Annotated in this window: 44 protein-coding genes and 1 pseudogene (2 of these 45 cut by a window edge); 15 read left to right on the top strand and 30 right to left on the bottom strand. The window is 49.8% G+C overall.

Translation table 11 applies throughout. The annotated features are described in order from the left end of the window. The 3 genes and pseudogenes from SK33_RS05790 to SK33_RS05780 all read left to right on the top strand — a co-directional run. Positions 1–360, top strand: partial view of a hypothetical protein gene (locus SK33_RS05790; RefSeq protein ID WP_048218452.1) — the 3' portion only. It extends 54 nt beyond the left edge of the window; only the last 360 of its 414 coding nucleotides appear in the window; its start codon lies off the left edge, out of view; its stop codon occupies positions 358–360. Positions 361–382: 22 nt separating this feature from the next. Then, a protein-coding gene (locus SK33_RS05785) for an IS3 family transposase (RefSeq protein WP_113772681.1) occupies positions 383–1530 on the top strand; the annotation gives its coding sequence in 2 pieces (ribosomal slippage) (positions 383–620 and positions 620–1530; 1149 coding nt in all). A gap of 23 nt (positions 1531–1553) precedes the next feature. Then, a pseudogene (locus SK33_RS05780) lies at positions 1554–2132 on the top strand (autotransporter outer membrane beta-barrel domain-containing protein); the annotation flags it as partial. A gap of 214 nt (positions 2133–2346) precedes the next feature. Here SK33_RS05780 and iolB read toward each other — a convergent pair. From iolB to SK33_RS05730, 10 genes are all read right to left on the bottom strand, one after another. Continuing rightward, positions 2347–3165 (bottom strand): 5-deoxy-glucuronate isomerase, encoded by an 819-nt coding sequence (gene iolB, locus SK33_RS05775; RefSeq protein WP_048218453.1) that lies wholly within the window; start codon positions 3163–3165, stop codon positions 2347–2349. Between the two features lie 9 nt (positions 3166–3174). Further along, the gene (gene iolE, locus SK33_RS05770; RefSeq protein ID WP_003845952.1) at positions 3175–4065 is read right to left on the bottom strand and encodes a myo-inosose-2 dehydratase; all 891 of its coding nucleotides are present in this window, start codon (positions 4063–4065) and stop codon (positions 3175–3177) included. A gap of 14 nt (positions 4066–4079) precedes the next feature. Continuing rightward, positions 4080–5984, bottom strand: a complete 1905-nt coding sequence (locus tag SK33_RS05765) for a bifunctional 5-dehydro-2-deoxygluconokinase/5-dehydro-2-deoxyphosphogluconate aldolase (RefSeq protein ID WP_032949847.1) — start codon at positions 5982–5984, stop codon at positions 4080–4082. A 12-nt stretch (positions 5985–5996) separates the two neighbouring features. After that, complete coding sequence (locus SK33_RS05760; RefSeq protein ID WP_048218454.1) at positions 5997–7130, bottom strand: Gfo/Idh/MocA family protein; 1134 nt, start codon at positions 7128–7130, stop codon at positions 5997–5999. A gap of 8 nt (positions 7131–7138) precedes the next feature. Beyond that, positions 7139–8167, bottom strand: a complete 1029-nt coding sequence (locus SK33_RS05755; protein WP_003826102.1) for an ABC transporter permease — start codon at positions 8165–8167, stop codon at positions 7139–7141. A gap of 11 nt (positions 8168–8178) precedes the next feature. After that, positions 8179–9726: a sugar ABC transporter ATP-binding protein gene (locus tag SK33_RS05750; protein WP_003839789.1), complete on the bottom strand. Its 1548-nt coding sequence runs from the start codon at positions 9724–9726 to the stop codon at positions 8179–8181. Positions 9727–9777: 51 nt separating this feature from the next. Beyond that, positions 9778–10707, bottom strand: coding sequence for a sugar ABC transporter substrate-binding protein (locus SK33_RS05745; RefSeq protein WP_008321517.1), 930 nt, complete (start codon positions 10705–10707; stop codon positions 9778–9780). A 38-nt stretch (positions 10708–10745) separates the two neighbouring features. Then, positions 10746–11732: an inositol 2-dehydrogenase gene (gene iolG / locus SK33_RS05740; RefSeq protein WP_003845960.1), complete on the bottom strand. Its 987-nt coding sequence runs from the start codon at positions 11730–11732 to the stop codon at positions 10746–10748. Between the two features lie 343 nt (positions 11733–12075). Beyond that, complete coding sequence (gene iolD / locus SK33_RS05735; RefSeq protein WP_048218455.1) at positions 12076–14001, bottom strand: 3D-(3,5/4)-trihydroxycyclohexane-1,2-dione acylhydrolase (decyclizing); 1926 nt, start codon at positions 13999–14001, stop codon at positions 12076–12078. Between the two features lie 11 nt (positions 14002–14012). Further along, positions 14013–15518, bottom strand: coding sequence for a CoA-acylating methylmalonate-semialdehyde dehydrogenase (locus tag SK33_RS05730; protein ID WP_008321514.1), 1506 nt, complete (start codon positions 15516–15518; stop codon positions 14013–14015). Positions 15519–15811: 293 nt separating this feature from the next. Between SK33_RS05730 and SK33_RS05725 the strand changes: the two genes are divergently transcribed. The 4 genes from SK33_RS05725 to SK33_RS05710 all read left to right on the top strand — a co-directional run bounded on the left by SK33_RS05725 (position 15812) and on the right by SK33_RS05710 (position 22057). Then, positions 15812–16666: a MurR/RpiR family transcriptional regulator gene (locus SK33_RS05725; protein ID WP_003839777.1), complete on the top strand. Its 855-nt coding sequence runs from the start codon at positions 15812–15814 to the stop codon at positions 16664–16666. A gap of 244 nt (positions 16667–16910) precedes the next feature. Continuing rightward, positions 16911–17477 carry a Slp family lipoprotein gene (locus tag SK33_RS05720; RefSeq protein ID WP_003839775.1) on the top strand — a complete coding sequence of 189 codons (567 nt, stop codon included), beginning with the start codon at positions 16911–16913 and terminating at the stop codon, positions 17475–17477. A gap of 280 nt (positions 17478–17757) precedes the next feature. After that, positions 17758–18912: an efflux RND transporter periplasmic adaptor subunit gene (locus SK33_RS05715; protein WP_003839773.1), complete on the top strand. Its 1155-nt coding sequence runs from the start codon at positions 17758–17760 to the stop codon at positions 18910–18912. Positions 18913–18940: 28 nt separating this feature from the next. Beyond that, on the top strand, positions 18941–22057 hold the full coding sequence (locus SK33_RS05710) for an efflux RND transporter permease subunit (protein WP_048218456.1): 3117 nt from the start codon (positions 18941–18943) through the stop codon (positions 22055–22057). 208 nt (positions 22058–22265) lie between these two features. Here the strand turns inward: SK33_RS05710 and SK33_RS05705 are convergent, their stop codons facing one another. Together SK33_RS05705 and SK33_RS05700 are read right to left on the bottom strand one after the other, a co-directional pair. Beyond that, the gene (locus tag SK33_RS05705) at positions 22266–22613 is read right to left on the bottom strand and encodes an HdeA/HdeB family chaperone (RefSeq protein ID WP_008321512.1); all 348 of its coding nucleotides are present in this window, start codon (positions 22611–22613) and stop codon (positions 22266–22268) included. Further along, the gene (locus tag SK33_RS05700) at positions 22613–23209 is read right to left on the bottom strand and encodes a DUF308 domain-containing protein (RefSeq protein WP_044699615.1); all 597 of its coding nucleotides are present in this window, start codon (positions 23207–23209) and stop codon (positions 22613–22615) included. The genes SK33_RS05705 and SK33_RS05700 overlap by 1 nt, the downstream gene beginning before the upstream one ends. Before the next feature lie 281 nt (positions 23210–23490). Here SK33_RS05700 and SK33_RS05695 point away from each other — a divergent pair, with 281 nt between their 5' ends. Then, positions 23491–24123 (top strand): YfdX family protein, encoded by a 633-nt coding sequence (locus tag SK33_RS05695; protein ID WP_048218457.1) that lies wholly within the window; start codon positions 23491–23493, stop codon positions 24121–24123. 74 nt (positions 24124–24197) lie between these two features. Here SK33_RS05695 and SK33_RS05690 read toward each other — a convergent pair whose 3' ends face one another. The 6 genes from SK33_RS05690 to dpaL all read right to left on the bottom strand — a co-directional run bounded on the left by SK33_RS05690 (position 24198) and on the right by dpaL (position 33986). Further along, complete coding sequence (locus SK33_RS05690) at positions 24198–27440, bottom strand: ATP-binding protein (RefSeq protein WP_048218458.1); 3243 nt, start codon at positions 27438–27440, stop codon at positions 24198–24200. 4 nt (positions 27441–27444) lie between these two features. Next, on the bottom strand, positions 27445–28059 hold the full coding sequence (gene evgA / locus SK33_RS05685; protein WP_048218459.1) for an acid-sensing system DNA-binding response regulator EvgA: 615 nt from the start codon (positions 28057–28059) through the stop codon (positions 27445–27447). 470 nt (positions 28060–28529) lie between these two features. Then, positions 28530–29816, bottom strand: a complete 1287-nt coding sequence (locus tag SK33_RS05680; protein ID WP_003839760.1) for an MFS transporter — start codon at positions 29814–29816, stop codon at positions 28530–28532. 78 nt (positions 29817–29894) lie between these two features. Then, the gene (locus tag SK33_RS05675) at positions 29895–31487 is read right to left on the bottom strand and encodes an N-acyl-D-amino-acid deacylase family protein (RefSeq protein ID WP_008321492.1); all 1593 of its coding nucleotides are present in this window, start codon (positions 31485–31487) and stop codon (positions 29895–29897) included. Positions 31488–31554: 67 nt separating this feature from the next. Next, positions 31555–32739, bottom strand: coding sequence for a YgeY family selenium metabolism-linked hydrolase (locus SK33_RS05670; protein ID WP_003839756.1), 1185 nt, complete (start codon positions 32737–32739; stop codon positions 31555–31557). Positions 32740–32771: 32 nt separating this feature from the next. Then, the gene (gene dpaL / locus SK33_RS05665; RefSeq protein ID WP_008321489.1) at positions 32772–33986 is read right to left on the bottom strand and encodes a diaminopropionate ammonia-lyase; all 1215 of its coding nucleotides are present in this window, start codon (positions 33984–33986) and stop codon (positions 32772–32774) included. Between the two features lie 381 nt (positions 33987–34367). Between dpaL and SK33_RS05660 the strand changes: the two genes are divergently transcribed. After that, the gene (locus SK33_RS05660) at positions 34368–36116 is read left to right on the top strand and encodes a sigma-54 interaction domain-containing protein (RefSeq protein WP_048218460.1); all 1749 of its coding nucleotides are present in this window, start codon (positions 34368–34370) and stop codon (positions 36114–36116) included. A gap of 78 nt (positions 36117–36194) precedes the next feature. Here SK33_RS05660 and SK33_RS05655 read toward each other — a convergent pair whose 3' ends face one another. Next, positions 36195–36686 (bottom strand): anti-virulence regulator CigR family protein, encoded by a 492-nt coding sequence (locus tag SK33_RS05655; protein WP_003037154.1) that lies wholly within the window; start codon positions 36684–36686, stop codon positions 36195–36197. Positions 36687–36944: 258 nt separating this feature from the next. Between SK33_RS05655 and SK33_RS05650 the strand changes: the two genes are divergently transcribed. From SK33_RS05650 to galE, 3 genes are all read left to right on the top strand, one after another. Continuing rightward, a complete protein-coding gene (locus tag SK33_RS05650) occupies positions 36945–37580 on the top strand; it encodes a carbonic anhydrase (RefSeq protein WP_003037157.1) in 636 nt (211 codons plus the stop codon). A 209-nt stretch (positions 37581–37789) separates the two neighbouring features. Beyond that, positions 37790–38728 (top strand): glucosamine inositolphosphorylceramide transferase family protein, encoded by a 939-nt coding sequence (locus SK33_RS05645; RefSeq protein WP_003839746.1) that lies wholly within the window; start codon positions 37790–37792, stop codon positions 38726–38728. Positions 38729–38780: 52 nt separating this feature from the next. Then, positions 38781–39797, top strand: coding sequence for a UDP-glucose 4-epimerase GalE (galE, locus tag SK33_RS05640; RefSeq protein ID WP_003037163.1), 1017 nt, complete (start codon positions 38781–38783; stop codon positions 39795–39797). A 46-nt stretch (positions 39798–39843) separates the two neighbouring features. On the opposite strand, the gene SK33_RS05635 is transcribed toward galE, so the two are convergent. Genes SK33_RS05635 through SK33_RS05585 form a run of 11 tightly spaced genes read right to left on the bottom strand, consistent with a single transcriptional unit; the run spans position 39844 to position 52968 of the window. Next, a complete protein-coding gene (locus SK33_RS05635) occupies positions 39844–41235 on the bottom strand; it encodes a DUF4832 domain-containing protein (protein ID WP_003037165.1) in 1392 nt (463 codons plus the stop codon). Positions 41236–41266: 31 nt separating this feature from the next. Continuing rightward, on the bottom strand, positions 41267–41674 hold the full coding sequence (locus SK33_RS05630; RefSeq protein WP_048218462.1) for a hypothetical protein: 408 nt from the start codon (positions 41672–41674) through the stop codon (positions 41267–41269). 2 nt (positions 41675–41676) lie between these two features. Next, entirely contained in the window at positions 41677–42789 is a 1113-nt protein-coding gene (locus SK33_RS05625; RefSeq protein WP_048218463.1) for a glycosyltransferase family 4 protein, read from the bottom strand. Position 42790: 1 nt separating this feature from the next. Continuing rightward, complete coding sequence (locus SK33_RS05620) at positions 42791–44002, bottom strand: glycosyltransferase family 4 protein (RefSeq protein ID WP_048218464.1); 1212 nt, start codon at positions 44000–44002, stop codon at positions 42791–42793. A 14-nt stretch (positions 44003–44016) separates the two neighbouring features. After that, complete coding sequence (locus tag SK33_RS05615; RefSeq protein ID WP_048218465.1) at positions 44017–45006, bottom strand: glycosyltransferase; 990 nt, start codon at positions 45004–45006, stop codon at positions 44017–44019. A 4-nt stretch (positions 45007–45010) separates the two neighbouring features. Next, positions 45011–46381, bottom strand: coding sequence for a hypothetical protein (locus tag SK33_RS05610; RefSeq protein WP_016150849.1), 1371 nt, complete (start codon positions 46379–46381; stop codon positions 45011–45013). Beyond that, entirely contained in the window at positions 46378–47589 is a 1212-nt protein-coding gene (locus SK33_RS05605; RefSeq protein ID WP_003037176.1) for a lipopolysaccharide biosynthesis protein, read from the bottom strand. Before SK33_RS05605 ends, SK33_RS05610 begins: the two co-directional genes overlap by 4 nt. Then, on the bottom strand, positions 47586–49715 hold the full coding sequence (locus tag SK33_RS05600; protein WP_048218467.1) for a GumC family protein: 2130 nt from the start codon (positions 49713–49715) through the stop codon (positions 47586–47588). The genes SK33_RS05605 and SK33_RS05600 overlap by 4 nt, the downstream gene beginning before the upstream one ends. 2 nt (positions 49716–49717) lie before the next feature. Next, positions 49718–50275: a polysaccharide biosynthesis/export family protein gene (locus SK33_RS05595; RefSeq protein ID WP_003037180.1), complete on the bottom strand. Its 558-nt coding sequence runs from the start codon at positions 50273–50275 to the stop codon at positions 49718–49720. Between the two features lies 1 nt (position 50276). Continuing rightward, positions 50277–51563, bottom strand: coding sequence for an outer membrane beta-barrel protein (locus SK33_RS05590; RefSeq protein ID WP_016150852.1), 1287 nt, complete (start codon positions 51561–51563; stop codon positions 50277–50279). Continuing rightward, entirely contained in the window at positions 51553–52968 is a 1416-nt protein-coding gene (locus SK33_RS05585) for an undecaprenyl-phosphate glucose phosphotransferase (RefSeq protein WP_048218468.1), read from the bottom strand. The genes SK33_RS05590 and SK33_RS05585 overlap by 11 nt, the downstream gene beginning before the upstream one ends. 1040 nt (positions 52969–54008) lie before the next feature. Here SK33_RS05585 and SK33_RS05580 point away from each other — a divergent pair. The 3 genes in view from SK33_RS05580 to SK33_RS05570 are tightly spaced (at most 54 nt apart) and all read left to right on the top strand, a layout consistent with a single transcriptional unit that may run on beyond the window. Then, positions 54009–54587, top strand: a complete 579-nt coding sequence (locus SK33_RS05580; protein ID WP_003037185.1) for a fimbrial protein — start codon at positions 54009–54011, stop codon at positions 54585–54587. A gap of 54 nt (positions 54588–54641) precedes the next feature. Then, on the top strand, positions 54642–55313 hold the full coding sequence (locus tag SK33_RS05575; protein ID WP_003037186.1) for a fimbrial biogenesis chaperone: 672 nt from the start codon (positions 54642–54644) through the stop codon (positions 55311–55313). Between the two features lie 13 nt (positions 55314–55326). Next, a protein-coding gene (locus SK33_RS05570) for a fimbria/pilus outer membrane usher protein (RefSeq protein ID WP_048218469.1) crosses the window boundary here: on the top strand, positions 55327–57671 show its 5' portion. It continues 214 nt past the right edge of the window; 2345 of the gene's 2559 nt are visible here — the first part of the coding sequence; it begins with the start codon at positions 55327–55329; the stop codon falls past the right edge of the window.

Below are 57671 nucleotides of genomic sequence, written 5' to 3'. Positions count from 1 at the left end.
AGGAGGCATGCAGGGAACTACAAGCCAATTGATAATGGAGAGCGTTACCTTCTTCCGTATGAGGTTCATCTGCGCACTAGCCCCCCTGAGTTTTTTGAGCAACTTTCTGACTATGACTTCCTGAAAACTCCAATAAATGACGCAGCGCTGACCTTCTCCGGTTTATTGGATGAACTAGAATGTCTAGGGGAACTAGATTCAGACAGAGGTTTTTGGAAGAACTTCAATGAGTCCGCACTGAACAGATATTTGAACCCGATCCTTGGTACTGCCAAAGGCAAACAAGGTTGGAAAAAAAAGTACCTAAAAATCAAACAAGTGAATCGCCACGGGTTTAACAGACACCTCAGAGTCATTTAAGATGGCTTAAAGAGAGGTGCCCATGAGCGGTAAGCGTTATCCCGAAGAGTTTAAAACTGAAGCAGTCAAACAGGTTGTTGATCGCGGTTATTCTGTTGCCAGCGTGGCAACACGTCTCGATATCACCACCCACAGCCTTTACGCCTGGATAAAGAAGTACGGTCCGGATTCTTCCACTAATAAAGAACAGTCAGATGCTCAGGCCGAGATCCGTCGTCTCCAGAAAGAGCTGAAGCGGGTTACCGACGAACGGGACATATTAAAAAAAGCCGCGGCGTACTTCGCAAAGCTGTCCGACTGAGGTACGCCTTTATCCGTGACAACACCTGTTGCTGGCCTGTTCGCCTGCTCTGTCGGGTGCTGGATGTTCATCCCAGTGGTTTTTACGCCTGGCTTCAGCAGCCGCATTCTCAACGCCATCAGGCAGACCTGAGACTGACAGGACAGATTAAACAGTTCTGGCTGGAATCGGGATGCGTCTATGGTTATCGCAAAATCCATCTGGATCTGCGGGACAGCGGGCAACAGTGCGGAGTGAACAGAGTCTGGCGACTGATGAAACGTGTCGGGATAAAGGCTCAGGTCGGATACCGGAGCCCGCGGGCACGTAAAGGCGAGGCCAGTATCGTGTCGCCCAACAGGCTCCAGCGACAGTTCAATCCGGATGCTCCTGATGAGCGTTGGGTAACAGACATAACCTACATCAGGACCCACGAAGGCTGGCTGTATCTTGCTGTGGTTGTTGATCTGTTCTCACGCAAAATTATCGGCTGGTCCATGCAATCCCGGATGACAAAGGACATTGTCCTGAACGCACTGCTGATGGCTGTATGGCGGCGTAATCCCCAAAAACAGGTGCTGGTTCATTCGGATCAGGGCAGTCAGTACACAAGCCATGAGTGGCAGTCTTTCCTGAAATCACACGGCCTGGAGGGCAGCATGAGCCGTCGCGGTAACTGCCATGATAATGCGGTTGCAGAAAGCTTTTTCCAGTTGTTGAAACGCGAACGGATAAAGAAAAAGATCTACGGAACGCGGGAAGAAGCCCGCAGTGATATTTTTGATTACATCGAAATGTTTTATAACAGTAAGCGTCGGCATGGTTCTAGCGATCAGATGTCACCGACAGAATATGAAAACCAGTATTATCAACGGCTCGGAAGTGTCTAGATTATCTGTGGCGATTCACTGATCATAAAGGCCTGTACTTCGACGGTTGGGCACAATATGGATGGTTTGATAACCATGTCAAAGGTGAAGGACTGGCTTCTGAGTCCTATAAATCCAAAGGTCTGACGGCATCTGTTGAAACGGGGTATACCTTTAAAGTTGGCGAATTCTCTGGCAGCAAAGGAACCGTTAATGAGTGGTATGTTCAACCGCAGGCGCAGGTTACCTGGATGGGGGTCAAATCTGATGACCATCAGGAAGCTAACGGAACGCGTATCAAGATGAATGGTAACGGTAATATTCAAACCCGTCTTGGAGCCAGAGCCTATCTGAAAAGCTTTAATAAAATGGATGAGGGCAAAGGCCGCGAATTCCAGCCATTTATTGAAGCTAACTGGCTCCATAATACACGCAGTTTTAGCACAAAAATGGACGACGTTAGCGTCAGCCAGGAAGGTGCACGCAATCTGGGAGAGATTAAACTGGGTGTCGAAGGCCAGATTACGCCAGATTTAAATCTGTGGGGTAATGTGGGCGTCCAGATGGGAGACAACGGTTACAACAACAGCGCGGCAACGTTAGGACTGAAATATCATTTCTAATCAGCCCGCAACAAAAGATAGCCGGGGTGTTTTCGACAGCACCCTGGCTACTGCCATAACCCCAAATATATCGACGCTTGCATTATTCTCATAGCCAGGCGAGCTATGAGAATAATGAGCACTTAAATAGTACCAACCGTCATCCCATCCCTCCCATTTTACTGATCAAGAAGAGGGAAAAAACGACTCGCTTTTAACAAAGCCATTCAAAACCTTACTTATCAACTGGATACTCGCGATTAATCCACGCATGTTCATCTTCCCAGGTGAACATCCATTTGCGTACCGGGCCCGCCATCACGTTGAGGTAGTAGCTGTCATATCCTGCCAGGGTTGCCACCGGGTGATACCCTTTTGGCACCATCACGACATCACGGTTATAGACAGCCATACACTCGTCAAGCGACCGGTCGTCGGTGTATACCCGCTGCAGACAGAATCCCTGCGGCGGGTTGAGGCGATGGTAGTAAGTCTCTTCCAGATAGGTCTCCTGCGGCGGATTGTCGGTATCATGCTTATGACTTGGCCAGGAACTGGTACAGCCTTCGTTGGTCCACACTTCCACCACCAGCAGGCTATCAGCAGGTTTATCTTCCGGTAAAATGTTATGCACGTAACGCTGGTTGTGACCTTTGCCGCGCGCTTCCCCGTCGATATCCTTAGGTGCGATCAGCCGTGTTGGGTGTGTGCCTTTCCCCGGCGCAGCGCAGACCGCCAGCTCCAGTCTGGTCACCGCCTGAACCTGTATGGTTTCACCAGCGGTGACATAGACCGCCCACGGTTTTATCCGTTCGAACGGGCTCATCCGCTCGCCGATATCTGTAAAGGTTGCACCCGGCGTGGTGATGGTCGCGCGTCCGGCGACCAATACCAGACAACGTTCTTCGCTGACGGCGGGCAGCGTAAGCTGCTGCCCCTCTTCCAGTTCGTACGCTTTAAAGCCAACATATTCCCAGCAGGCGCTTTCCGGCGTCACTGACTGCGTACGCCCCTGCGCGTCCGGCTGCTGCCAACGTGATAATAAACGTGACATATCACCTCCTCAGATAAGACCAGCGTCACGCGCCAGACGGCTAAGGTTGTTATAGCCCAGACGCGCATACGTTAGCGGATGCGCGATGGCCGGATCCTGCTCCGCCTCCACGACTAACCACCCCTGATACTGGTTCGCCTTCAGCAAGGCCATGATCGGCGGATAGTCAACGCAGCCATCGCCCGGCACGGTAAAGACCCCACTCAGTACCGCATCGAGAAAGCTGGTTTTGCGATTTTTGACATCCGCCAGCACGTCGGCACGCACGTCTTTACAGTGAACATGGTTGATACGCGATGCCCAGCGCTGCGCCACCGCCAGCGGATCGGCCCCGGCGAAGGTCAAGTGTCCCGTGTCGAGCAACAATCCAACTTCATCACCGGTATTCGTCATCAGATTACCCACATCTTCAGCAGATTCAATCACCGTTCCCATGTGGTGGTGATAGGCAATCTGTACCCCCTGCTGCTGGGTGTAGCGCGCAAACTCGGTGAGCTTTTCACCGTATTCTTGCCAGCGCTCTTGCGGGAAGCGCGGACGCAGATGTACCGGCGTCTGCTGCTCGCCGTGAATGCAGCCACTGACTTCGGCAAAGACCAGCACCTTGGCCCCCAGCTCGCGCAGTAACGTCAGATGTGACTGTACGGCGGCAATCTCCTCCTCCACGCTGCGTTCCAGCAGACGTCCGGAGTACCAGCCGGAAACCAGTTGCAGGTCGTGACGCTGCAAAATGGGGCCGAGCAGTCGCGCCTCGCGCGGGAATTTATTACCCAGTTCGAAACCAGCAAATCCGGCCTCTTTGCCCTCGCTCAGACAAGTATCAAGCGACGTCTCAGCGCCCAGTGAAGGAAGATCATCATTCGTCCATGTCAGTGGATTAATACCTAATTGTACCGTCATTATCTTCTCCTGAATTATGCTTGTCCGCGCTCGCGCCACCAGGCGATAAGCTGCAGGTAGTTATCTTTAATGCGCGCCACCAGTTGCGCATCGTCAATATCGTGTTTCAACCACGCGCGGGAAGCGTCGCCAAACAGCGTGCGTCCCACGGCAAATCCTTTCACCACCGCATGACCCGCAGCCGCTTTGAAATCAGCGCGCAGTTGCTCTGCCGGTGCGTCCAGACCAAGGATCACCACGCCACGGCAGTGCGGATCGCGCCGTTCAATAATGTCACTCAACGCCGTCCAGCCAGCAGAAGTCAGCGGTGGGAGTTTCCACCAGTCGGGGTAAATCCCTAAGTTGTAGAAGCGGGAAATGGCGCGCAAATACAGTTCATCACTGCGCGGCATACTGGCCGGCAAAATCACCTCCAGCAGCAGCTCATGACCTGACTGACAACAGGCGCGGTACACCTCGGCGATTTTCTGTTCTTGCTCCAGACGCAACGCGTGGGCATCTTCCGGATGGAAAAAAACCAGACACTTCACCACATGTTCCTGCGGCCAACTGATGAGCTGCGAGCCAATATTGCCGTGTTCCATCTCCAGCGGGCGAGATCCCGGCAGTTCGATAGGGCGACCTATCCACCAGCCCTCTCCGGTTATCGAATTCAGCGCATCCTGACCAAACGTACCGTCGCAAAGCAGCCCGGCCTTGCCCTCCAGCCCGGCGCTGTTGGCCGCTTCACGGCTGGCCTGCAAAATAAGCTGTTTCAATGCCGGAATACGCTTCAAAGACGCGCCGCACTGTAGCGCCATCTCTTCAAGCTGACTGCGGTGATCGAAAGCCATCACGCACAGTTCCGACCATGTGCGACGGCGAGTCGTCACGCGATGCAAATGGTTGAGATGCGGATCGAGATCCGGACGCGGAACCTCCGCAGCGCGAGAAAGATAATCATCAAGCTCAACTTTGCTCGGCATCGCCGGCGCACAGCCGTGACGAGATACCACCAGCGCACCACAGGCATTAGCATAGCGGCACGCCTGCTCCCATCCCTCATCGTTCAGGTAGCCGCGCAGCAGGCCGGACATAAACGCATCCCCCGCCCCCAACACGTTCAGCACCTCCACGCGTACGCCGGTCACCGTCAGGCCATCGTCCAGCCGGGCCGGGATCGCGTCGGTATACACCGAGCTACCGAGCGCACCGCGCTTGCAGACCAGCGTCGCGTTACTCACGCCGCGAACCTGCGACAGCGCCTGCAGTGTATCGGTACTGCCGCCCGCGATATGAAACTCCTCCTCGGTGCCGACAATCACATCAAAAAGATGCAACACCTCCTGCAACTGACGGGTGACCTGATCGGCGGCGATAAAACGTGTTTCGCCGTCGCCTAAGGATGTAAGCCCCCACAGCACCGGGCGATAGTCGATATCCAGCGCCGTACGCACGCCGTGACGGCGGGCGTAAGCGAGCGCCGTCAACACCGCCTCGCGGGTTTGCGGATGAGAAAGATGCGTCCCGGTGATGGCAAGACAACGAGCAGAAGCGATGTACTGTTCATCAACATCGCTGGCGGTAATCGCCATATCCGCGCAGTTATCACGGTAAAAAATCAGTGGGAAGGTGTCCCGGTCTTTAATGCCGAGTAGCACCAGCGCTGTCAGGCGGTCTTTATCGGTAATCAGATGGCTAGTATCGCAGCCTACCTGGTTTAATTCTTCACGCAGGAAACGCCCCATATGTTCGTCGCCAACCCGCGCCAGCATTGATGAACGCAGTCCCTGTCGCGCCGTTCCGTAGGCCACGTTGCCGGACGATCCGCCAAGATATTTGGCAAAGCTCGACACATCTTCCAGGCGTGCGCCAATCTGCTGACTGTAGAGGTCAACCGCCACGCGGCCCATGCATATCACATCAAACTGCTTTTCCACGTTGATACCTCTTCAGACAATGTCGTTCACATTCAGCCAGCGGCCTTCCTGGTGCGAGAGTGCGATGGCGTCAAGCACACGCGACACCTTCCAGCCCTCTTCGAAGTCCGGCCACATCGGCGCGTCGGCGGCAATGCCGTACACCAGATCGCGCACTTCCACCGTTTTCTGGTCGTTAAAGCCGATGCCATGCCCGGCTCCCATACAAAACGCGCCGTAGTCCGGATGCGCCGGACCAACCAGTAAAGTGCGAAACCCCTGGCGGTTGACCGGATCGTCATGCAAATAGAGCTTCAGCTCAGCCATGCGCTCCTGGGTAAAACTGATGGTTCCTTTGGTCCCGGTAATCACATACGACAACCCCATCTTGCGGCCACAGGCGACGCGAGAGGTTTCAATCACCCCTTGCGCACCGCCTGCAAAGCGCACCATAGCGTGGGCCTGATCTTCGTTCTCTACCGTCACCATTTGCGAGGAACCGACCTGCGCCGGACGCTGTGGCACCACGATCTTCAGGTCGCCGCAGACCTGATGAATATCCCCAACCAGGTACTGCGCCATATTAACGATATGCGCCGCCAGATCGCCAAGTGCCCCCAGACCCGCCGTTTCTTTAAAACAGTGCCAGTGGATCGGCGCAAGCGGATCGGCCATGTAGTCTTCGTTGTGGGTGCCGTAGAAATGGATCACCTCGCCAATTTCTCCGCGCTCAATGATCTCTTTCGCCAGCTGCGCCGTTGGGTTCTTCATATAGTTGAACCCCACCAGGGTTTTCACTCCTGCCCGCTGTGCAGCCTCAACCATTTCACGCGCGTCGTGGGCGTTCAGCGCCAACGGCTTTTCCGAGTACACATGCTTGCCGTGGCGAATCGCTTCCAGCGCCATCTCTTTGTGCAGATGGTTGGGAGAGCAGATATCCACCACATCAATGGCCGGGTCGGCCACCAGCGCCCGCCAGTCTCCGGTTGAGCGATTGAAGCCAAACGCCTGCGCCCGCTCGGCGGCCAGCTCCGGAGAAACTTCCGCTACCATTTCACGCACCAGTTTGCCGCGCAGGTTAAACACCGTCGGGGCCTGGGCATAGGCGATAGCGTGCGCCTTGCCGATATACCCGGTGCCAATCAATCCAATACGAACTTCTTTCATCATGATCCTCACAGTGCGCCGCGACGGCTCTTGGCGTAGGTATCGAACGCCACCGCCAGAACGATAATTAAGCCGGTAATAATTTGTTGGTAGTAAGCCGAGACGTTCATCAGCACCAGACCGTTAATCAGGATGCCCATGATGATCGAGCCGATAATGGTGCCGCCGATACGCCCGTACCCACCCATCAGCGAAGTGCCGCCAATGACCACCGAAGCGATGACGCGCAGCTCAAAGGAGATCCCGGCGACCGCTTCCGCACTGCCTAAACGCGCACTGAGGATGAAGCCCGCCAGCCCAGCCAGACAGCCAATCAATACGTAGACGCTCACCAGCACGCGCTTCACATTGACCCCTGCCAGACGCGCCGCCTCCGGGTTGCCGCCGATGGCGTACACGAAGCGCCCCCAGCGGGTTTTATGCAGTGCCAGGTAACCGCCTACGGCCACCAGAGCAAAGATCCAGATTGGAATCGAAATGCCGAGCAGTTCGCCGCGTCCCCACCAGCGGTATCCCGCGTCGAAACCGGCAATCGGCGCGCCGTCGTTGATCACCAGCGTCAGGCCGCGCCAGATGGTCATCCCACCGAGGGTGACGATAAACGGCGGAAGACGCAGGCGGGTCACGCCGAGGCCATGCAGAAAACCAATCGCGGTGCCCATCGCCATACAGATACCAAGGCCAATCAGCCAGCTCATGCCGCCCCAGGCGTTCGGATCGACGGTGGTGAAGTTGTCGCCCTTGATCACATACGCGGCGGTCATAGCGCAGACCGCCAGGATAGAGCCCACCGACAGATCGATGCCGGCAGTCAGAATGACAAACGTCATCCCCACCGCCATGATTCCGTAGATGGAGACTTCGGTCAGAATGTTGAAAATGTTGCGTTCAGAAAGAAAATTGCTGTTCTGCAACTGAAAGAAAATCAGCAGCAGGATCATAAAAATCAGCACCCCAAAGCGCTCAAAAAAGGCAATGGGATCAAGACGTCCACCGCGTTTGGCTGGAACCTGCGTTTTAGAAATAATCTGCGTCATGAGTCACTCCGTTATGCCGCATTCAGGGCGTTATGGTTGATGGCCATCATCGTCATTAGCCGCTCTTCGTTGGCGTCATCGCCGTGGATCTCGCCAGTCACCCGACCTTCACTCAACGTGATGATCCGATCGGAAACCGCCATGACTTCCGGCAGATCGGAGGAGATCACAATCACCGCCACGCCCTTTTTCGCCATATCAAACAGCACCTGATGGACTTCTGATTTGGTGCCAACATCGATGCCGCGCGTCGGTTCATCCACAATCAACACCCGAGGGTTAAGCGCCATGCAGCGCGCGAGGATCACTTTTTGCTGGTTTCCGCCGGAGAGCTTGCGCACCTCCTGCGCACTGTTGACCATTTTGATCTGCAGCGCCTGCCGGTAAGACTCAATCAGGGCATCTTCTTTGCGGGTATTCACAAACCAGCGCCAGTGCAGCAGTGACGACAGGCTGGAGAGCGACAGGTTGTCGCGGATCGACAGCCCCAACACTGCCCCCTCTTTTTTACGATCTTCCGGTACCAGCGCCAGCCCCTGATCCAGCGCAAACAGCGGATCGCGCGGCTGATACGGCACGCCATCAAGTTCAAAGCTGCCGGAGGTAAAACCGTCGGCGCCAAACAGGCAGCGGGCCACTTCGGTGCGCCCGGCACCCACCAGTCCGGCAATACCTAATACTTCGCCAGCATGCACGTGGAAGCTAATGTCGTGCAGCGCGATGCCATGCGGATCCAGCGGCGGTTTTTCGCGGCTAAGCCCCTTCACCGCCAGACGCACAGGTTTATCTTCATGGTGAGTTTCGCTGGCCGGGCGGCGATTAAAGGCCACATCGCGCCCCACCATCAGGCGGATCAGCTGTTCTACGGTGGTCTGTGCAACCGCGCCATTCCCGGTGAATCGTCCATCCTGAAAAACGGTGAACTGGTCGCAGAGTTGAAAAACTTCATGCAGGCGATGGGTGACGTAGATAATGCTCACGCCACGCCCTTTAAGTTCCCGCACCACCCGGTGCAGACTTTCTACTTCGCTGTCGCTCAGCGCGGCGGAAGGTTCGTCCATGATGATCAGCTTCGCGTTCAACGTCAGCGCCCGCGCAATTTCCACCATTTGCTGCTGCGCCACGCTCAGTCGGGCCACGGCCGTGGTTGGCGCAACGTTCAGTTGCAGGTAATCCAAAATTACCTGCGCCTCCTGATTTACCGCCTTTTCGTCCACAATCAGATTGCGTTTACGCGGTTCACGTCCGAGGAACATATTCTCGGCGACGGTCATATTGGGCAGCAGATTAAATTCCTGATAAATCGTGATAATGCCCTTGTTCTGCCGCTCAACCGGAGAGTCTTCTACCGGCAATGTTTCGCCGTTGAACCAAATATCCCCGCGTGTTTGCGGCTGTGCGCCCGCCAGCGCTTTCAGCAGGGTCGATTTTCCGGCACCGTTCTCACCTAACAGCGCATGAATTTCGCCTGCTCCGACAGTCAGTTGTGCGCTGCTCAGCGCCCAAACGCCGGAAAAGCTTTTCGCCAGGTCGGTCACTTTCAGTAAGGGTTGCGACATCGGTCTGCTCCTCCTTTAGAGGGAGCCGCCGTAACGGCGGCTCCGGACATATCAGTTACCGGCCTCACCGATACGCTCAGCCTGCTGCAAATTTTCTTTAGTGATAAGCGTTGGCGGGTAGTCAGCCCCGGTGATCGCAGTCTTCTCACGGACGTTATTCACCAACTGGCTCATGGCCGTTTTCACCGCAAAGCCAGGACGTTGATCCGCCGTCACTGCCAGCCAACCGTCGCGCACACGCGCCAGTGCTTCCGGCACGGCATCGAATCCCGTGACCAGAACTTCACCCGGCTTCAGTCCTTGCCCCTGTAACGCTTCAATCGCGCCCAGCGCCATATCGTCGTTAGCGGAGAGGATCACCTGCGGACGCTTCGGCAGCGAAGGCAGCACGCTTTCAACAATGCGCATCCCTTCAGAACGCATCCAGTTACCGGTCTGATCGGCAACGATCTTGTACTTTTCACCACCCGCCTTCAGGCTGTCGCGAATACCTTTAGTACGTTCAATGTTGGAGGAGGAGCCTGGCTGGCCGGTCAGCAGAATAATGTCTGCCCCGTCTGGGAATTTGGTTTTGACAAAGTCGCCAATCGCCTCGCCGCCTTTGTAGTTGTTCGCGCCGAAGTGTGGCACTTTTTTCTGGCTGTCAACGGAGCGGTCGAGCGTGACCACGGGCAGTTTCGCATCCTGAATTTCATCTACCGCGCTGGATACCGCGTTGACATCGTTCGGCGAAACAATAAAGCCCTGTGCGCCACGAGTTATGGCGTTTTCCAGGTCAGCGACCTGTTTTGGCGAGCTACCCTGCCCGTCCAGGACCTGTAAATTCACGCCCATCTCTTTTGCGGCTTTCACCGCCGTGCGCTGCATGTGAACTTCAAATGGCATCGCCAGGTTTGGCGTACTGAAAACAATTTGCTCATTTTCAGCAATGGCTGCCCCAGATGTCATGGCGATGAGGACAGCTAAGATCAATTTTTTCATTATTATGTCTCTCTGTGTAGGGTAGGTTGTGGTGACAATCAGAGGAGAACTTCACGCTGGCTATGCAGTGACTCCAGCGCTTTATCCGCCAGATACAGCGCACGCTCGCCATCGTCCCCGCTGCAATCAGGGACCGCTTCGCCGCGCAGTACCGCAACAAAGTGTTCCCATTCCGCGGCATAGGCCGATTTATAACGCTGCAGGAAGAAGTGTTCAGGTAACGCGCTGGTGCAGCCCTGTTTGCCGTAATGCTGCACCTGGTTTTCGAGAATATTGCCCGCGCACAGCAGCCCTTCAGAGCCGTGCAGCTCAAGGCGCTGATCGTATCCGTAAGAAGAACGGCGGCTGTTGACGATGGTCGCCATCGCGCCGGAGGCATATTTCAGTACGATGAACGCGGTGTCGATATCGCCCGCTTCGCCAATCGCCGGATCCACCAGATTGCTGCCCTGGGCATACACCGAAACCGGCTCTTCGCCCATGATAAAGCGCGCCATATCAAAATCGTGGATGGTCATATCGCGGAACATACCGCCGGACACACGCACATATTCCGCAGGCGGCGGCGACGGATCGCGGGAGATGATCAGCAGCGATTCCGGTTTACCGATACGCCCGGCCAGTGCGTCAGTTTTCACGCGGCGAAACTGCGGATCGAAGCGGCGGTTGAAACCGATAAACAATGGTACGTCGTACTCTTTGACCACTTTCAGGCAGTCGCGTACACGGGCCAGATCCAGGTGGACCGGTTTTTCACAGAAGATGGCTTTGCCGTGGCGTGCGGCCATTTCAATCAGATCCGCGTGGGTATCGGTCGCGGAGGCAATCAGCACGGCGTGAACGTTAGGGTCCGTCATCGCCTCATCCAGGCTTTGCAAACGAGCCTGGTACTGTGTGGCAAGACGAGTGGCAAATTCCTGATTCGGGTCGACGACCGACCAGAGGGTAGTAGCACTGTGACTGGCAATGTTAGCTGCATGTACCTGGCCAATTCGGCCAGCGCCCAGTAAAGCAATGTTAAACATAACGGCTCCCGGTGTTGGTGAATGCGATGAACTAACGACCCTTTAAATAAAACATTTATTTCATTTTTATAAATAGTGAAAATTATATTTTTTGGTGCAAGTTAACACTTTTGAGATGATCGAGATAAAATTTGTTATCAATATCACAACATAAAGACAGGAAAGATGAAGGAATTGGCCCCCTTCCGTTCAGGAAGGAGGTGATGGATGAAGAGAAAGGAAAAATGAAATGAAAATTTCGTTGTCGCAGGTTGCCGGATGACGACGCTAACGCCTTATCCGGCCAGAAGGTAGAATCCGCTGTAGGCCGGATAAGCGCAGCGCCATCCGGCATTAATCGCTTTTAGTACTGACGTGCGTTTTTCACCTGCTCAAACGTCTGCTCAGCCGCTTTTCGCACCGACGGAGAGTCTGCCACCTGCGCATCGCCAGTGCGCCACCAGGAGGCATAGTCGTGGGTCATGGTTTTCGGCAGAACTTTGATATCCAGCAGCACAGGCCCCGAATGCACACGGGAGGCTTCCAGCGCCGCCAGCAGGCTTTGCTCGTCATGTACGCGCCATGCCCGACAGCCGTAGCTTTCCGCGTTTTTAGCAAAATCGACCTTCACCAACGGTCCATCTAACCGTCCGGTTTGCGGGTTGCGGTGGCGGTTTTCCGTACCGAAACTCCCCATCCCATGCCCCATCTGCAGGTTGTTAATGCACCCGAAGCTGGCGTTATCAAACAACAGGATAGTGACTTTTATCCCCTCCTGAACGGCGGTTTGTAGCTCGGAATGCAGCATCATGTATGAGCCATCCCCCACCATGGCATAAACCGGCTGCTGTGGCTTCGCCAGCCTGGCCCCAATAGCAGCCGCAATTTCATAGCCCATACAGGAGTAGCCGTATTCCAGGTGATAGCTGTCCGGGGTTTTGACCTGCCAGATACGCTGTAAATCGCCAGGCAGCGATCCAGCGGCCCCCACGACGATAGCGTTATCTTCAATGTGCTGATTGATAAGTCCCAGCACCTTCGTCTGGGTCAACCGGGTGTTTAGCGTGTCGCCATATTCCGCTAACTGAGCGTCAAGATGCCCTGCCACTTCGGGTTCGTCGTCGGGACGCCAGTCGCGATCCCATAAACGTTGGCACTCATCGCGCCAAGCCGCTTGCGCCTGCGTGACCTCCTTCCCCCAATCGCTGCGGTAGTCTTTCAGCGTTTCAGTTAACGCCGTAAGCCCGGTACGGGCGTCGGCGATAAGCGCAGTGGCATCAAGCTTCAGCGCGTCAAACTCCGCCACGTTCAGCAGCAGGAACTCAACCTCCGGATGAGAAAACAGCGCTTTCGAACCGGTGGTAAAGTCGGTGAGGCGCGTACCGATGCCGATCACCAGATCGGCTTTTGGTGCGAGCTGATTCGCTGCCATCCCTCCAGTTACTCCAATGCCTCCGAGATTAAGTGGGTGGTCACTAACCAGTGCGCCTTTTCCGGCCTGAGTTTCGGCAAACGGCAGTTGCAGCGTTTCAACAAACATACGAAACGCCTCATGCGCACCGGAATATCGTACCCCGCCGCCGCATACCACCAGCGGACGGCGTTTGCGGGCAATCAGCGCCCGCGCCATCGCCAGACGCTGTGGGTCGGGCGGTCGACGTTCAATCAGATGAACGCGGCGCGTAAAGAAACTCTGTGGATAGTCCCAGGCTTCTCCCTGTACATCCTGTGGCAGGCAGATGGTCACGGCACCAGTATCTGCGGGGTCAGTAAGCGTTCGCATCGCGTTTAGCATCGCACTCATTAACTGCTCCGGGCGGTTAATCCGGTCCCAGTAACGCGAGACCGGGCGGAAGCAGTCGTTGGTACTGATGCCAAGGTCATGGTATTGCTCAATTTGCTGCAATACCGGGTCCGGCTGACGGCTGGCGTAGACATCGCCTGGCAATAACAACAGAGGAATACGGTTCGCCGTCGCGGTTGCCGCTGCGGTCACCATGTTTGCCGCTCCCGGCCCAACCGATGACGTCACGGCAAAAATACGCTGGCGCCGATGCTGTTTGGCGAATCCGGTCGCCATGTGCGCAATTCCCTGCTCATTACATCCCTGCATCACCTGCAAATGACCGGGATCCTGCTCCAGCGCCTGGCCAATGCCAAGCACATTACCGTGACCAAAGATGGTGGCGACCCCCTCGACAAAGGGCGTTTCCACGCCATCGACACAGATATATTGTTGATTAAGGAATTTGACCAGCGCCTGAGCCATGGTCATACGTTCGGTTTGCATAACCCCTCCTGTCAGCCCAGCGTTGGCATGGAGAACGCTGCCCCTGTGTCCTGCAGCATCTCCGGCCAGCGTGCGGTGACGGTTTTCATCCGGGTATAGAAGCGCACGCCATCATTGCCGTGAACATTGAGCGCACCAAAAATGGACCGCTTCCAGCCGCCAAAACTGTGGAACGCCATCGGCACCGGAATAGGCACGTTAACGCCCACCATGCCCGCCTGCACCTCTTCGCAGAAACGACGCGCACAGCCGCCATCACGTGTGAAAATTGCCGTGCCGTTACCATATTCATGACGATTAATCAGTTCCACCGCGCTGCTGTAATCTGCTACGCGCACCACAGAAAGCACCGGTCCAAAAATCTCTTCTTTATAAATGGTCATCTCCGGCGTGACGTTATCAAACAGGGTCGGCCCAACAAAATAACCCTGCTCATGGCCTTTAACGCTAAAACGTCGACCATCCACGCGCAGACTGGCTCCTTGAGATTCCCCACTGTCGATATACCCGAGCACTTTATTCCGATGCACCGAGGAGATAAGCGGTCCCATTTCGTTTTCCGGTGTCTGATCAAGCCCCGGCCCGACACGCAGCGCCGCAATCTGTTTTTCCAGTCTCGAGCACAGCTCATCTGCCGTTTTATCACCCACCGCCAGCACGACAGAAAGCGCCATGCAGCGTTCACCCGCCGCGCCGTAAGCGGCACCCATAATGGCGTTGGTCGCCATATCCATGTCGGCATCCGGCATTAAAATGCAGTGATTTTTAGCACCACCTAACGCCTGGCAACGCTTACCGTGGGCTGACGCTGTCTGATAAATGTATTCCGCAATCGGCGTAGAGCCGACAAAGCTCACGGCTTGCACGCGCGGGTCAGTCAGCAGCACGTCGACGGACTCTTTATCTCCCTGTACGACGTTGAACACGCCGTCCGGCAGGCCCGCCTCTTGCAGCAGTTTCGCCAGAGCCAGGGCGAGAGAAGGATCTTTTTCCGAGGGTTTCAGCACAAAGGTATTCCCGGTTGCCAGCGCGATGGGGAACATCCACATCGGTACCATTGCCGGAAAGTTAAACGGCGTGATCCCGACGCAAACCCCGAGAGGTTGCATCAGCGAATGGCTATCGACGCCGGTGCCTACGTTGGCTGAGTGTTCGCCCTTTTGCAGATGTGGGATGCCGCAGGCAAACTCCACCACTTCCAGGCCGCGGGTCAGCTCACCAACTGCGTCAGAGAACACCTTGCCATGCTCTTCGCTGATGATGCGAGCCAGCCTCTCCATGTTTTCTTCCAACAGCGCCTTAAAGCGGAACATCACTCGCGCACGTTTTAACGGAGAATGGCGCGCCCACCCGGGGAATGCGTCGTGCGCTGCCGCAATGGCCTGCTCGGTTTCCTGTATCGTACTCATCACCACCTGGCGGATCTGCTCGCCGGTGGCCGGGTTGAAGATTGCCTGAACGCGCTGGCCTGAACCGGTGACACATTCGCCGTGGATAAAATTCGCTACTGTCTCCATCCTTAACCTCTCGCTGTTGATACGTGACTGTTACCTGAACACTGTTATCTGTGTACTATATATGAAACAAACATTCCATTTTAAGTTGAAATAAAATAAATAATGATTAATGTGATCAAGGATGGGTTTTTATGTTAACAAGCGGAATCGCATGATTAGCATGCACTGGCAGAACGTTTCAGCGAACGGCAAACCTGAAGCTTTTGTTTCGTTTTTACAGCCAGATGAATGAGTGACATTTCAAAGACGCGGTTTTGCGTTTAGAATCATAAAACTATGTACCAGGAGGTAAAATGACAACAGCAACCAGCCTGAACGAGCTGCAGCAGCAAATCCGCGATCGCTACGATAGCCTGAGTAAGAGGCTGCAGCAGGTGTCCCGCTATGTGCTGGATAATACCAATAGCGTGGCCTTTGATACGGTTGCCGTCATTGCTGAACGTGCCGGAGTGCCACCCTCAACGCTGATCCGCTTCGCCAATGCCTTTGACTTCACCGGCTTCAACGAAATGAAACAGCTGTTTCGTATGAACCTAGTGGAGGAAACCGCCAGCTACAGCGACCGCGCGCGCATGTTCCGTGAGATGGAAAGCGAAGCCGTGCCGGAAACCCCGCTCGATATCCTGCAGGAGTTCGCCCGTTCGAATACTCAAGCGCTCCAGCAGCTGGCAGCCCGTGCCGAACCTGAAATGCTGGAACGCGCCGTACAATTGCTGGCAGAAGCCGACACCATTTACATCGCCGGTCTACGTCGTTCGTTTAGCGTCGCCGCCTATCTTACCTACGCCCTGAGCCATCTTGAGTGTCGCCCTATTTTGCTCGACGGAATGGGCGGAATGCTGCGCGAGCAGATTAACCGCATTAAAGCGCGCGATATCGTGGTGTCGATAAGCTTCTCGCCTTATGCGGAAGAAACGGTGATGGTCAGCGAAACTGCAGCCAATGCCGGCGCGCGCCAGATCGTGATTACCGACAGCCAGATAAGCCCGCTGGCAACGTTCAGCGATCTCTGCTTTGTGGTGAAAGAGGCGCAGGTCGACGCGTTTCGCTCCCAGTCAGCGACGCTGTGCCTGGTACAGTCACTGGTCGTGGCGCTGGCTTACCGGCTAGGTGACGGGAGTAATGAACGCGGTCATTCTGTCGGTTGATGAGCGACGCGAAAATTGATGATCCGCTTTATTACATTCCCGCCAGCGTGACGTGAAATCGTGATGTCTGCAGTTACTTTTATGGTCGTTGAAAATATCACCATCATTCAGCGACCGGATAAAATACAATCCGTTATTACCATGAGCTACAATTATATTAATTTTAGATAATCAACAATGCGTGTGCTGACAATAATACGCAAAGGTTTACTATAGCCCTGTCTTTTTTAAGCAGGAAAGTAAAATGAAAAATACAAAAGGGTTGATGATTATTGCCCTTGCTTTCACCCTGGCATCATGTGCCGCCATTCCTGAGAATATCAAAGGTAATAATCAACCCGATATCCAAAAAAACTTTATCTCCGTGCATAACCAGCCTGGTTTATATACCGGTCAGCAGGCCCGCTTTGGCGGTAAAGTCATCAATGTGATTAACACCAAAAAAGATACGTTGCTGGAAATCGCCGTTTTGCCACTGAACGACTCTGCTAAGCCACAAATTGACGCGAGCTATCAGGGACGTATTCTTGCCCAGCAGAAAGGTTTCCTCGATCCGGTAAACTACAGAAACCATTTCGTGACTATTTTGGGAACAATTCAAGGAGATGAGTCAGGTTTCATCAACAAAGTCCCGTACAACTTTGTTAAAGTTGATTTACAAGGTATCCAGGTTTGGCATTTAACTGAGTCTGTCAACACCACTTATAATATGTGGGATTATGGTTACGGTGCGTTCTGGCCAGAGCCGATGTGGGGAGCGCCTTACTACGCTAATACAGTAACTCAGGTAACTCCGGAGCTAGTGAAATAATCCCAGAGGTAAGATGGCGCGACTATATTCCGGAGTCAGGTGTTGGCAAACAACCCTTCTCATTACCCCGCGTTTATCTTATTGCGCCATCCTGCTTCAGGAGATCCTTCGCTTAACATGCATTCTTCCTGTTACATATAATTTTTAACCGCTAATTCTTTAGCGAAGAAATGGGCTTTACCCTTCTCATGCCTGACCATCTTTTGTTATTTACCGACAACTCCCCCACCCTGCATGCAATAAAAGAACATTTGTGTTTACACATTATTCAGGGATTACTATGAACAGAAAATGCTTATTGTTGATACCATTATTCTTTAGTAGCGTCATCATCACCGCCTGCGATAATAAACCTGCAGTAAAAACCACCATGGAGCCCGAGGTCGGCGTTGTTACCTTAGCCCCCTCCTCAGTAAATATTAAAAGTGAACTTCCGGGTCGCGCGCTTGCGTTCGAGATCGCCGAAATCCGCCCTCAGGTTGGTGGGATCATCATAAAACGCAACTTTGTTGAAGGTGATAAAGTCAGCAAAGGAGAATCACTGTATCAAATTGATCCAGCCCCACTGCAGGCACGACTGGACTCAGCCAAAGGCGCGTTGGCAAAGGCACAGGCTACCGCCAATAATGTTCGTCTGACACTAAATCGGCAGTCAGCATTAATAAAATCTAATTACGTCAGCCGCCAGGACTATGACACCACGCTTTCACAGCTTAATGAAGCGCAAGCCAATGTTGCCGTCGCTAAAGCGGATCTTGAACAAGCCACCATCAATCTTCGATACGCCAATGTTACCTCGCCCATTGATGGCATTAGCGGCAAATCTTCCGTGACCGTGGGTGCCCTGGTTACTGCCAATCAGGAAAACTCGCTGGTCACCGTTCAGAGATTAGATCCGATCTATGTTGATTTAACGCAGTCAGTACAGGACTTCTTACGCCTGAAAGAAGAGAAAGCTAACGGCAAAATTGCCCAGCAACAAGGCAAAATTCCGGTTGAGCTGATGCTGGAAAACGGCAAACCCTATCGCCATACCGGTACGCTTGAGTTTTCCGATCCCGCTGTTGATGAGACCACCGGTTCGGTAACCCTGCGCGCCGTATTTCCCAATCCTGAAGGTGAAATTTTACCCGGCATGTATGTCACTGCGTTGCTGGACGAAGGCAGTCAACAAAACGTGTTGATGGTCCCCCAGCAAGGAATTACGCACAACGAGCAAGGAAAAGCCACCGCGCTGATCCTTGACCAGGAAAACGTAGTGCAACTGCGTGAAATAAACGCAGTGAAGGCCGTTGGTAATCAATGGTTAGTGACCGCGGGATTACGCCCCGGCGATCGGGTCATTGTGTCCGGATTACAAAGAATTCGTCCGGGAAGCAAAGCCCGGGTCCTCCCTTCAAAACTGAACACACCTGACACGGTAGCTGAACAGTAATATTTCAGGTATTAAGGACACTTTCTTTATGGCCAACTTTTTTATTGAGCGCCCAGTTTTCGCCTGGGTGCTCGCTATTATCATGATGTTTACGGGCGGTATCGCGATAATGAACCTGCCAGTCGCCCAATATCCACAAATTGCGCCCCCAACCATTACCATCAGCGCGGCCTACCCCGGGGCAGATGCAAAGACCGTTGAAGACTCCGTCACCCAGGTGATTGAACAGAATATGAATGGTCTTGATGGCCTGATGTATATGTCATCCACCAGTGATGCGGCAGGTAATGCCTCGATTATCCTGACCTTCAAAACGGGTACATCACCCGATATTGCGCAGGTTCAGGTACAGAATAAACTGCAGCTGGCGATGCCTTCCTTGCCACAGGAAGTACAACAGCAAGGGATCAGCGTTGATAAATCCAGCAGCAATATCTTAATGGTCGCCGGTTTTATCTCTGATAATAACAGCCTGAGCCAATATGATATTGCCGACTATGTGGCCTCGAACATTAAAGATCCGCTAAGCCGCACTGCCGGGGTGGGGAGCGTGCAGTTATTCGGTTCGCAATACGCCATGCGCATCTGGTTGGATCCGCAAAAGCTCGACAAGTATAACCTCACTCCCGAGGACGTCATTACCCAGCTCAAAGTACAGAATAATCAGATATCTGGCGGGCAACTGGGGGGCATGCCTCAGTCAGCCGATCAGCAATTAAATGCGTCGATAATCGTCCAGACGCGTCTGCAAACAACCGATGAATTTGGCAAGATCTTCCTTAAAGTTCAGCAAGATGGTTCTCAGGTTCTGCTGCGCGATGTCGCACGCATTGAGCTGGGTGCGGAAAATTATGCCACGGTTGCACGTTACAACGGCAAACCCGCCGCTGGGATCGCGATTAAACTTGCCGCAGGCGCCAATGCCCTTGAAACGTCCCAGGCTGTTAAACAAGAGCTGAACAGATTATCAGCCTGGTTTCCGGCCAGCATGAAAACCGTTTATCCCTATGACACCACGCCGTTTATCGAAATTTCGATTCAGGGTGTTTTTCATACTTTGATCGAGGCAATCATTCTGGTATTCCTCGTCATGTACCTGTTTTTGCAAAGTTTTCGTGCGACGCTCATCCCCACTATCGCCGTTCCGGTGGTTATCCTTGGCACCTTTGCCATTCTCGACGTCGCCGGTTTTTCGATTAATACGCTCACGATGTTTGGCATGGTGCTGGCGATAGGGTTGTTAGTCGATGATGCTATCGTGGTGGTTGAGAACGTAGAACGTATTATTGCTGAAGAGCACTTGTCTCCAAAAGCGGCAACGCATAAAGCAATGGGCCAGCTCCAGAGGGCGCTGGTTGGTATTGCCGTCGTGTTATCCGCCGTATTTATGCCGATGGCATTTATGAGCGGCGCGACAGGAGAAATTTTCCGTCAGTTTTCCATCACCTTGATCTCCTCCATGCTGCTGTCGGTGTTTGTGGCGATGAGCCTGACGCCAGCACTCTGCGCCATGCTGTTAAAAGCACACGATGACGAGCAGGCAAATACGCATTTTCTGTTTACCCGATTCAATCATTTCATGGAGAAATGCACTCAGCACTACACGGACAGCACCCGAAAACTGTTACGTTGCACGGGCCGTTACATGGTCGTTTACTTAGTCATTGGCGCGGGCATGATGGTGCTGTTTTTACGTACGCCGACCTCCTTTTTGCCTGAAGAAGACCAGGGGGTATTCATGACCACGGCGCAATTGCCCTCAGGTTCAACGATGGTGAACACCAGCAAAGTGCTTGGAGAAATTACAGATTACTACCTGACGAAAGAACAGAAAAACGTTGCTTCTGTTTTCACCGTCGGCGGATTTGGTTTCAGCGGTCAGGGACAAAATAATGGCCTGGCGTTTATCAGCCTGAAGCCGTGGTCAGAACGCGTTGGCGAAGAAAACTCGGTTACCGCCATTATTCGACGGGCAATGAAGGCCTTAAGTACCATCAATAATGCCGTCGTTTATCCGTTCAATTTACCCGCGGTCGCGGAATTGGGCACCGCATCAGGGTTTGATATGGAGTTGCTGGATAACGCTAATCTTGGGCACGAAAAAATGATGCAGGCCCGAAACGAGCTTTTGGCTCTGGCCAATCAGTCCTCAGGTGAGGTCGACGGGGTGCGCCCAAACGGCCTGGAAGATACGCCGATGTTCCGCATTCACGTCGACGCCAAAAAGGCTGAAGCTATGGGCGTTGCGTTATCGGATATTAATCAGACCATCTCCACCGCGTTCGGTAGTCGCTATGTCAATGATTTCCTGAACCAGGGGCGCGTAAAAAAAGTGTATGTCCAGGCCGATACGCCCTTCCGTATGTTGCCTGACAATATCAATCACTGGTATGTACGTAATGCCTCTGGCGCGATGACCCCGCTTTCCGCCTACTCATCAACCGAGTGGACCTACGGCTCTCCACGCCTTGAACGCTATAATGGTCAGCCAGCAATGGAAATTCTGGGCCAGCCGGTAGAAGGGAAAAGCAGCGGTGATGCGATGAAATTTATGGCATCGCTGATTAATAAACTGCCCGCAGGCGTCGGTTATGCCTGGACCGGTCTGTCTTATCAGGAGGCGCTATCCACAAACCAGGCACCAATGCTGTACGGCATTTCGCTGATCGTCGTATTTCTGGCGCTGGCGGCGCTGTATGAAAGCTGGTCGATCCCTTTCTCGGTGATGCTGGTTGTGCCAATCGGGGTGGTCGGCGCGTTGCTGGCCACCGATCTGCGCGGCCTGAGCAATGATGTTTATTTCCAGGTCGGCCTACTCACCACGATGGGGCTATCGGCTAAAAATGCTATTTTGATCGTCGAGTTTGCCGTCGAGATTATGCAGAAAGAAGGGAAAACGCCGCTTGAAGCCGCGGTGGAAGCCGCGCAAATGCGCTTACGTCCTATTCTGATGACCTCACTGGCCTTCATCCTGGGGGTAATTCCACTAGCAATAAGCAACGGCGCGGGCTCTGGCGCGCAAAATGCCGTCGGTACGGGGGTTATCGGTGGGATGCTGGCCGCGACGGTACTGGCGATCTATTTTGTTCCAGTATTCTTTGTACTCGTTGAAAATACGTTAGCGCGATTTAAAGCCCGACGTTGATCCCCTGCCCTATCCCTGGGTTTAGATTATTAAATCCAGGGATGGGACTTCATTTGTCAGGTCTACAGTTATTAGTGGGCACGGCTATCCAGCGAGTTTCTCGTGGATAGCAGGGTAAGCATTACGCGGACTTTTCTTGTAGGGGAACAACTGGGGCAGGTACAGAGGTTGTCAATTCTAACTAAAGCCAGGCTATCAAAACGGTTAATCAATAGTGCAGACCGGAACCTTTCAGATTTACAGCCAGTTCACCCAGTTTTGTATTCGGATGCTGATGACACATTTTAACCATTTTCGGTACAGCTTCCGTTTCCACCTCATGCAGGGGAACATAATCATCGCCTTTAAAGTCCGAGTTTTTATTCACAATCACAAAGGCAATTGCCGTCTTGTATTGCTGACTCATATCAACGAATTCTTTACAGGTCATATCTTGTGGCGCCGCTTCCGTTGCCTGAGTAGCAAAAGCACGGGTCATTGGCGCCATAACAGAGGTCACAAGAATAGCTGCAGAAACCATCATTTTAATATTCACTATGCGCTCCAGAGGTAGCATTAATTTTTATCGGCGAGCTTATCAGTTTTTACCAGCGTCGCATTTCTACGCAGACTGATAAAAGCTAAAGAACTAAAGATCATCTCGACACCAATAAAAATTGAGGTAAATACATACGATCTGTCGGGATCCATATTCAGCCAGACGCCGGCAATAAGCAGGTCAAAAATACCAATAAAAATGTTCCATCCATAACCCGGACTGTGGAACAGTTTGACCCCAGATGCGATACGAAAAATACCACCCAGAATAAACAGGCAGCAAAATACCATTGCCAATGAATTCATGCCTATCACAGGATTCACCAGGAAACAGTAACCCAGCAGTAACCACGCGATAGCAAAAAAGGCATAGGTAAATTTGGCTTTCAATTGCTTTTTACTTGAGCTAAACAGGCTATAAATAGAATAAAAACCACATACCAGGAACATAAAGCCAGTTGCATAGCTTAAATAAACACCTGCAGCAATCGGATAAATCAAGCAGCAGATGCCACAAATCAACATCAACACCGCCATAATCGTCGCATGCTTTTTATAATGAACGAGTGTTTTTTCATTAAACGCTCTCAGGCTACGCTGATTAAAAACAAACATACATCCTCCGTTATACATAAACGCAATGTAACCTGTTGACACAAGAATTATTACTCACTCAACATATGTTACTTACAATGGAATGATAAGACTTCCGCTAAGGAAGCGTATATAAGAACAAGAGAATGTCGCTATGCGTATATTCCTACACATGTCAGACATCTGACACTTGTAAGATTAAACGGTCATTATTCTATCGTGGTTCTGATTTCGCTCTTTAACATTATTTAATATGCTTATTGCGTTTGGTGACATATACCAAATTTATTCAGGAGAAAGTAATGAAAAAGATTATTCTTGCGGGTGTGCTTGCAACCATGATGGGTTCAGCACCAGTGATGGCTGCTACTGCTACCACAACTACTCCGGAGCAAGCTACTACCGCAAATGTACAAAAAGAAGCTGCCGATATTATGCAGGTCGCAGTGCAAGGCGCAAATGCGATGCGTGATATTCAGCTTGCTCGTTTGGCCCTGTTTCATGGACAGCCTGACAGCGCTAAAAAATTAACCGATGACGCCGCTTCCCTGCTGGCAGGCGACAGCAAAGATTGGGCGAAATTTGTAAAAACTGCGCCTAAAGCCAAGATGATTGACGATCAGTACGTGGTTATTAACGCTACGATCGCGCTGTCAGAAGACTATATTGCCACTCCAGCCAAAGAATCCGCTATCAAAACAGCGAATGGCAAAATGGCCAAAGGCGACTGGAAAGGTGCAGTGGATACCCTGCAACTGGCTGGTATCAGCGTGCTTCAAACCCAATACCTGATGCCCCTGAATCAGACTCGTAAAGCCGTTACCAGCGCGCAAAAACTGCTGTCTTCCGGTAAATATTATGAAGCAAACCTTGTGTTAAAAGGTGCTGAAGAAGGTATTGTGATCGATAGCGAGATGATTGGCGCAGGCCAGTAATACTCAGCACTACGGAGTGTTGAACCAGGACTTTCTCTCCTGATCGGGCAGCTACGGCCACCCGATCAGGGGGATTAATGGCTAATCAGACTGTCTATCTCAATCTCAATTTCCCGCATAACAGCAATAATCTTCTGCAATGCCTCCTGGCGTACTGCCAGAGGAAGATCGTCAGGTCGTCTGGATTCGAAAGGTTCGCACAGGTTTTGTAGCGCAGTGATGCCCAGAATTTGCGCCGAGCCATGCAACCGGTGAAGAGCGCGCAAAAACAGCTGAGGTTCATCTTGCAGAACAGCTTTCTCAGCCGCTTGTATATCATTCAGCGTTGCCTCGCGAAATGTCTCGAGAATCTCGTTCATTAGTGCGCGATCGCCGCCGGTATTCTCCGTCAACACATTGAATTTCAAATGCCGGATTGAACAAGGAGACGAATAACCGGTTTCGATTTTACTCAACTCATGTGTCAGTGTCTGAATCGACACAGGCTTGAACAGGCACAAATTCATACCATTTTGCAGGCATCGATCGCGTGACTGTGGAAGTGCGCTGGCCGTCAGTCCCCATATTTGTAAATTCGGCTGTTGACGACGTAGCGAAGCCGCGAGATCAAACCCGTCTTTTTTCGGCATATTTACATCGGTTATCAGCAGATCGTACGATTTTTTCGCCAGTTTGGCTTCTGCCTCCTCCCCATCACACGCTTCATCCACGTTGTAGCCAATGGCATTCAACTGTCGCTTGAGCAGCAGGCGATTGGTCGGGTTATCGTCTGCAATCAAAATAGACAGACACGGAAGCGGTAACAGAGTACCAAGCGCATCGCCATCCGGTACAATCGACTGTCGAGCCGTTTCAACCGGCAGCGTTATGGTAAACGTGGTTCCTTGCAACGGGACGCTCATCAACTCCAGCGTCCCACCCATCAGCGTCACCAGTTCTTTACAGATAAATAATCCCAGACCGGAACCGGTTTGTTGACGCCCGCAACGCCCCTGAGCGTAACGATGAAACAGCCCCGCCTGCTCCTCTTCACTAATCCCGCAACCGGTGTCGCTAATGGCAATGGTCAGGGTACCGTGATTCTCCCCGTCAGGCGACAAACGGGCCGTCACATGAATACTGCCCTGCTCGGTAAACTTCAACGCATTACCTACCAGGTTGGTGAGAATTTGCCGCAAAGCCTGCTGATCGACAAATACCCGTTCGTTTGCCGGCAACTGGCTAACGCAAGCCAGCGTAATGCCTTTCTGTCTGGCTAAAGCATCGAAAGAGTGGCACTGCAATTCAATGAGCTGCGAGAGATCCGTCCATTGAGGAACAACCTGGTATTTACCAGACTCAATCTTATCCAGATCCAGAATCTTACCGATCAGCCCAAGCAATGACTGGGCTGTCGCCCCGGTAAGGGCAATCGCCTCTTTTCGCTGTGCCGGGCTGAGTTCTGAACTCGACAGTAATTCCACAAAGCCAACAATCGAGCTTACCGGGGTACGTAATTCATGGCTCATACTCGCCAGAAAGCGACTTTTGGCCTTGGTTGCTTCAATCGCTTTATTCTTTTCGTTTTCCAGTTCTTGAGATAATGCCTCTTTGAGATGAAGCTGCTCTTCCAGTAGCCGCTGAGATAGTTTCCTTTTTTTTACCTCACGGGAGAGTGAGATCCCCCAGATCAGGCTAATCGCTATCAGCAGCAGCGCGAATATCCCCAGTTGATAGAACTGTTTGCTATATCGACTCCATAAATCAACCTGCGTATTGGAAATTTTCGACCACTTCTCCGTCATCTGCAAAATCTCACGTGGCGGTATGGCCTGTAGCGCTTTATCCATAACAGACTTCAACATAGGCTCGTGGGAAGAAATCGCAAAACTTACTGAGGCACCAGGCATATCTGGAAGCCTAAAAAAGTGCATATTTTTCTGATAGTAATGATCGACCATAAACCTTGCTGACAATTCAGTAGCAATTGCCGCATCAGCGCTGCCCTCCTTGACCATGGCCATCGCAACGCTGCCAGTATCAGCATTAACCCAGGTGGCCTGCGGATAACGTTGCTTCAGCTCGCTTTCCAGCACATGCCCGGCAGGTAGCGCAATACGTATCGGCTTCTCCAGTAGCGAGTCGGCGGTTTCCTCACGGGAAGTGATCATCACAAATGCCACATTCATCAGAGGATCGCTAAAGGTCGAATTGTGCGGGTTTTGATGAGTGAGCGTGATAGTGGGATACATATCCCACTGTTCGCCGCTTATTTGCTTTGTCTGCTCGCTTTTAGAGTTAGCTAAAATGGGTTCAAAATCGAGCCCCGTTTGCAGATGAATAATATTCAGTAAATCGCCAAGAATACCGCGTAATTCACCGCTGCGATCGACCAGCGTATAGGGCGGGTAATCTGGGTTGATTAAAATGCGGATGACATGCTTTTTCTTCAACCACGCTTTTTCCTGAGTGGTGAAAGGTATAGGTGCATTCAGATAGGCAAGGTTGCCGCGGTTCAGCCAGTTCTGCATGACTTGCATATGAATTTCATTACTGATTGACGTAATGAAACCATCAAGAATATTTCTTAATACCGGCTGATCTTCGTTAACGACAAAATAATTATATTGTTCTTGCTTATCAAAGTAGTGCGTAATAACCAGTGATTGTGAGAAGTATCGAGAGATGCAATGGCTGCTGGTGATATTGTTACCAATATAATATTGGTTATCACCATTCACTACCGAGGCCATGGCCTGATACTCGTCGTCATAAAATGAGACTTTAGCCTCAGGAAAAGCCCCCTGGATAACATCGAGAAAAGGGCAATCCCGCACGCACGCGACGCTAACCTGATGGTTCGTGGTCAGCGGCAGCATAGTGTTTTTTAGTGATGTTACAAGCGTCGGCCACGTCGTCAGCAATACCGAAGTACGCAACAAATTTCCGCCCACATCCTGGCGTCGGGACAGTTGGGTTATCAGCGTATCAACATCGTTATTGGCGAGCGCGGCCAGCGCCTCTTGCTCATTATCATACTGCTTTATAATGATTTTCAGATTGAGGTTCTTTTGCATTAACGCAAGGTAATCTGCGTTGACTCCCCGATAATATTCGCCGCTATTTTGATAAACAATGGGGGAGACTTCAGGTAACCAGGTACCAACAACCAAGGTTTTTTTATGCGCTAACCAGTTTGTTTCTTCCCTGTTCAAGCTGATATTTTGTACTGAAGTATTATAATTACTTTTTAGCTCAACTTGCCGAGCTGAGCTTACACCCGTAGACAACCCGATGGTAAATATGACCATCAAAAAAATAAACAAGCGTTCCAGCATTACTCTATCCTATTTTATTTCTCTGCGCATAATCATAAATTTCCATTAATGATGAACAATCTAATTTTTCCGTCAACCGGCTTTTATAGGTACTCACCGTTTTATTACTGATATTCATTTTGCTGGCAATTGAGCTGTAATCCATGCCATTAAGGATATAACGCAATACTCTCATTTCCTGATTCGACAACGTATCAAGCTTATCCTGCTCGCTGACGGATGAACCAGTAAAATGCTCAAGGGAAAAGGGAAAATAGCTATAGCCATTTTTTGCTGCTTCGATTGCGGCAAGAATATTATTCATACCTTCTTTTTTACTCACAAATCCATTGGCACCATATTCGGCGCTACGTTTGCCGTAAAAAAATTCATTTTTGGCTGAAATGATAATGATTACACCAGCATAGTGCCGCTTTCTCAGTTGCTCCAGCACTTCGATGCCACTGATACCGGGAATATCTACATCGATAATCAACAGCTCCGGCTTAGTTTTTTCAACGGTTTGAACCACTTGATCTCCGCTGTCGAGTTCGGTGGTCACAGCGATACCATTAGTATCGAGTAAGTTGCGAATGGCAATGCGTGCCAATGGGTGATCGTCAACGATTATCGCGTTCATTGCGTATAAGAATCCCGATAAATAAAGAGAGGCGATGGCTATAGAGCAGGCGAGCCTTCAACATTATAATTTCTGAAAATAAGGCTTTATCAGGTAAATCCTAACATAATCACGCGTATATTTTATTCATTTTTTATAAAAAATGCAGAACAAGGTATAAACGCAACACTGTAATTTACAAATTTTAAACCTTGAGCCTATCTAAATATCAAACCATTAACACAACATAAAAGGAATATTCCTACACGCGTAGGACAAATCTCTCATTTATTATGATTTATTCTTAATGCTTTGGGACATATAACCGGGATATTGTTCATCAGAACTGCGAGGGGGGATATGCGAATAGCTATCTAAAAATAAATTTCATACCTGGTCAAATATGGAGAACAAGAGTACAAACCTGCTGAATTTAGAGAGAAACTCCCTGCAGCTCTGGAGCAGCAGTGCTACAGGGAGGCAGCGATTAATCAGGCTTTACTGGGCAACGCTCCCACTGCGTGCGAACTTTTGACTGTCAGTGTAACGACAGCTGAGCACAACAGTGCGGCAATCATAAAGATAAAGGCGCTGTTATAGCTTCCGCCGCTGCTTTGGATCAACCAGCCGATGATGGGCGCTGATACAACCCCTGCCATCTGGCCGCCAAAGTTAACAATACCGGATGCCCGCCCCATGATGTTGCTGGGAATGGTATCCATCAGAATACCCCAGAACGTTGCCATAGCGAAAAACATGAACAAGGCTGAAATACACTGATAAACCACCGCCATATCTGCACTGCTCACGCTGAAGGTCAGATACAGGAAACCCGCGGCAATAACAGAGGTTACGACATACAGCGTTTTACGCTGGGGTTTGAATTTGTCTGAGCAATAACCACCTAATAATGTTCCGCCAGCCCCGAACAGGAAGGGAATGGCCGCCATGACACCGGTCTTTGCCAGAGAAAACTCTCGTACGGTAATCAGGTAGCTTGGCAGCCAGGTTGAAAAACCCCAGAAGGTGATATCAAACAAAAACCAGATACTGGCCATTTGCCAGAGCACCGGCATTTTGAGTACGTCTTTAAACGCGATAGCACTGGTGTTTTGCAGGCTCCCCTGGTCGTCAGCAGCCAGCTCCGCCAGGTCTTGTTGCGTAATGGCAGGGTGATCTTTCGGGTTGTCACGCGTAAATAAGTAGATACCTGCGGCGATAAACAGACCGGGAATACCCAGCACGATAAAAACCATGTGCCAGCCAAATGCCCCGATGATGCTTGCCGCCACGACTACCGCCAGCGCTGGGCCTAAGGTGTTTACCGTTGACTGAATCGCCGTGGCGCGGCCACGTTCTTTCGATGGGAAATAAGTTGATATCATCTTCCATGAGGCCGACGGGAAACATCCCTCACCGATACCAAAGAAGAAACGTACTGCTAACATCAGCGGCAGCGTCAACACAGCGCCGGTTAAGCTGGTGAACACAGACCACCATGCAATACCAATGGCCATGATTTTTCGCGAGCCAAACTTATCCGCCAGTAATCCACCGGGAATTTGAAACGCGGCATAACCAATAAAAAAGGCGCTAATAATTAAACCTTGTTGAGTCGTATCAAGATTTAAATCTTTGCCAATATAAGGGAGTGAAACGCTCATCACCATTCTGTCGAGAAAAGAGAGCAGCCACGCCAGCCAGATCAGTGTCAGGACGGTATATCTTGCTTTCCAGGTCTTGGGTTTACCTGAAGGTAAAGACGTTTGTAGGTTCATTGTGATGTCCTTAGGGTGTAGTGATCTACCGCGGCCATAAATAGTCGCGATAGATCCATGCGTGTTTAGCGTTATTTATTAATATTGTTTTCTAATAACCGTACCGCTACAGGCATAACTTTCCGTGCCATTGATTAAGGCAATGCGCCCATTAACCATGACAATTTCAATCCCTTCCGGGTACTGATTGGGTTCAACAAAAGTGCCTTTATCCGCAATTGTGTTCGGATCGAACATCACGATATCCGCTGCATAACCGACCTTCAGCAGTCCGCGATCCTGCAAACCCAATACTTCAGCAGGTTTCCCCGTCATCTTGCGGATTGCCGCTTCCCAGCTCAGACATCCCTCTTCACGAACATATTTACCGAGCACGCGAGGGAATGCGCCAAACACGCGCGGGTGCGGTTTGCCAGCCCCCATCAAGCCATCGGTACAGACGTTTTGTTCAGGTCGACAGAGAAACTTAATCACGTGCTCTTCGGTACCGTAGAAGTCGACCATCCCCACGGCGTTTTCCTCTTCAAAGAGCAGATCGAAGGTGGCGTTGTACGGATCTTTTCCACGCAGCTCGCCCAACTGGACGAGGTTCAAACCGACAGCATCTTGATTTTTTGCCGTTTTCACGCTGGTGACAAAAATCTGGTCCAAACCGGCAAAATCGATAAAGTTATCCCAGCCAGGAATACCCTGCTGAATATCGTCAATCATTTTGGCGCGCAGTTCGGGCGAGGCGAGACGCTCAAGTAATTTGTCCGTACCACCGGAGTGAACCCAGGGCGGCAGGATCACGCCGAGCATCGTGCTGCCCGCCACATACGGATACTGGTCGAAAGAGATACGAATCCCCTTTTCCTGCGCCTGTTCCAGCATGCCCAGCATTTGGTCGATCAGCCCCCAGTTTTTCTTGCCGCAAACCTTCATATGCGAAATATGCAGCCAGACGCCGGTGGCTGTGGCGATATCAATCAGTTCCTGGGTTGAGTTGATAATATCGTCAGCTTCACTGCGCTGATGCACCACAAAAATCCCGTCATATTTCGCCGTGACCTTACATAGTTCAATCATTTCGGCAGTATCACCAAAGGCGCAAGGCATATAGATAAGACCAGTGGAAAGTCCAAATGCCCCGGCTTTTAACTCCCGCTCAAGGACCTCACACATCTTCGCCACGTCTTCACGGGTCGAAGGACGCCCATCCAGGCCCATCGCTTCCATGCGCACGTTGCCATGAGGAACTAAATACGCGAGGTTTGTCGCCGGATGACGCGATGCCAGCAGATTGAGATAACCGTCTGTATTTTTATATTTCCAGTCAATTTTGTCGGTGTCACCGTCCAGTCCGGCGATATTTTTACGCCAGGCTGGAATATATTCTTCCGGTAGCGGCGCTAAGGCGACGCCATCCTGGCCCAACAGTTCGGTGGTGATACCCTGACGAATTTTTGCCGACAGAGCGGGGTTAATAATGGCTGACAGGTCAGAGTGCGTATGGGTATCAATAAAGCCAGGACAAATTATTTTTCCTGTTGCATCAATAACCTGCTCATTAACGCCAACCTCAATTTGGCCGATTGCGACAATACGTCCTTCATCAACCATCACATCGGCAATTCTGCCTTCACTGCCCGTCCCATCAATTACATTTCCGTTTTTGAAAATGGTTTTCATCGTTATTCTCCATGGCGGTGCTGCTGAGCTACACCGCCTGTAAGGTAAGAGGTGGTTATCTTTATTTTTATTGGCGATAGAGTGTCTGGATAATGCTGTAATAGCCGCTGGCCGAGCCGGTTAATTGCTCGATCTCGATATACTCATCAATGGTGTGTGCCAGGTTTTCTCGTGAAGGACCGAAGCCGATGGTTTTGATTCCCGCTTCGCCCGCATAGTGGCTACCGTTGGTACAAAATGAGTACTGTGTAATGGTTGGATTAAAGCCAGCCTCACGAACGCCCGCCAACGCTGCCTGCACGAATTCGTCGGACTCGTCGTACACCCAGCCAGGGAAGAACCGCTCTCCCTCAATCGTGGCGCCGGTATAGCAAGACTCCTGACCCACCGCGTAGGACACTCGGGCCTTAAACTGCGGATCCTGAGCAATAAGTTCCGCAAGCGCATTTTCCAGCGGAGCAATCACGCTTTCTTTGGTTTCACCCACCAGCAAACGGCGATCGTAGGTTGCGCGACAGTAATCCGGTACCACCGAGGCCCCCGGGTACGGCGAAGATTTAATGTCGGTCAGTTCCAGAATGCCTGGCCCCAGAACCGGATGCGTTGGCGGCGTAATCGTGCGAATTTTGTCGATCAATTGCGCCATTTTGTACACCGCGTTAATCCCCGCCTGCGGGTTAGCGGAGTGCGCGGGTTTACCAAAGGTTTCGACCACAATTTCAGCGCGGCCACGTTGACCAATTTTCAGGTTTAACTCGGAAGCTTCGCCGATGATCACGTAGTCTGGCTTATAGCGCTCGCTGACCAGGCGAGCGGCAATACCTTCAAAACACTCTTCATGCACGATGCACGCAACGTAGATTTTACCGGCAAAATTTCGCTGATTGTCCTGACCGAAAAAGCCCACGGCGGAGATCATCGCCGCCACGGCACCTTTCATGTCAGTTGTGCCGCGACCATAAATTTTGCCATCTTCAATATCGCCGCCGTATGGGTTGCGGGACCACTTCTCTTCGTTCACCGGCACGGTATCGATATGTCCATCGAGAACCAACGTTTTCCCTGGCTGGTTGCCGACAATACCGCCAACAATGTTGCCGTACTTATCAACGTGGATGTCATCGAATTGGTAATGCTGCATCATTGTTTTTATGGCATTAACCACTTCACCTTCCTGACCGGAATAACTTTTTTGTTGGATCAGCGCCTGACAGTTTTTAATGACTTCTTCAATGCGGTTTGCAGATAACATGGGTTTCTCCGTTATATCTCTTAATCAGGGAATTATTTGTTGATGCCCGGGTACTGTCCGCCCCAGACAATATCCAGATATTGTTGCGGGTCGGTATCCCCTTCGGTGCTGACTAACAGCACGCGAGAGTGCGCATCCAGCCCCAGTTGCTCACGCGTTTGCGCCAGTTCAGGTGAGGTCATCAACAGCGCCAGCAGACCGGTAGTAACCGCACCTGACTCACCCGAAATAATCTGTGGATCGCCTGCCAGCGGGTTGCCCAACATGCGCATGCCTAACGCTGCAACTTCATCCGGGCAGGAAGCAAATGCGTTGGCATAGTCGCGCAGCAGTTTCCAGCCGATACTGTTCGCCTCACCGCAGGCGAGACCGGCCATCACGGTTTGTAAATCACCGCCCACCGCAATGGCATCCCCCTCTTTCGAACGGGCTGAGCGGTAGAGGCAATCTGCAATTAACGCTTCGGCGACGATCACTTTCGGGCGATTCTCACCCCAGGCTGCCGTCACCATTCCCTGAACCATGCCGGCAAACGAGCCGACGCCTGCCTGCACAAAAATGTGAGTCGGCGCAACCTGATGCAGCTGATCTATCGCCTCGAGCATCAGCGTGCCGTAGCCCTGCATAATCCACTGCGGGATCTTTTCGTATCCTTCCCAGGCGGTATCCTGCACGACAATCCAGCCATACTTTTCGGCCTGCTCCGCGGTCATACGAACCGCATCGTCATAGTTCATATCGACGATCTCAGCGGTAGCGCCTTCGTTACGGATAGAGGTCAGACGTTGCTGCGAAGAGCCCTTTGGCATATAAACCACGGCGTTTTGCTTCAGTTGGCGCGCCATCCATGCCACGCCGCGACCGTGGTTGCCATCAGTGGTGGTAGCAAACGTGACAGTTTGCAGATCGTGACGAACCTCTTCGCTGGTCATCACGTCAAACGGCAGTTCACTGATATCCTTACCAACCAATTCAGCGATATGGCACGCCATCGCATAGGAGCCACCCAGCGCTTTGAAGGCTTTCAGGCCAAAACGCTGAGATTCATCTTTGAGGTAGATATTTTTTACGCCCAGTTTTTGTGCAAGCGCCGGTAGCGTATACAGCGGCGTCGGCGCGTAGCCCGGAATAGACCGATGAAAATTCAACGCTTTTACCAGTTCCTGGCGGCTAAACGGTGCCAGCGGCGCGTTCGGATGTTCGGTAAACGGTGTCTGGTTGATAAAAAATGATAAGTTTTCCTGCATCATAAAACCTCATTGTCCTGGTATTTCATTCCCTGTAATCGGTGCAATACAGAGATATTTCCGTTATCGGTATTGGCAATAGAGCAAAATACTTACCAGCTTTTTATGAATTGAGTAAATTCTTATAAATATTTTAATAATGGCTTTAATTTCAATAAATTAAATGAAATTTTAAATTGACAACCGAAAATATCAATGCCTCAATTTATCGCCTCGTTTTGATAAATTCTCATCATTGATAAATAGTGTGATCGCGGAAGATAAAATAAGAAAAACATTCAAAAACAGCGTGGTAGATTGATTTTTCGCAAATCATTTTTGCATTGTTTCGCCTATTTATCATTTTCCTTGAGAAATGTGACACACCGCCGGAGAAGTACCATGATTTCAGTACTCAGCAATATTCAGGATGATATATGCAATTACGCCGACGCTATTTCTGGCATAACGGGCACGGACGTTGAAATCATTGATGAATCTTTAATGCGCATCGCGGGTACCGGGAAATACCGGCATATGCTCAATGAGAACGTGGCCAAAAATGGCTACATTTATCGTCACGTATTGCAGGTGCGAGAAACGGTACTGATCAAAAACCCCGGCGAACATCCGCTGTGTCAGTTATGTGAAAAACACCACTACTGTTCTGAAATGCTGGATTTGAACGCACCTATTTTTCTTAATAATCGCGTGATTGGCGTGATCGGGATTATTTGCTCAACCCAGGCACAGCGTGACACGTTACTGAGCCAGATTGATAAATTTGTCACCTTTATTGAGCAAATCGCCGTAATGATCTCCAGTAAGGTCTTTGAATGCCTGGAACGCTTACGCGCACAGGAAACGCTTGGCGCATTTCGGCGTCTGATCGATGCCATGGACCGCGGCGTGGTAGCGATTGATGGCAAGGGTCTTATCTGGCATGCCAATCATTCAGCCGATCGCATCCTCAACCGTGAGGTTCAGGGATTACCTCTGACCATTGAAACAACCGGGGACAGCCTGTATGGCGATGAAGAAGCGTGGCTGACGCTTGAAGGTCAGAAACATCATGTACTGTGCAAACAAATTTCGCTCTCCTCGCAGGATAACGATCGCTTAACCATGGTTATCTTTCGTGATGCACACGACTACCTGAGTAACCTTACTCCATCCCCTTATGAGTCCGACATACAGGTACGACTAATTGGTCACTCTTCCTCAATGGAACAGCTCAGAAGTACCATAGGTAAAATCGCCAACAGTTACGCCAGCGTGCTCATCACCGGGGAAAGTGGCTCGGGGAAAGAGGTCGTGGCATTTGCCATTCACCAGAGCAGTCCACGTAAAGCCGCGCCTTTCGTAACAATCAACTGCGCAGCTATCCCAGAACAACTACTGGAAAGCGAACTGTTTGGTTATGTTCGCGGCGCATTCAGCGGGGCCGATCCCAAAGGGCGAATGGGGAAATTTGAACTGGCCAACGGCGGCAGCCTGTTTCTGGATGAGATTGGCGATATGCCACTGCACCTGCAGGCCAAGCTGCTCAGGGTATTGCAGGAAAAGGCGATCACCCGCGTTGGCTCTAATAACACCATCAATATTGATGTGCGCATTATTGCCGCAACTAACAAAAACATTAACGCGATGGTGGAAAATAATCAGTTTCGTGAAGATCTTTTCTATCGCCTGAACGTGGTCCCTCTGGTACTTCCTTCCCTGCGTGAACGCCGGGCTGATATTGCGGTCCTCGCACAGTATTTTGCCGATGAGTTTTCGGTCAGTTACCAGCGACCACCGCAAAAACTGCCTGATGACGTTATTAATCGCCTTTATGCCTGGCACTGGCCGGGTAACATTCGTGAATTACGCAACGTGATCGAATACATTTTTGTGATGCGCGGAGAAGCCGCTGGGATCAACGCCAGCCATCTTCCCCCTTACCTGCTTACCGCCGCTGACGGTAGAAAAACGACGATGACCGCGCAACCCCGACAGCTTGCCAGCAAAGGAAAACAAGCGGAAAGGGAGGCTATCGAAAACGTCATCCTGCGATTCGGCTCAAGCGTTGAGGGGAAAAAGCAAGCCGCGACAGAACTGGGGATCAGCATTGCCACGCTCTATAGAAAAATAAAACTGTACGGCCTATAAGCTTTCCTTATTAACTGAGAAGCCCGCACAACGCGGGCTTCTCATCGGTATAACAGAGCAAATTAAGCCCGAAAATACTTAATCAAACACACCATTAATTACCGCGGTGACAATCGCCGTACTCAGTGCAATCAACACCAGATTGTCGCCCACAACCTGCCATTCATAACCTGGATAATACGGCAATTGGTTCAGCATAGAGGATGGAACACTTTTCTTAGCGATCCCCGGAGGAAGCGGCTTTCCTCGCGCCAGATTTTTGGCGATACCCGGAGGCAGTGACTTATAGCCCGTCAAACCATATCTGACGGCATACTGTCTGGCCACGTTATAGCTGATGTCACTATCAACATGGTCCGGCTTACCATAATTTTTACGTTGTTCTGCCTGCGAATTGCCTTTCTGGCTATTGCCCTTATTCCCGCTATTACCATGATTGCTACTATTTCCATGGTTGCCACTATTACCATTGCCGTTGCCATTACCGGGGTTGGCCAATACTGGGGTGGCGCACATCGTCATCGCGGCAACGGCGACTAAAGCTGTTGCTAAAGCACGAAGTCTGGACATGATGATTCCTTAAAATGTGGATACATATAAAAATGTACGGTATCGCGTGAATACTGGCTATCGCTACAACTCCGATTTATTGGCAAAAAAGGGAAAGCACATAGCACACATCACGCTATTCGCCTCGCCGCGGTGGAGAAAAGTTAGCCAAAGATGTTGCAGAACTGCTATAAAGTCTTTCTCTTCTGTCGGCTGGTGTTAAACTGGAAAGTGTGATCTTCATCATAACCTGCTTAAACAGAGAAAAGAGACACTGCTATGCAACATATCATTGAGGGCTTCCTCAACTTCCAAAAAGAGATTTTCCCTCAACGCAAGGAACTCTTTCGCAGCCTGGCATCCAGCCAAAATCCTAAAGCGCTTTTCATCTCCTGTTCCGATAGCCGCCTGGTGCCAGAACTCGTTACTCAGCAAGATCCCGGACAGCTTTTCGTTATCCGCAACGCCGGTAATATCGTCCCCTCTTTCGGCCCGGAACCGGGTGGCGTATCCGCAACCATCGAATACGCGGTTGTGGCACTTGGAGTGACGGATATCGTCATCTGCGGACACTCCAACTGCGGCGCGATGAAAGCCATCGCCGATAGCCAGCCTCTGGATCCGATGCCTGCTGTGGCTCACTGGCTGCACTATGCCGATGCCGCGAAAGCCGTGGTCGAGAAAAAAACCTGGGCTAACCCAATCGATAAAGTTAACGCCATGGTGGAAGAGAACGTTATCGCGCAGCTCAACAACATTAAAACGCATCCTTGTGTCGCGGTTGGACTGAGAAATAATGCTCTTCGTCTGCACGGCTGGGTATATGACATCGAAAGCGGTGAAATCCGTACCCTGGATAAAAACAGCAAAACCTACGTTTCCCTTGCTGAAAACCCGCAGGTGCATTTCGAGTAATTCTTCCACTGGAGCAAGGATGCTCTGGACATCTCCTCCCCCTATTTCTGTTAGTAGACAAAAAACGGACTTGCGACTAGCTTTAAAGTGGCCACTGGTGTTCCCACATCGGTTTTCGCACATTTTATAAAATATTGCGACAGGTCTCATTTCCTGAGTCGCAAACAGCTGTTCATACATGGTGCAGGCGATAAAAGGAGCCGGTACGAATGCAAGCAAAAATAAAAAGAATAATGAATATGTTATTTTATCATGAGTCGTGGGATATCATGCTTATTAAGGATAATGGCACACACTTATTCCCTGATAACACCCTGGAGATATTAAGCAAATCCACTGCACAGCAGTTAAAAAAGAAATATACATTTCAGGCTGACCCTTTTCTGATTGAAAAAGACGATAAACTGTATGTTTTCTATGAAGCTCTTAGCTTTCGCAACTCAAAAGGCACGCTACGATGTCGCGTTCTTGACCGTGAACTGGTTGAACTTGATGATATTAAGCTTGAGGGCTTTGACGACTTAAAGTGTCATTTGTCATTCCCTTATCTGATTCATATCAACGATCAACTCTTCATGATCCCCGAGTCTTCAGAAAGAAAAGAGGTAATACTGTTTCAGTCAATAGAGTTCCCTGCACGCTGGAAGCAAGTTAAAGTTTTAATCTCTGATATCGAATTAACCGACAACGTATTTATATCAATTAATGAAGCCTGTTATCTTTTGTCCACCACGATGGATAATGAAATAATTATTCATTCGGCAGATCATATTTATGGACAATGGCAGCGGATTACCCCCTCATTGAAGGTGAGCAATCCTCATCATCGAGGCGCAGGAGCCTCCTATCAGGTCGAAAATAAAATGTACTTCCTTACTCAGGAGTGCACACCTGAAACTTATGGAAAATCAATCTATATCAAAGAATTAGTGACACTGAACGACGCTAATTTTGATGAGAACCTAATCGAACAAATTAATTCGTCGATCAACCACAGTGACGGCGTCCACACGCTGAACTTCTCAAATAACTATATTGTTTATGATACAAAAATAAACCAATTCAGCTTTTTATCTATACTTAAAAAAATATCTTATAAATGCATGGTGAGGTATCGCAACTATAACCTTACCAAACGTCACCAATAACGCGTTCTCTATGGTACTGGCGTGACTCAATCCCCGTTTATCTGGAGTCTGTATGGCAATTCTGGTCACTGGTGGTGCAGGTTATATTGGTTCACATACTGTTTTAACGCTACTGGAAAGAGGCGATGATGTCGTTGTCATCGATAATCTGGCGAACGCCAGTCAAATCTCGCTGGACAGGGTCGCGGAACTCACTGGAAGAGAGCCTATTGTCTATATCGCCGATGTTCTCGACAGGCCGGCATTGAAAAACATTTTCGCCAACCATAACATCACCGATGTCATTCATTTTGCGGGGCTTAAATCGGTTTCAGAGTCGATAAAAGAGCCCCTCGCCTACTATGAAAACAACGTCACCGGAACGCTGGTTTTACTGGATGAAATGCTGGCCGCAGGCGTTAATCGTTTCATTTTTAGCTCATCCGCCACGGTATATGGTAATCCGGAAAGCGTACCGCTTAGCGAGCAATCGCGTACGGGCGGCACCACCAATCCGTACGGCACGTCTAAGTTAATGGTCGAACAAATTCTGGCTGACTTCTCACGTGCACAACCCGATTTCCGCATTACCTGCCTGCGCTATTTCAACCCGGTCGGCGCCCATCCATCGGGTCGGATTGGTGAAGATCCTAACGGTATCCCCAATAATCTGGTTCCGTATATCTCTCAGGTCGCGATTGGTAAGCTGGAAACCGTGTCGGTGTACGGTAATGATTATCCCACTCCCGACGGTACCGGCGTGCGTGATTATATTCACGTCATGGATCTGGCGACCGGTCATTTAGCCGCGCTGGATTGCCTGAACAAAGGCGCGGCTTACAAGGTGATTAATCTCGGTACCGGTGTCGGTTATTCCGTGATTAAGTTGATTGAAGCATTTGAGAAAGCGGCCCAGACCAAAATTCATTATCAGTTTGTCGCCAGAAGACCCGGAGACATTGCCGAATGTTGGTCTGACCCATCGCTGGCATATAAGGAGTTAGGTTGGAAGGCCATCTACAGCCTTGATGAAATGATGCGTGACACCTGGAACTGGCAAAAAAACAACCCGAATGGGTATCAAATTTAATGTTCACAGCAGCGAGCCTGACCGTCAGGCTCGCTGCTGTGTCTGACTATTGTACTGTTATTGTTGATACCCGGTACCAGCCGCTGTTCTGCTTCCCTTCATTGGCAAAGTTAATTCTCGCCGCACCCGACTTATCCAACATCGCAACCTCAATCGCGTACTGCCCTTTTGCCAGTCGGCCTGGCATAGATAACGCATAACTGACCTGATACTTACCGGGGAGCCAGCGGCGAATATCCTCCGCGGAATTCCCCTGTGCCACCACCTTATTAGCATTGTCCACAACACGGAATGCCAGCATATAAGGCAGATAAATCGGAGCGATACCCTCATTGTACCAGGTACTGTTCAATGTCAGCGTTTGTCCGCTGTCCCACACGGACTCATGGCTCAGGGACGCCAGGCGAAATCGATAGCCCAATTTGGTCAGCGCATCGTCGACAATCGGTCGATAGTCGCTGGGTATCGCTCTCGATTTCAGGTTAATGGTACTGGCGTGCTGTTTGACCGCCCAGTCAAAAATCCCCTGCACTTCAGCACGTGTATAGTGAAAGGTATTCTTCCAGTCCTGCATATACGAGCAGATCTCCAGGCTCACCGGCGCACGTTTCCATGCGTCGTTGAACCCTGAATAACTCTGCTGCGCAGCCAGCAATCGCTGCGGGTAATCATCAGTCATATGGTTCCAGGAGTCCGAAAATACGCGCAGGTCCCCCCAACAGTCCGCACGCCATCCTGCCCCACGCTCCACCGCATTCGCCAGACTTTGTCCGCCGCTTATCAGCATGGTTTTTGGCGTCACCGGAAAAGCAGAAAAGTGCATCGCGACGTAGCGATCCAGTTGCGCCGTGGTGTATCGCTCCAGTAATGGCTTCAGGTTCGGGAAGTTGCTGTTATGCCATTCTCCCCATGATCCCACCATGCCAATATCAACAAACGCGAGATTCTCATTACCATCGTAGCGCTTACCAAATGCGTTCAACAGACGCTGGCTGTATTGAATAAACAGAGGATCGTCTAAATCCGGGGCAAATGTCTTTTTATCCGGCGTCCAGGTACCTTTCACGCCTTTTTTAATCAGCCAGTCAGGAATTTGCGAACCGCTTTCCGGCTCTGCCAGTACCATAAATCGTAGCCCGACATTCATCGCTGGACGATGTGCCGCCGCGTATTTGAAGGCATCATCCACCAACGCAAAATTGTACTGGCCTTCGACAGGCTCCAGGTCCCGCCAGTAAAAACGCTCGTATTCAAATCCGGTATTGGGATAGTCCGCCAGCCCCAGCGTTTCACCGTATCCCTGATGAAAACTTGCCACGCCAATCCCCGGATTGGTTAGCGGGCCAGTTAATGCTTTGGGGGTAACGGTCGTCAATGCGGCCATGACCGTCAGCGGGAAAAACATGCACAACAACGCACTAACCCATTTACGTTTCATCGCAATGACATCCTCCACCAATTTGTAAACGCTAGCGGCCTTTAAGGCTTAACCACCAGTCCCAGATACCTACGTGAAAATTTTGGAACACATCAATACCTAACGCGGATTTGATCATATACAGCGTCAGCAATATGCAGCAGGTGACGAATAGCACGGCAATCAGCAGCAAAAATGTGAGCAGCATTCTCGACAGGGTTGATTCCTGGCGATGCTGGCGGCGTAAATCTCTGCCAAACAAAAAAACCAGATAATAACGCTTACTGAAAAAGGGAAAGCTTCTTCGAATATCGATCTGATGCCGCGAAGCCAGCGTCGAGGCCAGGATCGCATTTTCCACCCCTTCTTTTTGGTCAGGGGTCAACCCCTGCGCAATCGTCTCATCAAGATGAGTATAAAATCGTTCGATGACGGGGGGACGATTTTGAGAACTGGTCAAAATTAACCTATATCTTTATCAATTGAGTGATAGACGTTAACCGTCTTTTTGGCGATTTCATGCCAATTGTAGTTTTGCAAATATACACGATAGTCCACGCTATTTGCTGTTACCCCTTGGCCTAATTTTTCGGCCAGATCGGTTACATCTCCCACCTTAAAATAGGTCTCGGCAGGCAGTTGAACTTCAAGGTTAGCAGGAATATCACTGACGACGGCCGGAAGAGAAAATGACATTGCCTCCAGCAGCGCAATGGGCAATCCTTCATGGTATGAAGGCATCACAAATAGCCTGGCCTGCGAAAACACCGCCTGCAGCTCATCACCACGTAAGAAACCGGTCATCACGACACCAGGCGTGTCGGCGGCAAGCTTTTTGAGGCGAATGCTGTATTCGGTTGGATGATCCGCATCACCAATTAACACTAACGGCATGGTCAAACCGCTGTGTTGATAGGCGGCAATGGCATCATGCATTCCTTTTTCTTCCACAAACCGCCCAACCACAACGAGATAATTTTTCGGCTGCAGCCCAAAGCGGGAGAGCGTATTGTCGATGGTGAGCTCTGATAACAACCGCGGCTCATTTACGCCATTGTGAATTAAATGCGCATCATAGCGACCATGTTTTTTCTGGATCAGTTGATTAATAACTTCAGAAATCACAATCACCTCGTTGGCATATCTCACCGCCCAACGTTCGCCCAGCAGCAATATTTTTTTTGCAACGAAACCCCATTTCTGACGATCGTAATCAGGTCCGTGGTGGGTGAAAACCACCTTCTTACCCATCACGCGTAAGAGTGGGATCACAAGGCCAGGGCCGATAGCATGGACATGCACAATATCCGAATGGTCGATACGTGTCCTAAACGCCGCTAAAACGGAATGGACAATAGCTTCCAGCGAGCGCTTTTTGGGTGCCCACAGCGCGTAGGTTTCGACTTTTTTATAGACCGATCGTTTGTAATTTACATATGGCGAGCGAGCAATCACGCAAATATCCGCGTCGAACTGCTGCTTAATGGCAGGATAAAGATTCTGACAGTGTGTCTCCACACCGCCCAATACATCGGGAATACCACGCGTTCCAAAAACCGTTATTTTTTTACTCATTCTATGGCCTGCTCAGCAGTTCTTTATACAACGCCTGTAAGGTATCCATATGTTTACTGAGCGCATATTTTTCACTCAACCGCGCACGGCCATGTAAGCCCATATTCCGCGCCTTCTCTTGCGAGTCAGCCAGGGCGTCCATCGCATTTGCCAACTCCTGCGCATTGCCTGGTTCGAATAAAATCCCTTCGATACCGTCACGAATTTGTTCCGGGATGCCGCCAATGCGCGATCCAATAACCGGCTTGCCTAAAGACATCGCTTCCAATATCGCCATAGAACAGTTTTCATAGCATTCAGAAGGAAGGATCACCGCTCGCGCATGCTTAATAAGCTTGTCGAGGGCTTCTCCTTGTTGCACATAACCTAAAAATTCAACATCAGGGTATTTGGCGGCTAATTCATCATGCAACGGACCGTGCCCCACAACTTTCAGCGGCGCGCTGTTCTGCATTTTTTTATGCGCTTCCAACAACGTTGCCACGCCCTTTTCACGGCTCAGACGGCCAAAGTACAGCATATAGCCCTCATCGCTTACTTCAGCCAGGGGACGACTGTCATCAACGCCATTGACGATGACATCAATGCGCGAATTTGGCAGCGTGCGCAGCAGGATACCTCGTAAAAAAACACTCGGTGAAATAATCACATCCAGCGCCTGATAGTTTTGTGCAATATACTGCCAGGTTGCCTCCAGGGAGAGCAGTAAGCTTTTTGAGGCTGAACCTTCCTGGCAACGATACCTGAAGGCATTGAAAACCGTCCCGGTAATACAGGAATCGCACACTTTGCCGTCGCGCAGCATGGAATACGAGGGGCACACAATCTTATAGTCATGCGCAGTCAGCACCGTTTTGCAGCCAAAATTACGCGCAACTTTAATCAACGCCGGTGTTAACTGATGGTAGATGTTGTGAAAGTGGACAATATCCGGACGCTCTTTTTCTAATAGCGCCAGCATTTTTTTGCAGGCCTGCGAATTATGAATAAAGTTAACCGCCGTTTTGATACCGCCCAGCAGATTGCTCTCTTTGTGGTAGTCCACATTGCTGACGAAATAATCCGCATAGTCCGAGGGGAAATTATTATCATGATGCATAGAGAAATCAATAACCTGCACTCCGGCCTGTTTCAGCATATTGCGCTCTTGAAAATAAACCGTTTCCGCGCCGCCTTTAACGAAAAAAAACTTGTTAACTAATAATACTTTCATGGCGCCTGCCCCGGTTATTCATGAATGATTTTACTGTTAGGTGGAGTCAACGGATCGCGTACTGGTTTAGTCAACCCTTTAACCAGCCCGGCAGAAAGCACGGCCAGGTTCATTACGCTTTGCAGGCCGTTTAATAACGATCGATTCTGTACGGTTTTCAGGACAATAAATGCAAGTAAGGGCAGAAATGCAATGTCGAAAAGTTCAAGATTGAAGGTCACCGCCGCAATGAACAAGCCAATCAAGTAAACAGAAAAAATCGCCTCGTTCCTGACCATTTTTAACGCTTTGCCGAAATAAGGTTTTCCCCAGGCACAACGTAAAAGCTCGCCAGGGGCCTGATAGTATCCGCTTTTCCAACGGTGCTTGAGCATCTGAAAGGTCGGCATGGTATGCGAAGTATGAATAAAATAAGGAATATCCAGACGCCGCAGTTTATAGCCCGCTTCGATTAAACGCAGACCCAGCTCAGCCTCTTCATACGCGTGCAAATTACGATTAGTCAGATAACCAACTTTCTCAATCGCAGAGCGACGATATAATCCACCACCGCCTAAATGGTCGCTATCCCCGAGCGGATAGATTTTATTAATGCGTTGCTTACGAGACTTAAATTCATAGTTAACGGCATCATCCATTTCAACGGTTCCCGCAACGCCTGCATATTCTGGTTCAGCCTGCAAAAAGGCGACTGCCTGATCCACAAATCCTTCTTCCAGCTCCATGTCGCCGTCCATCAACAACAGATATTCCCCTTCACTATACAGATAACCTAACTGGTGCCCGACGCCACAGCAGCGATCGCCAGGGTCAGTTAAGGACACTACGGTCACCCCTTTATCGATCGCAAGCTGTTGGGTGTTATCCGTTGAGAGACTATCTGCCACAATGATTTTATGTGGATAGTCAATAAGCTGCTTACGGATGCTGTCAATCGTCTTCTCAATACATTTAGATTCATTGAGTGTTTTAATGCTCACTGAAATAAACGGTTTTTGGTCCATACAATTACCCTACGCAGCGAAGGACGGTTCGACGAATCACTAAACTTGCCCCTAGTGATAAATAGAACAGGAATTGTAACATCGGTGTAATCATCAGTATCTGGCTGTAAGGTAAGCTAATTAAGCAACTGATAGCAAAAGCGTTAAACGCCGGTGCAAAACTCAGCAACTGGAGATCCTGCTGGTCCAGTTGTTCAAGTCTCAGTAATGGCTTTGGCTGACAAACTTTCAGGATATAAATGAATAAGCTAACAAAGAGTAATGTACCAATCGCCCCCACTTCCCACAGCAGCATACTCAGGGAAGTCGAGTCGAGAATTAAGTTGTAGATAATATTCAAAAATCCCGGAGACACCGTACTACCACTGTTAGTGGCGTTGAGTCCGTAGCCAAATAACGTTCCTGAAAGCCCCCACAGATCGTTATTTTTCAACCAGAACAGGAACGTCGTAAAGCGCCCTAATTCACCGGTAGACATAATGTAGTTCGGATCAAAGATATAGCTTAAGGAGTCGATAAAAATACTTAACGAGCTTTTCGATGGATCGCCACCGAACGCCGTAGAATAATAGTACGCGAGGATCACAATCGACAGGCTAATGAGCAACAGCATTCCCGCCACAATAACCAATAACGTCTTCAGATTAACCTTACTAACGTCTTTGACGTAGCTCGGTGAGAGCCACACCCACGCCAGGAATATTGGCGATAGCAGGATGACAAACTTCACTTCACCAATTATGCATAACCCGATACCGAGAACAATATGCAGCGCCATGGATTTGAACGTGGTGAGCCCATGCTTATATTCGGAGACTTTTAACAACATAATTAACAGGCAAAACAGCCCCATTGCGGCAGTATTCCCGCCCCCCATGGGGTCACCGCCAAACGTGCCAACCACGGAGTCCCATTTCTCATCTTCGCCGCGCACCGCAACGCGCTGAGGAACGACCAGTAAAACCTGATAAATCATTACCGGGATCTGCGCGTAAAAAATCCAGTACAGATAGCGTGTTACACGATAAATCTGCGACTCCCGGCAAAACCCTAGCAGCAAACAGATCATCACCAGCGACAATGCAATTTCGTTTTTAAATGCCACAATCGCGACGGTGATCCCGCCCTGAATCAACGTCGATGTCCCAGCCAGTACCAGGAACGAGAAATACAACGCCAGAACAATCGTCTCCTGCGCATCCAGTTGCAGCGAGCCATCACGCGTCTGCATCACCAATAATCCCACCATCAATAAGGTGAGGAAAAAAGGTATCCACAGCACTGACTGCATACCGGTAAAGTATTGCACCAAGCCACACAGGATCAGCGTGACAAAAGTATAAACCTGTAAATAGTATCCGGTATTCAGTGTCATATTATCACCGGCTTGTCTTTCAGGAGATTGGCTCGCTTATTCATTTTCAGATAAATGAAGGCGTAGCGAATAAATGTCAGTGAAGAAAACAAGATGACCGACGTTGCATAATCTTTATAAAAATAGGGCGTCACGACAAAAGCGAATAGTACAATCGCCAGCTGTTCCAGTTGGATACGCAGAAAATAGCGATGGGAACCAAAAATAAGTTCTATCACCGTCAGAGGGCTTATCGCCAGCGCAGGGAATAAATAGGGCAACATGTAGCGCGACGTCTCAATGGAGTTAATCCAGTCTTCGCTAAAACCGAGGCGCATCACAATCGGATAGAAAATAAAAACCCCAAGGGTACAGATAACCCCTAGTACCAGCAATAGCATACGTACCTTGGTATATTCCTGATAGTTAAAGGTATTATTTCTGAAGTCGATAGACCACTTGGAAAAAATAGTATTGCGTACCGCGTTGCCGATGATCACCACCGGTGCCAGGCAAAAGCGGCTAACCACGGAAAAATAACCCGCCGTCAGCGCCGAGAACCAAAAGTTAATCAGCATAATCGGCAAATTGCTGCTGGCCATCGCCAGCACTTCCGCACTGCCCACTTTGGTAATGTGATGAATATTCTGTTTGAAAAAATGCCAATTACTGGCGGGTCGCAGATGTCTGGCTGCCACCGAACGAATATCAAACGAATGCAAAATACAGCTTATGGTCAGCGCCATCGTCGCGCAGGCCCACGACCAATAAAACAGCTGTACATAATGCGTAACCAGAACCGAAAGTAATACCACCACTGAAACAGAAATACGCTGGAAAATCAGAAAACGAAAGTTGGCCGTGCGTAGCGACAGGTTTTCCGAGATCAAAACCCACGCCGTTGCCAGCGTCAGCAAATAGAGAAACAGGATGTTCTGGTGAAACAGCCACGCGGTGAGCACGGCGTAAGGTAAGGCAATGATCGTGCTTTGGATCAGGCAAAACACAACATTCTGTACCAGTTCGTCATCCTGCTGTTTAGGAATTAACAGCTGTGATGCAAAGGTACATACCTGAGCGCCCACCACGGCGATACTGTAGTTGAGCGCATAAAGCCCCACCTCAGCCATATCGTACTTGTGTGAAATCAACCAAATAGACAGTGCACCAATCAGCTGCGAGATGACTGATGAACCGGCTATCGTGGAAGCGCTCTTCAGTAGACTCATACGCGGCCTGGCGTGGTCATCAGTTGATCGGTACTGAAGTTCAGTGAACGCAGACCTTCTTGCGTCTCAAGATCTTTTTCTTCAACCGCATTAAGTACCGCGCCAATTACCACGCCGTTATTTTCTTCCAGCTTATCCAGCGCGTTGGCGATTTGCCCGGCGGACCCCGTCCCGGCTTTCACAATGAAAATCACCCCATCAACGGCGCGTTTAATCAGTTGAACATCCTGACTCTGATTCACAGCAGCGACATCAATAATAATGCGCTGATAGTGCGATTTCAGTTCACGCATTAAGGGCTCAACGTGCCCCGACGACAGCATCAGTAAAGAAGAGATGGTTGTCTTGCCGTGCGGAATAAAATCGAGATGATCACTGAGCGTAATCCGCGCCTGTTCAAGCTGAACCTCCCCGCGCAACAGTTCCGCCAAACCTGCGGATGTTGCCGACGCCAGTTCAGAAGAGAGCCCGTCAATGTTAAAGAAATCCGCATCAATAAGCAGTGTTTTCTGGTCGAAACTAAAAGAGTTAGCTAACAGATTCGCCAACAAAGAACGCCCATCGCCGTGCTCCGTCGACGCCACGGCAAGCGTCTGTAAAGGTCGATTATCCAGCATAATCCGGGTACGGATACCGTGCACAATATCGGCATTCAGCGGGTTCTTCATGATCATGTCCCGCACCTGCGCGCGCCCTGAGGTTCCGCTAAAACGACGGATTTCACCCAGCGGAGCAACATTGAGCCGTTTTTTCATGCGACTGAGGGTACCGATTGAGTTATCCATTGCCGCTTTAACAATGAAATACATGATACTGAACACCACCACCAGCATGACCACCATCAGCAACAGCAAAGATTTATTCGGTTTCGCCGGTTTTAAGGCGGGTACCGCAGGGTCGTATAACACCGCATCAGCATTCACACCGGACAGCGACAGCTCTTGAGTACGTTGATAAAGCGATTTATACAGGTCTTCCATTTTATCTAACGACAGCTTTTGACTGTTCCAGGCATCCCGTTTTGACGCCATTTTCTGGAAGATCTCTTTCTGCTCAGTCACCTGCTGTTGATAGTTTTTTTCGTCCGCCAGCGCCGCCAGATATTGCTGGCGTAAACCGACTTTCAGCTCACCCAATACTCGTCCAGTCTGGTTTTGGATCGACTGAACATCGGCCTCTGCTTTTAAAATGGCGGGATTTTTTGGCCCGTAGACTTTACGCTGTTCGGACAACGTTCGTTGCGCCTGAATCAACGCAATGCGCAAATCCTGGATCTGAGCATGATTAGAGACCGAAGGCAGCGAGATAACGCTCTCAATGGACTTACCTCCCCCGTTCACCTCGTTATAGACGGATTCAGCGGCAACCCGACGCTGAGTTGCATCGGCCAGGCGATTGGTTACGATACTTAGCTGCTCGGTTTCAAAACCATCGATTCCACGGAAGGTCAGCAGCCCGGCATTTTTCAGATAGTTGTCCATCTCGTCTTTTTGCTTAGCTATCGACTTCTGAATCTCTTCCATTTTTTCAAAATTCAGTTCACGAGCTTGCTCCACTTTCAGACGCTTCTGCTCCACCGTGTAGTTGATGAAAGCCTGCGCGACGCCATTCGCAATGTCAGCCGCAACCTGTGGGGACGTTGATTCATAGGTAATAGACGCCAGGTTCGTCGTACGAATACCAATGACATTCAGATTTTTCGCCAGCGTTTTCAGCGCCTGTTCCATTCTCAGTTGCCGACTTTCATTGCTATCAGCCCCCCGAGCACCGGCTTTTTCCCCGGTAAACTCCGGGTTTTCATCCAGCTTCATATCACGTACGGCTTTCTCCAGCACAATACGTGAATGCATCAACGCATATTGTGTTTCGTAGTAACCACTACGCGTTGAATCGAAACCATCAACCTGAGGAAACGGAGAAACGTTATCAGCTTGCGCCTTAATCAGCACCGTCGCCGTTGAAACATACTTTGAGGACATCATGCTGATTAATGGATACGCGACGACCCCAGCAACGATACCGGCCAGCGCGATTTTCCAGGCGTTCTTTTTCAGCTCTTTGGCAAAGCGGGAGAATTCGACACTGCTTTCTCGTTTTTTGCCGTTTTCCACTATAGATAGTTTCATCGTTAGAAGAACCCCATGCCAATAATCACGACATCCCCTGGATGAACAGAGTGCGTTAAATCGACATTCTCAAGCAGCTGATTGCTACCCGACAGACGAATGTTGATATCTTGACGGTCCGCACGGTCTGTAAACCCACCCGCCTGCGCAATAGACTTCTCGACGGTAAGCCCTGGCTCATAGGCGAAGCCATTTGGACTTTTCACCTCGCCTGAAACATAGTATTTGCGGAACTCGGCGATGCTCACCGTCACCATCGGAGTGGTAAAATAATCTCCGGTCAGGCGTTGAGTTAATTCTTTTGTCACTTGATCAACGGTTTTATCTTGTAATTTAAGAGCACCAACAAACGGGAAATTAATTTCCCCACTCTTATCCAAAATAAACCGCATCGTCATATCGGGTTGACCATGAACAGCGATATTGACCGTATCCCCCGCCCCAAGTCGGTAATCCTGCTGAACAGTAGCAGGATCGTCCATTAATCGCGGGCTGGACGTTGTGCATCCGACCAACAGGATACTGAAAAGCAAAACCGCGCACAGTTCTATTATTTTCATTTTAGATCTGAACCTTAGCTTTAAGCATAATCATAGAATTATCATAACCCAACGTTCTAATGACTTCCTGATTGTCGTTGGGACCGATATAAAACGAGTCAGTATCCCTATTCGAATTTAATGTATCTATCTGATATTTAATCTCAAAATTAACCGACGGCGTATAGTCATAGCTCATGGTTACGCTAAACACACCATCTTTATCATGTCGATCCTTGTTCTGTTTTTTATAGTCTTCCGAAGTGAATGAGTAGTCCAATAAAGTAGAAAAACGAGTGCCTAACCAGAAATGCTGGTAAGAAAGACCATACTGGGTCACTAAAATATATCCACCAACTTCCGATGGGTCTTTAATGCTTTGCGCAGAGTGAGCCGTGAAAACAGATTGTTGTAATGGCTTCCACTCCGCTTTTATGTCCCAGTTTAGACCATTAAAATCATGCGAGTTTGCGTTGTTTTCAAATGTTTTATACAGCCATGAAATATTCATGTCGACATTGGTTTTCCCCGTCAACTGCGACTTCAGGCCATACAGCAAATAGTACTCATTCGTGTCTTTTTCTGAGTTGTTATCATAGCGACGCTGGTTAGTAATAAAACTATAGCGAAAGCGCGTTCTGGATGAGTATTGGTCAAAAACTTCCGCTATCAGGCTATTTTCATGCCATTCCTGTTCCTGAATATAATTGTAGAAGTCTTCACTGCTGTCCCGAACATCAGAAGTGTTACCGAAAGTCAGTTTTTTGTATAACAACGCCAGTTCCGCTTTGCCGCGACCATCAGGCGCACCGTAGCTGTAGCGCAATTCACTATTGATAAAATTTGTCGTCAGCGGGGATTTAATCCCATATTGCTCAAATTGACTCGGTAGAAAACCCTCGGTGATGTCACGACCACGGGATTCATGCCCAAGCGAATCCTCCAGATTAAGGGTTAAACCATGCTTGAGCCCATAACGCCAGGCACCGTTAAAACGGAAAAAATGATCGTTGTAGTTATCAGCAGAATCGCTTGAGTAGTTACGGTAATCCCCGGAGTACATCAGCAAATACTTATCCTGACCACGCTCTCCACTCATACTCAGCACTGGCGCTGCACTCTGAAATGAGGAACCGATAGCATCGTTGCTATGTGGCTGATAAGAGACGTTATCATTATAACCGTAGTCCACAGCAACCTTGCCCTGGAAGTCTATCCCCGCAAAGCCAATGTGTGATTTCGGTGTTAAATCAGCCCATGCGGACTGCGATATCACGATTCCGGTAATCACTATCAATTTAGTATGCATTCTTACCGACAAATCCTTTGAAAATAGTTTTAATAATAATTTTTAAATCCAGCCATAACGACCAGTTTTGAATGTACTCAATATCGTACTGAACCCGTTTTTCCATCTTATAAAGCGCATCAATTTCCCCACGGAACCCGTTGATCTGCGCAAGCCCAGTGATCCCAGGCTTAACTTTATGGCGGATCATGTAATTTTCAACCTGTTTGCGGTACTGCTCATTATGCGTAACCGCATGAGGTCTGGGACCGACAATCGACATACTTCCCTGCAAAACGTTAATAAATTGCGGAAGTTCATCCAGCGAAGTGCGGCGTAAAAAGCTCCCGAATTTGGTTACCCGCGGATCGTTTTTCGTGGCCTGAATAACCGTATCGGAATTCTCCATGACGCGCATAGAACGAAACTTCCAGACCTTAATTTTTTGCCCGCTAAGACCATAGCGGTCCTGTTTGAAAAACACCGGCCCGCGGGACGTGAGTTTGATACCAATGGCAATAGCCAGCATCAGGGAGGAAATCATCACCATAATGATGCTGCCAAGAACCAGATCTTCCGCCCGCTTAATAAACGACCCCGCCCCTTCAAACGGTGAACTGAAGATACCGATAGTTTGCAGGTTGTGGATGGAGCGTAACTTGGACATGTTGTTACTGTAGGTATAAAAGTCAGGGACAATATAGGTATCTACGGTGGTGTCAGACATCATCGCTAAAAAATGACGAATTCGGTGTAAAGCAACCATCGGTATAGCGATGTAGATTTCGTCTATATTTCCCTGCCTGGCTTCCTCAACTAAATTGCTCACCGAGCCGCGAAAGGGACTTTTTATTTTCTCCACCACATCGCCGCAACGGGATGGACTGCGCTCATCATAAAATGCCAGGTCTAATTTGATATTGGCATATTCAGTGGTCAATGCGTTTTCCGCCGCCAGACCGTTCTCAGTAAGCCCAATCACAGCAACGCGAATATTCTTCCTGGCGGTGTATTTGAAAAGAAAAAAGCGGATATAGTATAGAAAAGGTAATGGAATGAAGTACCAGTAAATAATGGCTGAATAAAACGGTGAAGGCAGTCTGTCTAAGTAGCCGAGTGATTCAGGCTCAGCCACCGTCATACTGACCAGTTCGTTAAAAAAAATCGCCAGCAGCGTACAAAAAACCAAGCGTTTTTGATTACGCAAACCGATCGTCTTAATCTTTTGCTGGTACATTTTAATGTATTCAGCAAACAGTAAGAAAAAGATCGAGAAGAGAAGACTCAAAATCGCAATGGTGTTAAAGGGCACCAAACCCAGCAGATGGGCGCTAAAAATTAACACCACATTGATAACAATGAAATCGACCAGTTTTAAAAAGACCGGATATCCTTGACTGCTAATCTTTAGCGAATTTTTAAGCATATCTCAACCTATTATCGATTGATCTTTAATTGTTTTTTTCTTATTTCATGAAGTTAATTATATCACAAGCTTAAAAAACACAAGGGTAGATTGTCAGTAAATGTAAAAAGAAAGATGATAAGTTGTGACAAGCACCTCACAAGATATCAGCATCAATATGATTTTATTGACTATTAAAATCAAGCTCGATTTATTTTCCACATTAGAAAATATAATTACCTGCAACAAAAATCGCATTGACAGATAACAGTTCATGAACTAATAGCAAGTGCAATTGTATGATGAATACCCGGGTCACTTACTGGGGTAGGCTCATCGGGACCCTCTCACTTGCCGCCTTCCCACAACGAGAAATCCGTAGCATATATAAGCGTATATAATATCCTTTAGAAAAATAACACGGGAATATATTAACAAGAAAATGATTAGCAAGCTTATTGTGAGCGTGATGCTTACTGATTGGATCTTAGAATTATCGTCATTCTGATGTACAAAAATGAAGAACAATCAAATTCAGCACAAAAAATTTAGTTTAAATAATTGTAGCAACTCCGATGACTGAAGATGACCAACATGACTTTACAGGTATAAAAAACACACTGTAACTGTTCAACCCCAAAATGAATATCACATCTCGCTAATATCAACATTCTGCGAACTTATACATCTAACAACAGTAATTTCAACACAGATCAACCCGCTCATTCAAAACACCCAAAAAGAATAAATGACAACATTGATATTTTGTTAAATGTACCACAACGATAATCCCATACGTTATTTATAATCATGTATACACCGTGTTAAAAAACCTGAAAAGATTACTGAAACACCCTTTCATCACACATAAAAAATTATGTTTACTTATTTTTCGCAAATAAATAATATCCGCAGCGGATGACTTGTTGAGCAATTTACAAACGTTAATCGTTTCTTTTAAATGAAGTCCTGCATCATTTTTTGACATTGATGTACTCCGGCTGAATCTGCGCCTCTGACAAGTACTCTTCTGGGTAAATAATAAATTTAACGGAGTTATGATGAAGAAAATTACACTCACCTGCACCGCGCTAGTTGCTTTGTTTGCGGCTAATGTTGGCGCGGCAGGAAGTACTAATTACGCCACCACCGCGGGAGCAGGTTCTAAAGCCACCGCGACGGTCCATTTTACCGGTGAAATTGTTGCCAGCACCTGCGTAGTGAACACCGCCAATCCAACAAATACAAACGTCGTATTACCGCAAGTCACCAACCAGTTATTTGGCGGCGCAGGCTCTACCACCGGCGATACTCAGTTTACGTTGCAATTCACCAACTGCAGTGGGGCTACAGGAGGAAGCGGCTATGTGGTGGTATTTACTGATAAAACCCCTGGCAGTAACACAAAACTTCTGGAAGCGTTTCGTACAACAGTTGCTGCCACCGATGTCGGCATCGAAGTGGATCATGCCGGTAGCGCCCTCGATTTCTCCGCGGGTCAGAATGAAGTGTCATTGACACCGGACCAAAACGGCGATGCACATATTGATTTGGTCGCCAAATATCAGCAAATAGGCGCAACGCTGCCTGCGGCAGGCACAATTACTGCGGATATGAATTACACCGTCATTTATAAATAACGGACGTTGATTGCTATGGATGGCACTGTTCCCTGAATCTGGAAAGTGCACCTGATGAATAAAGTCTTCTTTTATCTGTTGCTATGCGTGGTTAGCACCGCACACAGCGCGATTAATTTGGGTCAAACACGCGTTATTTATAATGAGAACGATAAAGCAGCGATGTTTGACGTCAACAATAATACAGACAAGCCATATATGGTACAGACATGGCTGGATAAGGGTAATCCAGATGAGACGCCGGCCAATCTGCCAATGATAATTACCCCGCCGATCCTGAAACTCGACGGCCATAAATCCGCCGTGCTACGGGCTATTTACCAGGGCAACGGGCTTCCCCATGATGTTGAATCGGTATTGTGGATTAACGTGCAGGAAATCCCCACCATTGAAAACGAGGAAAATACCTTACAACTGGCGCAACGAATTCGCATCAAACTCTTTTATCGCCCTACGGGGTTGAATATGACGCTACCTGAAGCGGTCGAGAAATTACAGTGGCAATGTCACGGAAATACTCTGCGTGCCGTTAATCCAACACCGTTACATATTTCTCTGACGCAATTGCATATTAACGGCCAAAACGTTGATGCCGATATGGTGAATCCTCATGGCGAACGCACGTTTACGCTGTCGCAGCAAAAAGTTAGCCACATCGATTTTAACTGGGTAGATGATTACGGCGGCACTAACGCGGTCAATAACGTCCCGATATCGTGTTATTAAGTCAGGGGTTGCAATGATGATAAAAAATAAGCAACCGCAACGGTTTAAGGAAAAGGTCTTTACGCTGTCAACGTTGGTCCTGTGTATGCCTGCTTACGCCAACAGTGCGCCACAATTTAATACCCGTTTTGTGCACGGTGCGCAAAATATTACCTCCGTGGTGCAAATCGCCCGTAATGATGGGCTTAGCGAAGGGACGTTTGAATACGATATTTATATTGATCATAGCTTCGTTGAGACGCGCAATGTTGCCTTCAAAAGACGTCAGCCAGAAGGCAAGCCACAACCCTGCCTAAGCGCTGACGATCTGCGCAGATACGGGATTAAAATCCCGGATGACCGCAGCGATACCTGCGTTGAGCTCACAGCGCTGATAGCAAACAGCCGCCTGACGGCAGATGCAAACTACCAGCGTATTGATATTTCAGTGCCGGAAGCTTTTCTGCTCTCGACCGCACACGATGCAGTCCCGGAGTCTGCCTATGACGATGGGGTTAATGCCGCTTTTGTCGGCTACAACGTCAATACCACCCGCCTGGCCGAACAGGGTCAGGATCATGACTCCGTTTTTGCCAGTTTTGCCAACGGCATCAACCTGGCGGGATGGCATTTCCGTAACCAGTCCACGTTCAGCTACGCCAGCGGTTCAGGCCGCCAGTGGCAGGCGGTTTCTACGTGGGTGGAGCGCAATATTGTTGCGCTACGTAGCCGCTTGCGCATCGGGCAAACCTACACGGATGACAATGTGTTCGACAGCATCCAGTTTACCGGGGCGCAGCTCACCAGCGATGAAAATATGTTGCCTGATAGCCAACGCGATTTTGCCCCGGTCGTTCGCGGCGTCGCCAACAGCAATGCCACAATCGAAATCCGGCAAAATGGCTACCTGATCTACAGTAAAAACGTCGCGCCGGGCGCGTTTGACATCGACGATATTAACCCCAGCAACCAGAGTGGCGATCTGGATGTTAGCGTTATTGAAGCCGATGGCAGCCGTCGCAATTTCAGCGTGCCTTATTCGGCGGTACCGAACATGCTGCGCGCAGGTAACAGCCGTTTTCAGTTTACGGCCGGGGAATACCGTGACGGTTACAGTGGCGGCTGGCGGCCCCGTTTTGTCCAGGGAACGTTGAGCTATGGCCTCAGCTCTGGAACCACGCTGTACGGCGGTTTACTGACGGCGGAAAGTTACAACGCGATTGCCACTGGGGTCGCTCAGGATCTGCATCAGTTCGGCGCGATCTCCTTTGATATCACCACCGCCCGAGCACAGCTTGCCAGCGGAGAAGCGTCCACGGGGCAAAGTTACCGTTTCCTGTATTCTAAATCGCTGAACCAGTACGGCACGGATTTGCGTCTGGTTGGCTACCGCTACAATACATCCGGCTATTACAGCTTTAGCGACACCATTAACGAGCATAACAGCTGGTCCTCGGGTTATTACGACATCGCCTATGACGACCCCAATCAGCAGCTGCGTTACCCTGGCGAGCAGCACAACAAAAAGCATTACTACACCAGTAACTACAATAATCGCCGCCAACGTTTTGAGGTTTCTGTTAATCAGCGTTTGTGGGATAACGCCTCGCTTTACGTCAGCGCCAGCCAGCAAAACTACTGGCACAACGGGAGTCACGACCGCACGATACAGCTGGGTTACAACGATACGCTGGGGAAAATCAACTGGAGCGTATACGTGCAGGACACCCGCAACCAGTACGACTACCAGGACCGCAGTATCAACCTGACGTTATCCATCCCATTTGATTTCATGGACAGCCACGGCTTTGTCTCTGCCAACGTGATGCATAGCCAGCAGAATGGCGACAGCTACTCCACCAGCTACAGCAACACCGCATTTGACGATCGTCTGAGCTGGGGCGTTCAAGGCAGTACCACCGATCGACAGGATTCCGCTGCCGGCGTTAACGCCGCCTGGCAAGGCGACAAGATGAACGTTCAGGGAGGCTATAGCGCCGGGCGCAACTACCAGAATATGAATATGGGCATCAGAGGCGGGGCGATGCTGCACGCAGGCGGCGTTACGCTTATGCACTCTCCGGGTGACACCATGGTGTTGGTCGAGGCTCAAAATGCCGACGGCGTCCATATCCAGCAACAAAACGGCGTGGCGATAGACGGTAACGGCTATGCGGTCCTGACTGCGGCAGATGCCTGGCATTACAACGTGGTGAGTCTGAATACCGCCGATATTGGCGCCGGTCTGGATATTCCCCAGGCACAGAAAAAAATTGTCCCGACAGAGAAAGCCATCGGCAAAGTCGTGTTTGAAACCTTCAGCGGGCGCAACTATCTGGTGAATGCAGTCATACCCGGCAACATAGCCCCACCGGTTGG

The sequence above is a fragment of the Citrobacter sp. MGH103 genome (genome assembly GCF_001034475.2).
GTDB lineage: Bacteria > Pseudomonadota > Gammaproteobacteria > Enterobacterales > Enterobacteriaceae > Citrobacter > Citrobacter freundii.
The sequence above is the reverse complement of the archived record's forward strand: the minus strand, read 5'-3'. Positions and strand labels throughout refer to the sequence as shown.

Bases quoted from the DNA above. Each gene is read 5' to 3' on its own strand.
- iolB (WP_048218453.1), bottom strand. From the start codon at position 3,165: ATGTCACGTTTATTATCACGTTGGCAGCAGCCGGACGCGCAGGGGCGT.
- iolE (WP_003845952.1), bottom strand. From the start codon at position 4,065: ATGACGGTACAATTAGGTATTAATCCACTGACATGGACGAATGATGAT.
- SK33_RS05760 (WP_048218454.1), bottom strand. From the start codon at position 7,130: ATGAAAGAAGTTCGTATTGGATTGATTGGCACCGGGTATATCGGCAAG.
- SK33_RS05755 (WP_003826102.1), bottom strand. From the start codon at position 8,167: ATGACGCAGATTATTTCTAAAACGCAGGTTCCAGCCAAACGCGGTGGA.
- SK33_RS05750 (WP_003839789.1), bottom strand. From the start codon at position 9,726: ATGTCGCAACCCTTACTGAAAGTGACCGACCTGGCGAAAAGCTTTTCC.
- SK33_RS05745 (WP_008321517.1), bottom strand. From the start codon at position 10,707: ATGAAAAAATTGATCTTAGCTGTCCTCATCGCCATGACATCTGGGGCA.
- iolG (WP_003845960.1), bottom strand. From the start codon at position 11,732: ATGTTTAACATTGCTTTACTGGGCGCTGGCCGAATTGGCCAGGTACAT.
- iolD (WP_048218455.1), bottom strand. From the start codon at position 14,001: ATGCAAACCGAACGTATGACCATGGCTCAGGCGCTGGTCAAATTCCTT.
- SK33_RS05730 (WP_008321514.1), bottom strand. From the start codon at position 15,518: ATGGAGACAGTAGCGAATTTTATCCACGGCGAATGTGTCACCGGTTCA.
- SK33_RS05725 (WP_003839777.1), top strand. From the start codon at position 15,812: ATGACAACAGCAACCAGCCTGAACGAGCTGCAGCAGCAAATCCGCGAT.
- SK33_RS05720 (WP_003839775.1), top strand. From the start codon at position 16,911: ATGAAAAATACAAAAGGGTTGATGATTATTGCCCTTGCTTTCACCCTG.
- SK33_RS05715 (WP_003839773.1), top strand. From the start codon at position 17,758: ATGAACAGAAAATGCTTATTGTTGATACCATTATTCTTTAGTAGCGTC.
- SK33_RS05710 (WP_048218456.1), top strand. From the start codon at position 18,941: ATGGCCAACTTTTTTATTGAGCGCCCAGTTTTCGCCTGGGTGCTCGCT.
- SK33_RS05705 (WP_008321512.1), bottom strand. From the start codon at position 22,613: ATGCTACCTCTGGAGCGCATAGTGAATATTAAAATGATGGTTTCTGCA.
- SK33_RS05700 (WP_044699615.1), bottom strand. From the start codon at position 23,209: ATGTTTGTTTTTAATCAGCGTAGCCTGAGAGCGTTTAATGAAAAAACA.
- SK33_RS05695 (WP_048218457.1), top strand. From the start codon at position 23,491: ATGAAAAAGATTATTCTTGCGGGTGTGCTTGCAACCATGATGGGTTCA.
- SK33_RS05690 (WP_048218458.1), bottom strand. From the start codon at position 27,440: ATGCTGGAACGCTTGTTTATTTTTTTGATGGTCATATTTACCATCGGG.
- evgA (WP_048218459.1), bottom strand. From the start codon at position 28,059: ATGAACGCGATAATCGTTGACGATCACCCATTGGCACGCATTGCCATT.
- SK33_RS05680 (WP_003839760.1), bottom strand. From the start codon at position 29,816: ATGAACCTACAAACGTCTTTACCTTCAGGTAAACCCAAGACCTGGAAA.
- SK33_RS05675 (WP_008321492.1), bottom strand. From the start codon at position 31,487: ATGAAAACCATTTTCAAAAACGGAAATGTAATTGATGGGACGGGCAGT.
- SK33_RS05670 (WP_003839756.1), bottom strand. From the start codon at position 32,739: ATGTTATCTGCAAACCGCATTGAAGAAGTCATTAAAAACTGTCAGGCG.
- dpaL (WP_008321489.1), bottom strand. From the start codon at position 33,986: ATGCAGGAAAACTTATCATTTTTTATCAACCAGACACCGTTTACCGAA.
- SK33_RS05660 (WP_048218460.1), top strand. From the start codon at position 34,368: ATGATTTCAGTACTCAGCAATATTCAGGATGATATATGCAATTACGCC.
- SK33_RS05655 (WP_003037154.1), bottom strand. From the start codon at position 36,686: ATGTCCAGACTTCGTGCTTTAGCAACAGCTTTAGTCGCCGTTGCCGCG.
- SK33_RS05650 (WP_003037157.1), top strand. From the start codon at position 36,945: ATGCAACATATCATTGAGGGCTTCCTCAACTTCCAAAAAGAGATTTTC.
- SK33_RS05645 (WP_003839746.1), top strand. From the start codon at position 37,790: ATGCAAGCAAAAATAAAAAGAATAATGAATATGTTATTTTATCATGAG.
- galE (WP_003037163.1), top strand. From the start codon at position 38,781: ATGGCAATTCTGGTCACTGGTGGTGCAGGTTATATTGGTTCACATACT.
- SK33_RS05635 (WP_003037165.1), bottom strand. From the start codon at position 41,235: ATGAAACGTAAATGGGTTAGTGCGTTGTTGTGCATGTTTTTCCCGCTG.
- SK33_RS05625 (WP_048218463.1), bottom strand. From the start codon at position 42,789: ATGAGTAAAAAAATAACGGTTTTTGGAACGCGTGGTATTCCCGATGTA.
- SK33_RS05620 (WP_048218464.1), bottom strand. From the start codon at position 44,002: ATGAAAGTATTATTAGTTAACAAGTTTTTTTTCGTTAAAGGCGGCGCG.
- SK33_RS05615 (WP_048218465.1), bottom strand. From the start codon at position 45,006: ATGGACCAAAAACCGTTTATTTCAGTGAGCATTAAAACACTCAATGAA.
- SK33_RS05610 (WP_016150849.1), bottom strand. From the start codon at position 46,381: ATGACACTGAATACCGGATACTATTTACAGGTTTATACTTTTGTCACG.
- SK33_RS05605 (WP_003037176.1), bottom strand. From the start codon at position 47,589: ATGAGTCTACTGAAGAGCGCTTCCACGATAGCCGGTTCATCAGTCATC.
- SK33_RS05600 (WP_048218467.1), bottom strand. From the start codon at position 49,715: ATGAAACTATCTATAGTGGAAAACGGCAAAAAACGAGAAAGCAGTGTC.
- SK33_RS05595 (WP_003037180.1), bottom strand. From the start codon at position 50,275: ATGAAAATAATAGAACTGTGCGCGGTTTTGCTTTTCAGTATCCTGTTG.
- SK33_RS05590 (WP_016150852.1), bottom strand. From the start codon at position 51,563: ATGCATACTAAATTGATAGTGATTACCGGAATCGTGATATCGCAGTCC.
- SK33_RS05585 (WP_048218468.1), bottom strand. From the start codon at position 52,968: ATGCTTAAAAATTCGCTAAAGATTAGCAGTCAAGGATATCCGGTCTTT.
- SK33_RS05580 (WP_003037185.1), top strand. From the start codon at position 54,009: ATGAAGAAAATTACACTCACCTGCACCGCGCTAGTTGCTTTGTTTGCG.
- SK33_RS05575 (WP_003037186.1), top strand. From the start codon at position 54,642: ATGAATAAAGTCTTCTTTTATCTGTTGCTATGCGTGGTTAGCACCGCA.